The organism is Chromobacterium alticapitis, assembly GCF_002924365.1.
GTDB lineage: Bacteria > Pseudomonadota > Gammaproteobacteria > Burkholderiales > Chromobacteriaceae > Chromobacterium > Chromobacterium alticapitis.
The window spans coordinates 1-54,878 of sequence record NZ_PQWB01000050.1; the positions used below are offsets into that span (position 1 = coordinate 1).

54 protein-coding genes and 1 pseudogene (1 of these 55 running past the window's edge) are annotated in these 54,878 nt (G+C 64.6%); 17 read left to right on the top strand and 38 right to left on the bottom strand.

Annotation, left to right across the window (positions count from 1 at the left end; genetic code table 11):
* Window positions 1-228: 228 nt before the first annotated feature.
* The 5 genes from C2I19_RS12785 to C2I19_RS12805 form a co-directional block, all read right to left on the bottom strand.
* Window positions 229-1,863 (bottom strand): lactate permease LctP family transporter, encoded by a 1,635-nt coding sequence (locus tag C2I19_RS12785; RefSeq protein WP_103903084.1) that lies wholly within the window; start codon window positions 1,861-1,863, stop codon window positions 229-231.
* Window positions 1,864-1,988: 125 nt separating this feature from the next.
* Window positions 1,989-4,805 (bottom strand): FAD-binding and (Fe-S)-binding domain-containing protein, encoded by a 2,817-nt coding sequence (locus C2I19_RS12790; protein ID WP_103903085.1) that lies wholly within the window; start codon window positions 4,803-4,805, stop codon window positions 1,989-1,991.
* The gene (locus tag C2I19_RS12795) at window positions 4,802-6,259 is read right to left on the bottom strand and encodes a LutB/LldF family L-lactate oxidation iron-sulfur protein (RefSeq protein WP_103903086.1); all 1,458 of its coding nucleotides are present in this window, start codon (window positions 6,257-6,259) and stop codon (window positions 4,802-4,804) included. Before C2I19_RS12795 ends, C2I19_RS12790 begins: the two co-directional genes overlap by 4 nt.
* A complete protein-coding gene (locus tag C2I19_RS12800; protein WP_103903087.1) occupies window positions 6,256-6,954 on the bottom strand; it encodes a LutC/YkgG family protein in 699 nt (232 codons plus the stop codon). Before C2I19_RS12800 ends, C2I19_RS12795 begins: the two co-directional genes overlap by 4 nt.
* A complete protein-coding gene (locus tag C2I19_RS12805) occupies window positions 6,951-7,694 on the bottom strand; it encodes a (Fe-S)-binding protein (protein WP_103903088.1) in 744 nt (247 codons plus the stop codon). The genes C2I19_RS12800 and C2I19_RS12805 overlap by 4 nt, the downstream gene beginning before the upstream one ends.
* A gap of 370 nt (window positions 7,695-8,064) precedes the next feature.
* On the opposite strand from C2I19_RS12805, the gene C2I19_RS12810 reads away from it, so the two are divergent.
* From C2I19_RS12810 to C2I19_RS12825, 4 genes are all read left to right on the top strand, one after another.
* Window positions 8,065-8,412: an ArsR/SmtB family transcription factor gene (locus tag C2I19_RS12810; protein WP_103903089.1), complete on the top strand. Its 348-nt coding sequence runs from the start codon at window positions 8,065-8,067 to the stop codon at window positions 8,410-8,412.
* Window positions 8,409-8,822 (top strand): arsenate reductase ArsC, encoded by a 414-nt coding sequence (locus C2I19_RS12815; protein WP_103903090.1) that lies wholly within the window; start codon window positions 8,409-8,411, stop codon window positions 8,820-8,822. Before C2I19_RS12810 ends, C2I19_RS12815 begins: the two co-directional genes overlap by 4 nt.
* A 9-nt stretch (window positions 8,823-8,831) precedes the next feature.
* Window positions 8,832-9,899: an ACR3 family arsenite efflux transporter gene (arsB, locus tag C2I19_RS12820; protein ID WP_103903091.1), complete on the top strand. Its 1,068-nt coding sequence runs from the start codon at window positions 8,832-8,834 to the stop codon at window positions 9,897-9,899.
* A 112-nt stretch (window positions 9,900-10,011) separates the two neighbouring features.
* Window positions 10,012-10,776 carry an FCD domain-containing protein gene (locus C2I19_RS12825; protein WP_103903092.1) on the top strand — a complete coding sequence of 255 codons (765 nt, stop codon included), beginning with the start codon at window positions 10,012-10,014 and terminating at the stop codon, window positions 10,774-10,776.
* 106 nt (window positions 10,777-10,882) lie between these two features.
* Here C2I19_RS12825 and rfaD read toward each other — a convergent pair whose 3' ends face one another.
* From rfaD to cmk, 10 genes are all read right to left on the bottom strand, one after another.
* Entirely contained in the window at window positions 10,883-11,884 is a 1,002-nt protein-coding gene (gene rfaD, locus C2I19_RS12830; RefSeq protein WP_103903093.1) for an ADP-glyceromanno-heptose 6-epimerase, read from the bottom strand.
* A 50-nt stretch (window positions 11,885-11,934) separates the two neighbouring features.
* Window positions 11,935-12,525 carry a DUF924 family protein gene (locus C2I19_RS12835; protein WP_103903094.1) on the bottom strand — a complete coding sequence of 197 codons (591 nt, stop codon included), beginning with the start codon at window positions 12,523-12,525 and terminating at the stop codon, window positions 11,935-11,937.
* A 38-nt stretch (window positions 12,526-12,563) separates the two neighbouring features.
* A complete protein-coding gene (gene rfaE1 / locus C2I19_RS12840) occupies window positions 12,564-13,526 on the bottom strand; it encodes a D-glycero-beta-D-manno-heptose-7-phosphate kinase (protein ID WP_103903095.1) in 963 nt (320 codons plus the stop codon).
* Window positions 13,527-13,536: 10 nt separating this feature from the next.
* Window positions 13,537-14,856, bottom strand: a complete 1,320-nt coding sequence (locus tag C2I19_RS12845) for a UDP-glucose dehydrogenase family protein (RefSeq protein WP_103903096.1) — start codon at window positions 14,854-14,856, stop codon at window positions 13,537-13,539.
* Window positions 14,853-15,596 (bottom strand): orotidine-5'-phosphate decarboxylase, encoded by a 744-nt coding sequence (pyrF, locus tag C2I19_RS12850; RefSeq protein ID WP_103903097.1) that lies wholly within the window; start codon window positions 15,594-15,596, stop codon window positions 14,853-14,855. Before pyrF ends, C2I19_RS12845 begins: the two co-directional genes overlap by 4 nt.
* 66 nt (window positions 15,597-15,662) lie before the next feature.
* Complete coding sequence (lapB, locus tag C2I19_RS12855; RefSeq protein WP_199181166.1) at window positions 15,663-16,820, bottom strand: lipopolysaccharide assembly protein LapB; 1,158 nt, start codon at window positions 16,818-16,820, stop codon at window positions 15,663-15,665.
* 56 nt (window positions 16,821-16,876) lie between these two features.
* Window positions 16,877-17,170, bottom strand: a complete 294-nt coding sequence (locus C2I19_RS12860; protein ID WP_103903099.1) for a LapA family protein — start codon at window positions 17,168-17,170, stop codon at window positions 16,877-16,879.
* Between the two features lie 129 nt (window positions 17,171-17,299).
* A complete protein-coding gene (locus tag C2I19_RS12865) occupies window positions 17,300-17,614 on the bottom strand; it encodes an integration host factor subunit beta (RefSeq protein WP_103903100.1) in 315 nt (104 codons plus the stop codon).
* Between the two features lie 7 nt (window positions 17,615-17,621).
* On the bottom strand, window positions 17,622-19,313 hold the full coding sequence (rpsA, locus tag C2I19_RS12870) for a 30S ribosomal protein S1 (RefSeq protein ID WP_103903101.1): 1,692 nt from the start codon (window positions 19,311-19,313) through the stop codon (window positions 17,622-17,624).
* 94 nt (window positions 19,314-19,407) lie between these two features.
* Window positions 19,408-20,076 (bottom strand): (d)CMP kinase, encoded by a 669-nt coding sequence (gene cmk, locus C2I19_RS12875; protein WP_103903102.1) that lies wholly within the window; start codon window positions 20,074-20,076, stop codon window positions 19,408-19,410.
* A gap of 181 nt (window positions 20,077-20,257) precedes the next feature.
* On the opposite strand from cmk, the gene aroA reads away from it, so the two are divergent.
* The 4 genes and pseudogenes from aroA (at window position 20,258) to C2I19_RS12895 (ending at window position 23,101) form a co-directional block, all read left to right on the top strand.
* Window positions 20,258-21,547, top strand: a complete 1,290-nt coding sequence (gene aroA, locus C2I19_RS12880) for a 3-phosphoshikimate 1-carboxyvinyltransferase (protein WP_103903103.1) — start codon at window positions 20,258-20,260, stop codon at window positions 21,545-21,547.
* A 64-nt stretch (window positions 21,548-21,611) separates the two neighbouring features.
* Window positions 21,612-22,037, top strand: coding sequence for a pyrophosphohydrolase domain-containing protein (locus tag C2I19_RS12885; RefSeq protein WP_103903104.1), 426 nt, complete (start codon window positions 21,612-21,614; stop codon window positions 22,035-22,037).
* Between the two features lie 67 nt (window positions 22,038-22,104).
* Window positions 22,105-22,212: pseudogene (locus tag C2I19_RS12890) on the top strand (IS5/IS1182 family transposase); the annotation flags it as partial.
* Window positions 22,213-22,555: 343 nt separating this feature from the next.
* A complete protein-coding gene (locus tag C2I19_RS12895) occupies window positions 22,556-23,101 on the top strand; it encodes a cytochrome b (protein WP_103903105.1) in 546 nt (181 codons plus the stop codon).
* Between the two features lies 1 nt (window position 23,102).
* Here C2I19_RS12895 and C2I19_RS12900 read toward each other — a convergent pair whose 3' ends face one another.
* Window positions 23,103-24,089: a LacI family DNA-binding transcriptional regulator gene (locus tag C2I19_RS12900; RefSeq protein WP_103903106.1), complete on the bottom strand. Its 987-nt coding sequence runs from the start codon at window positions 24,087-24,089 to the stop codon at window positions 23,103-23,105.
* Window positions 24,090-24,280: 191 nt separating this feature from the next.
* On the opposite strand from C2I19_RS12900, the gene ptsP reads away from it, so the two are divergent.
* From ptsP to C2I19_RS12915, 3 genes are read left to right on the top strand one after another with little or no spacing between them, the layout of a single operon-like run.
* On the top strand, window positions 24,281-26,782 hold the full coding sequence (ptsP, locus tag C2I19_RS12905) for a phosphoenolpyruvate--protein phosphotransferase (protein WP_103903107.1): 2,502 nt from the start codon (window positions 24,281-24,283) through the stop codon (window positions 26,780-26,782).
* The gene (pfkB, locus tag C2I19_RS12910; protein WP_103903108.1) at window positions 26,779-27,735 is read left to right on the top strand and encodes a 1-phosphofructokinase; all 957 of its coding nucleotides are present in this window, start codon (window positions 26,779-26,781) and stop codon (window positions 27,733-27,735) included. Before ptsP ends, pfkB begins: the two co-directional genes overlap by 4 nt.
* A gap of 33 nt (window positions 27,736-27,768) precedes the next feature.
* The gene (locus C2I19_RS12915; RefSeq protein ID WP_103903109.1) at window positions 27,769-29,427 is read left to right on the top strand and encodes a PTS fructose transporter subunit IIC; all 1,659 of its coding nucleotides are present in this window, start codon (window positions 27,769-27,771) and stop codon (window positions 29,425-29,427) included.
* A 48-nt stretch (window positions 29,428-29,475) separates the two neighbouring features.
* Here C2I19_RS12915 and C2I19_RS12920 read toward each other — a convergent pair whose 3' ends face one another.
* The 6 genes from C2I19_RS12920 to C2I19_RS12945 form a co-directional block, all read right to left on the bottom strand.
* Window positions 29,476-30,105 (bottom strand): glutathione S-transferase, encoded by a 630-nt coding sequence (locus C2I19_RS12920; RefSeq protein ID WP_103903110.1) that lies wholly within the window; start codon window positions 30,103-30,105, stop codon window positions 29,476-29,478.
* Window positions 30,102-30,632 carry a GNAT family N-acetyltransferase gene (locus tag C2I19_RS12925; RefSeq protein ID WP_158253705.1) on the bottom strand — a complete coding sequence of 177 codons (531 nt, stop codon included), beginning with the start codon at window positions 30,630-30,632 and terminating at the stop codon, window positions 30,102-30,104. The genes C2I19_RS12920 and C2I19_RS12925 overlap by 4 nt, the downstream gene beginning before the upstream one ends.
* A complete protein-coding gene (locus C2I19_RS12930; protein ID WP_103903112.1) occupies window positions 30,616-31,032 on the bottom strand; it encodes a GFA family protein in 417 nt (138 codons plus the stop codon). Before C2I19_RS12930 ends, C2I19_RS12925 begins: the two co-directional genes overlap by 17 nt.
* A gap of 73 nt (window positions 31,033-31,105) precedes the next feature.
* Complete coding sequence (locus tag C2I19_RS12935) at window positions 31,106-31,552, bottom strand: hypothetical protein (RefSeq protein ID WP_103903113.1); 447 nt, start codon at window positions 31,550-31,552, stop codon at window positions 31,106-31,108.
* A gap of 32 nt (window positions 31,553-31,584) precedes the next feature.
* Window positions 31,585-32,484 (bottom strand): LysR family transcriptional regulator, encoded by a 900-nt coding sequence (locus C2I19_RS12940; RefSeq protein WP_103903114.1) that lies wholly within the window; start codon window positions 32,482-32,484, stop codon window positions 31,585-31,587.
* Window positions 32,485-32,634: 150 nt separating this feature from the next.
* Complete coding sequence (locus C2I19_RS12945; protein ID WP_103903115.1) at window positions 32,635-33,420, bottom strand: enoyl-CoA hydratase; 786 nt, start codon at window positions 33,418-33,420, stop codon at window positions 32,635-32,637.
* Window positions 33,421-33,778: 358 nt separating this feature from the next.
* On the opposite strand from C2I19_RS12945, the gene C2I19_RS12950 reads away from it, so the two are divergent.
* A complete protein-coding gene (locus C2I19_RS12950; protein ID WP_103903116.1) occupies window positions 33,779-34,444 on the top strand; it encodes a sulfite exporter TauE/SafE family protein in 666 nt (221 codons plus the stop codon).
* On the opposite strand, the gene C2I19_RS12955 is transcribed toward C2I19_RS12950, so the two are convergent.
* Genes C2I19_RS12955 through C2I19_RS12980 form a run of 6 tightly spaced genes read right to left on the bottom strand, consistent with a single transcriptional unit; the run spans window position 34,437 to window position 38,535 of the window.
* Window positions 34,437-35,339 (bottom strand): metal ABC transporter substrate-binding protein, encoded by a 903-nt coding sequence (locus C2I19_RS12955; protein ID WP_103903117.1) that lies wholly within the window; start codon window positions 35,337-35,339, stop codon window positions 34,437-34,439. The genes C2I19_RS12950 and C2I19_RS12955 overlap by 8 nt on opposite strands.
* Before the next feature lie 19 nt (window positions 35,340-35,358).
* The gene (locus tag C2I19_RS12960; RefSeq protein ID WP_103903118.1) at window positions 35,359-36,234 is read right to left on the bottom strand and encodes a metal ABC transporter permease; all 876 of its coding nucleotides are present in this window, start codon (window positions 36,232-36,234) and stop codon (window positions 35,359-35,361) included.
* Window positions 36,234-36,977 carry a metal ABC transporter ATP-binding protein gene (locus C2I19_RS12965; RefSeq protein ID WP_103903119.1) on the bottom strand — a complete coding sequence of 248 codons (744 nt, stop codon included), beginning with the start codon at window positions 36,975-36,977 and terminating at the stop codon, window positions 36,234-36,236. The genes C2I19_RS12960 and C2I19_RS12965 overlap by 1 nt, the downstream gene beginning before the upstream one ends.
* Window positions 36,974-37,174 carry a hypothetical protein gene (locus C2I19_RS12970; protein ID WP_103903120.1) on the bottom strand — a complete coding sequence of 67 codons (201 nt, stop codon included), beginning with the start codon at window positions 37,172-37,174 and terminating at the stop codon, window positions 36,974-36,976. The genes C2I19_RS12965 and C2I19_RS12970 overlap by 4 nt, the downstream gene beginning before the upstream one ends.
* Window positions 37,171-38,088: a CobW family GTP-binding protein gene (locus tag C2I19_RS12975; protein ID WP_103903121.1), complete on the bottom strand. Its 918-nt coding sequence runs from the start codon at window positions 38,086-38,088 to the stop codon at window positions 37,171-37,173. Before C2I19_RS12975 ends, C2I19_RS12970 begins: the two co-directional genes overlap by 4 nt.
* Window positions 38,089-38,100: 12 nt before the next feature.
* The gene (locus tag C2I19_RS12980) at window positions 38,101-38,535 is read right to left on the bottom strand and encodes a Fur family transcriptional regulator (protein ID WP_103903122.1); all 435 of its coding nucleotides are present in this window, start codon (window positions 38,533-38,535) and stop codon (window positions 38,101-38,103) included.
* Between the two features lie 150 nt (window positions 38,536-38,685).
* Here C2I19_RS12980 and C2I19_RS12985 point away from each other — a divergent pair, with 150 nt between their 5' ends.
* Complete coding sequence (locus C2I19_RS12985) at window positions 38,686-39,114, top strand: c-type cytochrome (protein ID WP_103903123.1); 429 nt, start codon at window positions 38,686-38,688, stop codon at window positions 39,112-39,114.
* A 115-nt stretch (window positions 39,115-39,229) separates the two neighbouring features.
* Window positions 39,230-39,670 (top strand): c-type cytochrome, encoded by a 441-nt coding sequence (locus C2I19_RS12990; RefSeq protein ID WP_103903124.1) that lies wholly within the window; start codon window positions 39,230-39,232, stop codon window positions 39,668-39,670.
* 63 nt (window positions 39,671-39,733) lie between these two features.
* On the opposite strand, the gene C2I19_RS12995 is transcribed toward C2I19_RS12990, so the two are convergent.
* Window positions 39,734-40,387 carry a cytochrome b/b6 domain-containing protein gene (locus C2I19_RS12995; protein WP_103903125.1) on the bottom strand — a complete coding sequence of 218 codons (654 nt, stop codon included), beginning with the start codon at window positions 40,385-40,387 and terminating at the stop codon, window positions 39,734-39,736.
* A gap of 226 nt (window positions 40,388-40,613) precedes the next feature.
* Here C2I19_RS12995 and tyrS point away from each other — a divergent pair, with 226 nt between their 5' ends.
* On the top strand, window positions 40,614-41,888 hold the full coding sequence (gene tyrS, locus C2I19_RS13000; RefSeq protein WP_103903126.1) for a tyrosine--tRNA ligase: 1,275 nt from the start codon (window positions 40,614-40,616) through the stop codon (window positions 41,886-41,888).
* Between the two features lie 68 nt (window positions 41,889-41,956).
* Here the strand turns inward: tyrS and C2I19_RS13005 are convergent, their stop codons facing one another.
* From C2I19_RS13005 to radC, 7 genes are all read right to left on the bottom strand, one after another.
* Window positions 41,957-42,514 (bottom strand): flavin reductase family protein, encoded by a 558-nt coding sequence (locus C2I19_RS13005; protein ID WP_103903127.1) that lies wholly within the window; start codon window positions 42,512-42,514, stop codon window positions 41,957-41,959.
* A gap of 43 nt (window positions 42,515-42,557) precedes the next feature.
* Window positions 42,558-42,845, bottom strand: coding sequence for a hypothetical protein (locus C2I19_RS13010; protein WP_146056809.1), 288 nt, complete (start codon window positions 42,843-42,845; stop codon window positions 42,558-42,560).
* Between the two features lie 209 nt (window positions 42,846-43,054).
* Window positions 43,055-44,302 (bottom strand): DUF3443 domain-containing protein, encoded by a 1,248-nt coding sequence (locus C2I19_RS13015; protein WP_103903129.1) that lies wholly within the window; start codon window positions 44,300-44,302, stop codon window positions 43,055-43,057.
* Window positions 44,303-44,311: 9 nt separating this feature from the next.
* Window positions 44,312-44,749, bottom strand: a complete 438-nt coding sequence (locus C2I19_RS13020; protein WP_103903130.1) for a DUF2844 domain-containing protein — start codon at window positions 44,747-44,749, stop codon at window positions 44,312-44,314.
* Window positions 44,750-44,980: 231 nt separating this feature from the next.
* Window positions 44,981-45,355 carry an oxidoreductase gene (locus C2I19_RS13025; protein ID WP_103903131.1) on the bottom strand — a complete coding sequence of 125 codons (375 nt, stop codon included), beginning with the start codon at window positions 45,353-45,355 and terminating at the stop codon, window positions 44,981-44,983.
* A 146-nt stretch (window positions 45,356-45,501) separates the two neighbouring features.
* Complete coding sequence (locus C2I19_RS13030) at window positions 45,502-45,753, bottom strand: hypothetical protein (protein ID WP_043626035.1); 252 nt, start codon at window positions 45,751-45,753, stop codon at window positions 45,502-45,504.
* A gap of 114 nt (window positions 45,754-45,867) precedes the next feature.
* A complete protein-coding gene (radC, locus tag C2I19_RS13035; protein ID WP_103903132.1) occupies window positions 45,868-46,542 on the bottom strand; it encodes a RadC family protein in 675 nt (224 codons plus the stop codon).
* 156 nt (window positions 46,543-46,698) lie between these two features.
* Between radC and coaBC the strand changes: the two genes are divergently transcribed.
* Together coaBC and dut are read left to right on the top strand one after the other, a co-directional pair.
* Complete coding sequence (gene coaBC / locus C2I19_RS13040) at window positions 46,699-47,880, top strand: bifunctional phosphopantothenoylcysteine decarboxylase/phosphopantothenate--cysteine ligase CoaBC (protein ID WP_103903133.1); 1,182 nt, start codon at window positions 46,699-46,701, stop codon at window positions 47,878-47,880.
* 51 nt (window positions 47,881-47,931) lie between these two features.
* Window positions 47,932-48,384 (top strand): dUTP diphosphatase, encoded by a 453-nt coding sequence (dut, locus tag C2I19_RS13045; RefSeq protein ID WP_103903134.1) that lies wholly within the window; start codon window positions 47,932-47,934, stop codon window positions 48,382-48,384.
* A 60-nt stretch (window positions 48,385-48,444) separates the two neighbouring features.
* Here dut and C2I19_RS13050 read toward each other — a convergent pair whose 3' ends face one another.
* Both C2I19_RS13050 and C2I19_RS13055 read right to left on the bottom strand, forming a co-directional pair.
* On the bottom strand, window positions 48,445-50,145 hold the full coding sequence (locus C2I19_RS13050; RefSeq protein WP_103903135.1) for a bifunctional metallophosphatase/5'-nucleotidase: 1,701 nt from the start codon (window positions 50,143-50,145) through the stop codon (window positions 48,445-48,447).
* 227 nt (window positions 50,146-50,372) lie between these two features.
* A protein-coding gene (locus tag C2I19_RS13055; protein ID WP_103903136.1) for an NAD-glutamate dehydrogenase crosses the window boundary here: on the bottom strand, window positions 50,373-54,878 show its 3' portion. Its footprint extends 303 nt past the window's final position; the window shows 4,506 of its 4,809 coding nt (coding positions 304-4,809); the start codon falls outside the window, past its right edge; its stop codon occupies window positions 50,373-50,375.

Consider the following 54,878-nt stretch of genomic DNA (forward strand, 5'->3'; position numbering starts at 1 on the left):
CGCCGGAGCGGGAATGGGTTGCCAGGGTGAGAGAGTCTTGCCGAATAGACAGGCAGCCTCAGGTCCGCGGCCTAGCTGAAAAGCCCCTCTCCCCTGGCGGGAGAGGGGTTGGGGAGAGGGGGCAGTTCGTAGCGCGGTCGGGCGGACTGCCAGGCCATGCCCGCCAGCAGGGGGGGTGGATAGGCCGAGCAGCCGCGCAGCGGATGCCCCTCAAGCGGGGCATCCGCCCTACCCCATCTGCGCCATCAGCCAGGTCAGGCCGCCCACGAAGCTGCAAAAGATCAGGCTGTGCTTCAGCGTGAAACGGAACAGATCCGCCTCCTTTCCGATCAAGCCTACCGCGGCGCAGGCCACGGCGATGGACTGAGGCGAGATCATCTTGCCGGTGACGCCGCCGGTGGTGTTGGCCGCCACCAACAGCACGTCCGACACGCCCAGCTGGTGCGCGGTGGCCGCCTGCAGGGCGGAGAACAGGGCATTGGACGAGGTGTCGGATCCGGTCAGGAACACGCCCAGCCAGCCCAAAAACGGCGAGAAGAACGGGAAAGCCTGCCCGGTATTGGCCAGACACAGCGCCAGCGTGCTGGACATGCCGGAATAATTGGCGACGAAGGCGAAGGCCAGCACCATGCCGATGGACAGGATGGGCCGGCGCAGCTCCATCAGCGTCTCGCCAAACGCGCGCGCGCCGTCTGCCGGGCGAAACTTCAGCAAGGCCATGGACAGCAGCGCGGCCAAGAAGATGGCGCTGCCGACGGCGGACACGAAGTCCAGCTTGTACAAGGCCTCGTAAGGCGCGTCCTTGGCGACGATGGGCGCGGTCTTGAGCACCAGTTTGTCCAGCCCCGGCACATGCAGCTTCCACACCCACCCCTCCAGCGCCCCGCCCTTTCCAAACAAGGCCTTGAACGGCTTGACGCTCCACACCGTCACCAGCGCGGTCAGGATCAAAAACGGGCTCCAGGCGCGGGCGATCTGGGCCATGGAGAAACCGCTGGCCTGGCGCGCGGACGGCGCGCGGCGGCCATGGAAAGTGAAGATTTCACTGGGCTGCCAAACCTTCAGGAACAGTGTCAGGCAGATCAGGCTGACCAGGGCCGAGGTGATGTCCGGCAGCTCCGGTCCGATGTAGTTGGAGGTGAAAAACTGGGTGACCGCGAACGACACCCCGGCCACCAGAATGGCCGGCCAGGTCTGGCGCACGCCCTTGAGGCCATCCATCATCATGACCAGCCAGAACGGCACGATCACCGACAAGATGGGCAGCTGATGGCCGGCCTTGGCGCCGATCAGGAACGGGTCCAGCCCCGTCACCTGCCCGGCCACGATGATCGGTATCCCCATGGCGCCGAAGGCCACCGGCGCGGTATTGGCGATCAGGCACAACCCGGCCGCGTACAAGGGATTGAAACCCAGCCCCACCAGCAAGGCTGCGGTGATGGCCACTGGCGCGCCGAAACCGGCCGCGCCCTCCAGGAAGGCGCCGAAGGAGAAACCCACCAGCAGCATCTGCAGTCGCTGGTCCTCGGTCACCGACAGCACCGAAGCGCGGATGATGTCGAACTGGCCGGTCTTGACCGTGATCTTGTACAGGAACACGGCGGCGATGATGATCCAGGCGATGGGCCACAGGCCGTAGCCGAAACCGAAGGCCGCCGCCGCCAGCGCCATCTTGGCGGGCATGCCGTAGAACAGGATGGCCACCGCCAGCGCGATCAGCACCGTCAAGGTGCCGGCGACGTGGCCCTTCAGCCGCAGCACCGCCAGCGCGACGAAGAAAAAGACGATGGGCAACGCGGCCATCAAGGCCGACAGCGCGAGGCCGCCGGATGGAAAGTACTGCTGGGTCCAGATTTCATGCATGCTCAGCTTCTCCTCATTCGGGTTTCGCCGGCGCAGCCGCTCCCCTGCCGATCAACGGAATCGTTTCGGCATGGCGGGGCAGGCAGGCGTTTCTTAGGTTGACTTCAGCGTTGAAAAGGCGGCCTTCATGACGGGCCGTTTGGGGTGGTGCAAAAATCCAGCAGCGCCTCGATGCTGCGGTACGGAATGCCGCCGTGCTCGGTCAGGCCGATCTGGCAGGTGCGGCTCATCGATACGCCGTGGCGACAGCTATCCGGCAAAGCGGGTTTCAATCTCCTCAGGCTGTGGGCGTTCAGCTCCGGCACGGTGAAGCCCTTGTCGCCGGCGAAGCCGCAACAAGCGATGTCCGGCACGGTCAACTCCTCGCAGCAGCTGGCGGCCAGGCGCTTCAGACTGCCCGCCGCGCCCATGGCGGTGGCGCTGCAGGGGATGTGCAGGGCTAACTGCGGCAGGCGCTGCGCGATTTCCAGCCTGGGCAGGACCTTTTCCGCCAGGAAGCCGGCGGCGTCGAACAGTCGCAGCCTGCCGTCAAGCAAGCCCTCGGCCTGCGCCTGCTTGACCCGCGCCGCGCACGGGCTGTTGTCGAGGTAAACCGGATGGCGGCCCTGTCCGCTCGCTTGCAACAGGGCGTCATTCAACGAAGCCTGGCTGCTGGCCAGAGCGCCGGCCGCGTTGGCCGAGGCGAAAGGCTGGCCGCAGCACAGGCTGTCATGGCCGGGCGGATAGACCGGCGCGAAACCGGCGCGGCGCAACAGATTCAGCGTATGGACGGCGACAGATTCGCCGCCCTCGCCTTCCGCCAGCGTACGGTTGACGCAGCTGACGAACAGCACCACCGGTTCGCCCTCGCCGCCCGCTTGGGGCAGCGGCGCGGCGGCGCGCGGCAGAGACGCCGGAACCAATGGAATGACCTTGCGCTCGCCCGGCTGGCGGCGCGTCATCGCGTTCAAGCGCCGCGCGCCGGCCAGATGGGCCAGCCGCAGGCCAGTCCGCGCCGCCGCCGTCATCCATTTCATATGCCGCGCGGCGAAGCCGGCCAAGGCGGGACGCCGGCTCGGGCCCTGCAGCTTTTTCATCAGCAAGCCGGTGTTGATGCCCACCGGGCAGCGCGTGGCGCACATGCCGGTGGCGGCGCAGGTGTCGATGGCGCGGTAGCGGTAGCCGGCTTTCAAAGCCGCCAGCTCCGCCGCGCCGCCGCCGTCGCGCTCCAATTGGCGGATGCGCCGCCAACTGGCCACGCGCTGGCGCGGGCTCAGCGTCAAACCGTGCGAGGGACAGGCCGGCTCGCAAAAGCCGCATTCGGTGCAGCGGTCCACCAGCTCGTCCGCCGCCGGCATGGGCTTGAGGTTTTCCAAGTGCAGCCTGTCGTTGTCGGTGATGATCACGCCGGGATTAAGCAGGCCGTCTGGATCGAACAAGGCCTTGATGCGCCGCATGATGTGCCAGGCGGCGTCGCCCCACTCCTGGCGCACAAAGGGCGCCACATTGCGGCCGGTGCCGTGCTCGGCCTTCAGCGAGCCGTCGTATTCGCCGGCCACCAGATCGCTCACGTCCTGCATGAAGGCATCGTAGCGGCTGACTTCAGCCGGGCTTTCAAAGCCGGGCGCGAATACGAAATGCAGATTGCCGTCCAGCGCATGGCCGAACAACAGCGCCTCGCCATAGCCGTGCTTGTCGAACAGCGCGGTCAGCCTGGCCACGCCGTCGGCCAATTGCGCGATAGGGAAAGCCACATCCTCTATCACCACCGTGGTCCCCACCGCCCGCGCCGCCCCCACCGCCGGGAACAGGCCCTTGCGCAAGGCCCAGTAGGTTTCGCACTCGCGCGCGTCGCGGCTGAAGCCGCTGGAGACTTTGGGGAAGAAGCCGGCCAGAAGCTGCTCGATAGCCGCTGAATGCTCGCCCAGCCTGGCTTCGCTTTCTGCCCGCAGCTCGATCAGCAAGCAGGCGCTAGCCGGCCCCACCGGCTGATGCAGGAAATCCGGCAGCCCCGGCTTGCCCTGCACCGCGCGGATGCTGCGGCTGTCTATCAGTTCCACCGCCGACACGCCGCCGGCGTCGCGCGCCGCGCTCAGGGCCGACACCGCATGGCAACAGGCGTCCAGTTCGTCGAACAACACCAGCGCCGACGCCTTGTGCGGATGCTCGGCCACAGTATGGAAGGTAATCTCGGAAATGAAGCCCAGCGTGCCTTCGGAGCCGATCATCAAGTGGGCCAGCATGTCCACCGGATCGGCGAAATCCAGCAGCGCGTTGATGCCATAGCCGGTGGTGTTCTTCAGCCGGTACTTGCGGCGCACCCGCGCCGCAAGTTCGGGATCGCCGGACAGCTCGCGTGACAGCCTTGCCAAACCGTCGAGCAAGTCGGCGCGAGATTCACGGAACGCCGCCACGCTGGCCGCATCGGCGGTGTCCAGCACGGCGCCGTCCAACAGCAGCACCCGCAGCGCCTGCAGGGTGTGGTAACTGTTGTCGCGGGTGCCGCAGCACATGCCGCTGGAGTTGTTGGCGGCGATGCCGCCTATCTTGGCGGTATTGATCGATGCCGGATCGGGGCCGATCTTGCGGCCATACGGCGCCAGCATGGCGTTGGCGTGCGCGCCTATCATGCCGGGCGCCAGCCGGATGCGTTCGCCGCCGTCCAGCACCTCGCCGCGATTGAAACCATCGCCCAGCACCGCCAGCACCGAATCGCTGACCGCCTGGCCGGACAGGCTGCTGCCGGCGGCGCGGAAGGTAACTGCCACCTGATGTTGGCGCGCCAGCCGCAGCAGCCCGGCCACTTCGGCCTCGTTTTCCACTTTGGCGACAATCTGCGGCCGCAAGCGGTAGAAACTGGCGTCGGTGCCGTAGGCCAGGGTGGACAACGGGTCCGTGCAGATGCGCTTGTCCGGCATGACGCGGCGCAGGTCTTGCAGAAACGCTTGATGGGCCGGACTCATGCGGACTTCCCCTTGTTCGCTTCGCGTTCGCGCAGCAGCTCATGCAGCGTCTTGGGCGCCGGCGTCAGCGGCAGATGGTTCTGCGTCCAGCCCAGCTGGTTCTTGGGCGCGTGCTTGCGCAAGCGCGTGGCCGCCCAGCCGAATAGCCTATATAGGTTTGGCGAGGCATGGACCAGCCGCCAGCCCTTCCAGGCCAGGCTTTCCGCGCCGCCGGCCGCCGCGCCCTGGCCGCGCAGCGGGTGCGCCACCCGCTCGCTGGCCGGCCGCTGGCTTTCCTCGCGCAGCCGCATCAGCATTTCCGGAATCGGAATCCGCACCGGGCACACCTCGCCGCAAGCGCCGCACAGGCTGGACGCCGTCGGCAGGTCGCGGGTGTTTTCCAGCCCCATCAAATGCGGCGAAATGATCTCGCCTATCGGTCCCGGATACGTCGTGCCGTAGGCATGCCCGCCGATGCGGGTGTAGACCGGGCAATGGTTCATGCAGGCGCCACAGCGTATGCATTGCAGCGTCTTGCGCAGCTGCTCGTCGGCGTAAGCCTGGCTGCGGCCGTTGTCCAGCAGCACCAGATGCACCTCGCGCGGGCCGTCCTTTTCGCCCGGCTTGCGCGGGCTGCTGATCATATTGAAGTAGGTGGTGATGGGCTGGCCGATGGCGGAGCGGGTGAGCAGGCTGTACAGCGGGACCACGTCTTCCAGCTTTTCCACCACCTTCTCGATGCCGGTGATGGCGATGTGAACGTCCGGCACCGTGGTGCACATGCGGCCGTTGCCCTCGTTTTCCACCAGGCACAGCGTGCCGGTTTCGGCCACGGCGAAGTTGACGCCGGACAGGCCGACATCGGCTTCCAGAAACTTGCGGCGCAGCACGCGGCGGCCGATCTGGATCAGAGCGTCCACGTCCTCGGTATACGGCGTGTCCGGCAGTTGCTCATGGAACAGCTGGGCGATGTCCTGCTTGGTCTTGTGGATGGCCGGCATGATGATGTGGGTGGGTTTCTCGCCCGCCAGCTGGACGATGTACTCGCCCATATCGCTCTCCACCGCCTCCACGCCCTGCTCGGCCAGGTAATGGTTGAGCTCGACCTCCTCGCTGACCATGGACTTGCCCTTGACCATCAGCTTGCCCTGCCTGCCGGCGACGATGCCATGGATGATGCGATTGGCGTCCTCAGCCGTCTCCGCCCAATGCACTTTCACGCCGTTTGCCGTGAGCTTGTCTTCCAGTTTTTCCAGCAGTTCCGGCAGCCGGGACAAACAGCGCTGGCGTATGCCCTCGCCCAGCGTGCGCAGCGCGGACAGCTCCGCCTCGTCCGGAAACGCCACCAGCCGCTTGGCCATCAAAAAGTCCATGGAACCACGCAGGCTTTGCCGCAGCTTGCCATCCGTCAGCGCCAGCTTGGCGTTGTCCTTGAAGGCGCGCGACGGATAAACGGTGATCTTGCTCTCGCTCATCGCCCTGCTCCTTCCACGTCATGGATGGCGATGTGCGGCGGCAGCACGGCCAGCACCAGCAGCTCGCGCGGGCCGTGCGCGCCGTAAGCCAGCGTTTGCTGGATATCGGCGGTCTTAGAGGGGCCGGAGATCAGCAGCGCGTTGGTGGGCATGCCGGCGGACCAATTCTCGCCCTTCATCGCCGAGTAAAAATCCGAGTACAGCGTGGCGGCGTCGAACAAGGCGATGTGCAAGGGCGGAACCAGGCTCATCGTCCGCGGCTCGGCCTCATCCGGCCACAGCGCCAGCGTGCCGGTGGCGGCGATGCCGCAGCGGACAGACGTGAAACCGGCGGCGATGTCGAACAGCTCCGCCTTCCAGCCATCCACCTCGCGGTCGAAGCAGACGATGCGCGGCGCGTCCGCGGCGCCCTGCAGGCGCTGCGCCAGTCGCCGGCCATGCGCCGTGTCGGACAACAGCAGCGAATCTTGCGGATGCGCGGCCAGCCAATCGGCCAGCGCCGCGTCCCACTCCGCCTCGCGCGTCCACAGGATGTCGGTTTTCACCGCGCGCATCATCGCCGCCCAGTGGCGCAGGCGAGCGACTTCATCGTCCAGGCTGGCAAAGCGCTGGAAATGACCGGCCAGATCGGGCCGCGCGCGCTCTTGCCTCGGCGCGGCGCGCAATTTTTGCAAGATGGAGGCGCGCGCGCTCATCGCTTGCCTCCGGTGCGCTCCAGCAGAAAGCTGGCCAGGTGGCGGCCCTGGAAGCCGCTGCCGCACTGCCCCAGCTTGCCGTTGATATTGAGCAGGCAGCCGCCGTCCGCGGTGACGAACTCCACCGCGCCGCTATCCTGCAGCGATTGGGCCTTGTCGGCCACCATCGCGCCGGCGATGTCCGGATGCTTGATGGAGAAAGTGCCGCCGAAGCCGCAGCACTCGGATTCATGATCATGCACCACGCGTTCGACGTTTTGCAGCCTGTCGACTAGCGCCCAGCTGCTCTTGTGCACATTCATCTCGCGCCGCGCCGAGCAGGAGGTATGCACCGCCACTTTGACCGGCGCGCCCAGATCTTGCGGCCGCCAGTCCAGATGGTTGAGCAGGAAATCGGAAAACTCCACCACCCGCGCGGCGATGGCGCAAGCTTCCATTTCATCCGCCTCGCCGGCGAACAGCTTGGGCCAGTGATGCTGGATCATGCCGCCGCAGGAACCGGACGGCACCACGATGGGCCAGGCTTCCGGGAAACAGGCCAGCTGCGCGCGCGCCACGGCCAGCGCCTCCTTGGGGTGGCCGCTGGTATAGGCCGGCTGGCCGCAGCAGCTTTGGGCCTGAGGGAAATGCACCAGCACGCCCAAGCCTTCCAGCAGGGCGATGGCGTCTAGGCCAGCTTCCGGCAGGAACAGGTCGAGCAGACAGGTGCCGAACAGGTAAACGTCGGCAGGCGTCTTCATGGCTTCCTTTGTAAATTGGTAAGACCAATTATTCTTATAAAAACCACTTTAGAGTGAATGCTTGAATCCGTCAATATGACAAGCGCTGACGATGCATACCGTTGCGCGCCTGTCATCACCCGCTCACGCCGCAGCCCATGAAGCTCACGGAATCGCGCCGAGCTCGGCCTTGTGGTTTTTTGGCGAAAACGGGAAAGCGCATCCGGAAAGATAGCCGCGTCAATGCGGCCAAACCGGCCATGCAAGACGATGACCGCGACCGATGCGCGCATGCTTGATGCGCCGAGTGAAATCCATCATTTCGTTCGCGGCTTGAAAGGATTCGCATGAAACTCTGGCCACACATCCATATTTCCATAATAATGGAAATATGGATACTTTAACCGCCGCCGAACGCTTGGCCGCCCTGGGGCATGAGTCCAGGCTGGCCATCTACCGCCTGCTGGTCGAAGCCGGCCCGGATGGGCTGATCGCCAGCGCCATCGCCGAAGCGCTGGGCCTGCCCGCCGCCACGCTGTCCTTCCACCTGTCGCACCTGAGCCGCGTCGGCCTGGTCAAGGGCGAGCGCGAGAGCCGCTTCATCCGCTACTCCGCCGAATACGGCGCGATGGACGCGCTGATCGGCTTCCTGACTCGCAATTGTTGCCAGGGCGAACCCTGCCTGCCGCAAACCTCCTGCTGCGCGCCCCAACCCCATGACGGAGACTCCCGGCCATGAGCCAACTGAAAACCGTGCTGGTGCTGTGCACCGGCAATTCCTGCCGCTCGCAGATGGGCGAAGCCATCCTCAACCATGAGCTGGCGGGCTTGGCGCGCGCGCTCTCCGCCGGCACCGAGCCGCAGACCCAAGTCGCCAATGGCGCGATTGAGGCCTTGCGGCTGATCGGCTTGCCCACCGACGGTTTGCATCCCAAGGATGTGGAGGCCGTGATGAACGAGGACATCGATCTGGTGGTCAGCGTCTGCGACAAGGCCAGGGAAAGCTGCCCCGTCTTCCCCCGCCCGGTCAAACGCATCCATGTCGGCTTCCACGACCCTCACGGCGAGCTGCTGGACAGTTTCATCCACGTACGCGACGACATCCGCGCCCGGCTGGTGCCTGCAGTGCGCGAAGCCTTGGGAATTTAAGGAGAACGCATGAGCACGCAACAAAACACGGCGATCCAGTCCGTCGCGCGCGGTCCCGCCATGGGCCTGTTCGAACGCTATCTGACAGTGTGGGTGCTGTTGTGCATCGCGGCCGGCATCGCCGCGGGCCAATGGGCGCCCGGCCTATTCCACGCCATAGGCCGGCTGGAGATCGCCCGCGTCAATCTGCCGGTGGGTCTGCTGATCTGGGTGATGATCATCCCCATGCTGATGAAGGTGGACTTCGGCGCGCTGCATGAGGTGAAACAGCATGTCCGCGGCATCACCGTCACCCTGTTCGTCAACTGGCTGGTCAAGCCGTTCTCAATGGCGCTGCTTGGCTGGCTGTTCATCCGCCAGTTGTTCGCGCCCTGGCTGCCGGCCGAGCAGCTGGACAGCTATATCGCCGGCCTGATCCTGCTGGCCGCCGCGCCCTGCACCGCCATGGTCTTCGTCTGGAGCCGGCTGAGCGGCGGCGACCCGCTGTTCACGCTGTCCCAGGTCGCGCTGAACGACGCCATCATGCTGTTCGCCTTCGCGCCGCTGGTCGGCCTGCTGCTGGGCATCTCCGCCATCGCCGTGCCCTGGGATACGCTGCTGGCCTCGGTCATGCTCTACATCCTGATCCCGGTGATCCTGGCCCAAGCCTGGCGCAAGGCGCTGCTGAACCGGGGCCAGGCCGCCTTCGACGCCGCCATGGCCAGGATCGGCCCATGGTCGATGAGCGCGTTGCTGGCGACGCTGGTGCTGCTGTTCGCCTTCCAAGGCGAGGCCATCCTGCGCCAGCCGCTGGTGATCGCGCTATTGGCCGTGCCCATCCTGATCCAGGTGTTTTTCAACTCGGCGCTGGCTTACTGGCTGAACAAGAAGGCCGGCGAGAAACACAGCGTGGCTTGCCCATCGGCGCTGATAGGCGCGTCCAACTTCTTCGAGCTGGCCGTCGCCGCAGCCATCAGCCTGTTCGGTTTCCACTCTGGCGCCGCCCTTGCCACCGTAGTGGGCGTGCTGATTGAAGTGCCTGCCATGTTGCTGGTGGTCAAGGCGGTCAATGCGAGCAAGGCGTGGTACGAGCGCTGACAAGCGCGCCCGCGCCCCGGATGACGCATAGCCAGGGACAATCTCGCCAACGCTCTGCTATGCTTGCGCATCTGGTCTGACCAATACTCCGCCGATTTGCGACGCTTACTCCATGGCCTATCCCAAAGTCACTTTGCCCAAGCTGTCCGATGTGATCGTGCAGCAACTCGAAAAACGCATCCTCGACGGCGTGCTCAAGCCTGGCGACCGGCTCCCGCCTGAAAGACAATTGGCCGAGGAGTTCGGGGTGTCGCGGCCATCGCTGCGCGAGGCCATCCAGCAGCTGGCCTCGCGCGGCCTGCTGTCCAGCCGCCAGGGCGGCGGCACCTGGGTGACGGACAGGCTGGAAACCGCGTTTTCCGATCCGTGGGAAACCTTGCTGAACCAGCACGTGGAGCTGCACGACGACGTGCTCGAATTCCGCCGCGTGCTGGAGGGCACGGTGGCGCGCTGCGCCGCCAGCCGCGCCACGCCGGCCGATCTGGAGCGGCTGCAACGCTGCGTGGACCGGCTGCAGCAGGCCTATCGCGGCGGAGATCTGGCCGAGCAGGCGCAAGCCGATGTCGAATTCCATCAGGCCGTGGCCGAGGCCTCGCACAATGTGCTGTTCGCCCACTTGTCCGGCAGCCTACTGGCCATGCTGCAGCGCCACGTCAAAGACAATATCGCCAATCTGTTCGCCGTCGGCAAGGTGGCGGAGGCGCTGCGCGAACAGCATCTGGCGATCTGGCAGGCCATACGGGACCGCCAGCCGGACGCGGCGCGGCTGGCCGCGGAGAAACACATAGATTTTGTCGCCGATACCCTGCAAAACCAGCAGCTGCAAGCCGAGCGCGACGCCCGCGCCCGTCTGCGCCTGCAACAGGACAACGCCTGAAGCCGCGCCGACGACAATCGGCGCCGCCCGCCGCGCCAGAATGCCAAGGGCCGCCCCGTCTCGCGACGGCGCGGCCCTTGCCTCATCCTTTGGACGACGCCGGCGATCAGCCCTGGCGATCCATCAGCCAGTCCACATAGCGGCTTACGCCCTCGCTGACTGACAGCATGGGCTCCTGGTAACCGGCCTCGCGCAGTTTGGCGATGTCGGCTTGAGTGAAGCTCTGGTACTTGCCCTTCAGCGCGTCCGGGAAGGGAATGTATTCGACTATGCCCTGCTGCGCCATCTCGGCCAGCGTCAGCGCCGGCTTGCCCTCATGGCGTCGGCAGGCGTTGACCGTGGCCTCGGCCACATCGTTGAACGGCTGCGAGCGGCCGCTGCCCAGATTGAAGATGCCGCTCTTTTCCGGATGGTCCAGGAAATGCAGATTGACCTTGACCACGTCCTCCACCGAAACGAAGTCGCGGCTCTGCATGCCATCGCCCCAGCCGTCCCAGCCGCCGAACAACTTGACCTTGCCGTGCTCGCGGTATTGGTTGAAATGGTGGAAGGCGACGGAAGCCATGCGGCCCTTGTGCTGCTCGCGCGGACCGTAGACGTTGAAATAACGGAAGCCCACCGCCTGCGCGCTCAGGCCTTCCTTCATGCGGCGGCGCAACACCTGGTCGAACTGGAACTTGGAATAGCCATAGACATTCAACGGGCCCTCGTGCTGGCGCTCCTCCTTGAACACGGTGCCCTTGCCGTAAGTGGCGGCGCTGGACGCGTACAGGAACTGGATTTCCTCATGTTGGCAATAATCGAACAAGGCCAGCGTGTACTGGTAGTTATTGTCCATCATGTACTTGCCGTCGTGGTTCATCGTGTCCGAACACGCGCCCTGGTGCAGGATGGCGGTAAACTCGCCCTCGTACTCGCCATCCAGCAGCAGGTGCAGGAATTCATGCTTGTCGAGGTAATGCGCGATTTCGCAATCGACCAGATTATGGAACTTGTCGCCATGGCTCAGATTGTCCACGGCGAGGATGTCGGTGATGCCGCGCTGGTTCAAACCCTTGACCAGATTGGAGCCGATGAGGCCGGCGGCGCCGGTGACGACGATAGTCATGTTTAATCCTTGTTCGGCCGGGACCGCGGGGTCCGGGCAGTAATATTGATTCAGAAGCCCGCGCCGGGGCGAGCCAAATAAGACAACTCCGCCGCGGTGCTGGTTCTGCCCAGCGCCGCGTTGCGATGCGGGAAGCGGCCGAACTCGGCGATCACGTCCAGGTGGCGCCGGGCATAATCCAGATAGCCGCTGTCCGGCAATTCGGCCGCCAGCTCGGAAAACAGCTGGACCGACCACTGTTGGTCCGCCAGATCTTCGCTGTGCTCGAACGGCAGATAGGCGAATACGCGCGCCACCGGCGGCAAGCGGCGGTCCAGCCCGCTCTCCCGCGCCAGCCGCGCCCCTGCGCGCGCCCTGGCGTCACTGGCGAAAGCCCTAGCCTCGCCGCGGAACAGATTGCGCGGAAACTGGTCCGCGATGAGCAGCCAGGCCAGCGCGGCCTTGGCGTCTGTAACATCCATGTCCAGCTCGCCGCGCTCCAACTGCTGCCAGTCGTCCAAAAACTGGCGGCGGATGGCGTCGTCAAACGCCTCGTCCCTGGCGAACCATGCGCCGCGCGCCGTGTTCAGGCAGGCCTCGTCGCTGCCGCCAAACCAGAAGCGCAACACCGCGTCCACCCGCTCAGCCGTCAACTTCGCCATCTTCGCCTCCCTTGGCGCGCCGCGATGGCGCGAATGAATTACAAGGCCAGCAGCTCCTGCTGGCTGCATACGGCGGTGCCTAGCTTGCCCACCACCACGCCGGCGGCGGCATTGGCCAGGCTCATCGCCACCGGCATGCTCAGGCCGGCGGCCAGCGCCAGTCCCAGCGTGCCTATCACCGTGTCGCCTGCGCCGGACACGTCGTACACTTCGCGCGCCAGCGTAGGCTGGTGCAGCGCGCCCTCGGTCCGGAACAAGGTCATGCCCTCTTCGCTGCGCGTCACCAGCAAGGCGTCCAGCTTCAGCGCCTCGCGCAGGGCCTGCGCCTTGGCCGTCAGCGCGGCCTCGTCCTTCCAGCTGCCCGCCACCTGGCGGAATTCGCTGCGGTTCGGCGTCAGCAAGGTGGCGCCGGCGTATTTGCTGTAGTCGTCGCCCTTGGGGTCTATCAGCACCGGCTTGCCGGCCGCGCGCGCCAGGCGGATCATCTCCGCGACGTGGGTCAGCCCGCCCTTGCCGTAGTCGGACAGGATCACCACATCGTGCTTCGCGACAATATCAGAGAATTCCTGCAGCTTGTCCGCCAGGATTTCATGGCTGGGCGCGTCTTCGAAATCCAGCCGGATCAGTTGCTGCTGCCGCGCCACCACGCGCAGCTTCACCGTGGTGGAGATGTTGGCGTCGCGCTTGAACGAGGTGGCGATGCCGTCGCGCACCAGCAGCGCTTCCAGCGCGTCGGCCGCTTCGTCGTTCCCCACCACGGACAAGATGCTGGCCTTGCCGCCCAACCCGGCGATATTGCGCGCCACATTGGCCGCGCCGCCGGCGCGCTCCTCGCTGCGGGCGATCTTGGCCACCGGCACCGGCGCTTCCGGCGAAATCCGCGACACATCGCCAAACCAGTAACGATCCAGCATCACATCGCCCACCACCAGCACGCGGGCGCCCGCCAGCTTGCTCGCCAACTCGGCGGCGTTCAGCCCCAGGTCTTGCATTACACCCATGATTGCTCTTTCAACGGCCGATGGCGTGGTAGTCGAAACCTTGTTCGCGCAGCCAGGCCGGTTCATACATATTGCGGCCGTCGAAAATCAGCGGCTGCTTCAAACTCTTGCGGATCGCCTCGAAGTCCGGCGCGCGGAACATCTTCCACTCCGTGACGATCAGCAGCGCGTCGGCATTGTCCAGCGCACCCATCATGTCGTCGACGAAGCTGATGCCCTGCATGCCGGTCATGACGCGTTGCGCCTCATGCGAGGCCACCGGGTCGAAGGCGGCGAGAGTCGCGCCGCGCCGGGTCAACGCTTCCGCGATCACGCGGCTGGGCGCTTCGCGCATATCGTCGGTATTGGGCTTGAACGCCAGGCCCCACAAGGCGAAGCGGCGTCCGGACAAATCCTCGCCGAAATGGGACACCACCTTCTCGACCAGGCGCAGCTTCTGCACCTCGTTGGCCTCCTCCACCGCGGTCAGCACGCGCAACGCATGGCCGTTTTCCTTGGCGGTCTGCACCAGCGCCTTGACGTCCTTGGGGAAGCAGGAGCCGCCATAGCCCACGCCAGGGTACAGGAAGTGATAGCCGATGCGCGGGTCCGAGCCCATGCCCAGCCGTACCTGTTCGATGTCGGCGCCCATGGTCTCGGCCAGATTGGCCAGTTCGTTCATGAAGGAAATGCGCGTGGCCAGCATGGCGTTGGCCGCGTACTTGGTCAGCTCGGCCGAGCGCACGTCCATCAGCAGCACGCGCTCGTGGTTGCGCTGGAACGGCTTGTACAGGCGGCGCATGATCTCTGCCGCGCGCTCATCGTCCACGCCCACCACCACGCGGTCCGGCCGCATGAAGTCCTCGATCGCCGCGCCTTCCTTCAGGAATTCCGGGTTCGACACCACGCTGAACGCGATGTCTGCGCCGCGCGCCGCCAGCTCATCGGCGATGACCGCCCGCACGCGATCGGCCGTGCCCACCGGCACGGTGGACTTGTCCACCACCACGCGGTATTCCGTCATGTGGCGGGCGATATTGCGCGCCGCGGCCAGCACGTATTGCAGGTCGGCCGAGCCATCCTCGTCCGGCGGCGTGCCGACGGCGATGAACTGCACCTCGCCGAAGGCGACTGATTCCGCCACATCGGTGGTGAAATGCAGGCGGCCGGCGGCCACATTGCGCTTGACCATGTCCTCCAGGCCGGGCTCGAAAATGGGGATGCCGCCGCTCTGCAGGATTTCGATCTTGCGCGGATCCACATCCAGACAACACACGTGATAGCCGGTCTCGGCCAGACAGGTGCCCGTCACCAGGCCTACGTAACCGGAGCCAATGACTGTGATTTTCATAATTGCTTGATCCGGTAGCCCTGAATGTCCTGATTGATCGCGCGCAGCGTCGCCAAGGGATCGGCGGAGCCGGTGATGGAGCGGCCGATCACCAGGTAATCGGAGCCCGCCTCCAGCGCGGCCAGCGGCGTCATCACGCGGCGCTGGTCGTCATTGCCGCCCTCGGCCAGCCGGATGCCCGGCGTCACCAGCTTGAAATCGCGGCCCAGCGCCTGTTTCAGCATGGCGGCCTCCTGCGCCGAGCACACCACGCCGTCCAGGCCGCAGTCTCGCGTCAAGGTCGCCAGGCGCAGCACATGCTGCTCGGGCGAGGCGGCAATGCCGATCTCGGCCAGATCGGACGCTTCCATGCTGGTCAGCACCGTCACCGCGATCAGCAAAGGCCGCTGGCTGTAGCCGGCCAGCGCCTCGCGCGCGGCCTCCATCATGCGGCGGCCGCCGGAAGCGTGCACATTGACCATCCAGACGCCGGCCTCCGCCGCGGCCTTGCAGGCGTGGGCGACCGTGTTCGGGATATCGTGGAACTTCATGTCCAGGAAGACTTGGAAACCACGCGCCGCCAGCGCCTCGACCAGATGGCGGCCGCTGGAGGTGAACAATTCCTTGCCCACTTTCAGGCGGCACTCGGCCGGATCCAGCTGGCTGGCGAACTTCAGCGCGGCGTCGGCGTTGTCGAAATCCAACGCCACGACAACCGGCGAGGTCTCGCGCGCGTCCGCGTTTGCAATCAAAGGATTCATCAATGCTCCATATTCTGTTTCTGGCGCGCGCCGGTCTGCGCCGGCGACGCGATGCGTCAATCGTTATCAGGCTTCCGAGCGGTTGGCGGTAAAGCTTTCCCACTCGCCGCAAGCCGGGCAATGCCAGAAGAAAGCGCGGGAACGGAAGTTGCAGCACTTGCAGCGATGCACGCTCAGGCGTTGCGAGTGCTTGAGTATCAGCGCGCGCGCCACCTCCGCGTCCATGCGGCCCTCAGGCGACAGCTCGTCCATCTGCGCCTCTATCATCCGATACACGCCGGCCAGGCTGGGCCGCGCGTACACTGCCTCGCGCACGCCTTCCAGCGCCTTGGCCTCGCCCTCATAGGTGGCGATTTTCTGGTACAAGAGATCGGTCAATTCCAGTTGCGGGAAAGTGCGCTGGTAGCCGCGCAGCAGCGCGATGCCCTCCAGCGGCCTGCCCTGCTTTTCATAAGCGTCGAACAGGCGCTCGGCGGCCATGGCCAGGTATTCGTAATTCTGCTTTTCTATGCCCTGCCAGGCCGCGATGGCGGCGTCGGCATTGCCTTCGGCGAATTCGATGTCGCCCAGGATCAGGCTGGCGCGCACGCACTTTCGATTGGCGGCGATGGCTTCCGCCACATACTGCCTGGCCTGCGCGTAACTAGACTTGTACAACTCGCCCTGGGCCAGTTCGCAATAAAACTGCGCCACCTCATGCTGGAAGGAGTGGGCGTCGCTGCGCAGCTCGCGCGCCGTCTCAATCGCCTTCTGCCAGTCGCGGTCCTGCTGGTAGATGTCCAGCAGCTGCCGACGCGCCGCCAGCCCCATATTGCCGTCCAGCAGCTTCAGCAGGATTTCCTCCGCGCGATCCACCAGGCCCGCCTTGCGGAAGTCCTGCGCCAGCTCATTGCGCACCTGGTCGCGCTGCTCGCCCGGCAGATCCGACGAGTCCAGCATTTGCTGATGCAGCCGGATGGCGCGGTCGTTCTCGCCGCGCTTGCGGTAGAGTTTGCCCAGGATATGCTGCAGTTCCAGCGCCGCCCCCTGTTGGCGCGCCACTTCAGCCAAGGCTTGCGCCGCGACATCGGTCTTGTCTTCAACCAGCGCGTCCAGGCCGCGGAAATAGGAAGTCGGCACCGATTTCGCCTGTTTCAGCACTGTGCGCATGTCGACGCGCGCGGCAAACCAGCCGAGTCCGAAAAAGGCCGGAAACAGCAGCAGCCACCACAAATCAAGTTCCAACAGCAATCCTTTCGGGATAAATAGCCCGGCCCGCGGACGCGGCCCGGCAGGAAAATTCAATCAGCCAGCGCGTCGCTGGGATCGCTGACGACCTTGTGGGCAGGCGGACGATTGCGCAGCTCTTTCTTGAGTTGCGACAATTCGCGGCGGGTTTTCAGATAGAAGCTGAAGGTGGCCAGCAGACCTACGATCGCTCCGGCCACAAAGAACAGCAGCAGGAATACGATGAGCGGCGCCGACCAGGATTGGCCGAAGAACAGTTTGAATTCGACAGCATGGCTGTTTTGCACGGTAATGGCGACCAGCAGCAGCAGCAGCGCCAGTTCGACGATACGCAACAAATATCGCATGGTTTCGCTCGATGAGTTTGCCGGAGTGCAATTTTAAACGATAGCCGGCCACAACCCAAGCCCGACGGACAAAACGAAAAAAGCGCCGCAATAAGCGGCGCTTTTCGACACAAAACCGGAAAACTGCTATCAGGCCTGAACCTGTTCCATCAGGGAAAGGTCCACGCGTTCGCGCAATTCCTTGCCGGCCTTGAAATGAGGCACGTATTTCTCAGGAACCGAGACGCTGGTGCCCGACTTCGGGTTGCGGCCGACGCGCGGCGGACGGTAGTTCAGATCGAAGCTACCGAAACCGCGAATCTCGATGCGGCTACCCTGAGCCAGGTTGTTGGCCATCGCGTCCAGAATGGTCTTGACGGCCAACTCAGCATCTTTGTAGACCAACTGAGAATTGCGCTCGGCGAGTCTCTCGGACAGCCTAGCAATCAGCTCAGATTTGGTCATGACGCTATTACTCGTTGGAGCCGGACAGTTTAGCCTTCAGCAGGGCACCCAGGTTGGTGGTGCCGGCGGAAGCGCTGTCAACGGACAGGTTCTTCATCGCAGCGTTGTCTTCCTGAGCGTCCTTAGCCTTGATGGACAGGCTGATGTTGCGGGACTTGCGATCCACGGCAACGATCACAGCCTCAACGGCATCGCCATCCTTCAGGATGGAGCGAGCGTCTTCCACGCGGTCGCGGGACAGTTCGGAAGCGCGCAGGTAGCCTTCAACGTCGGTATCCAGAGCGATAACGGCGCCCTTGGCGTCAACGGACTTCACGGTGCCCTTAACCAGAGCGCCCTTGTCGTTCATAGCAACGAAGTTGTTGAACGGATCGCCTTCCATCTGCTTGATGCCCAGGGAGATGCGTTCTTTTTCCACGTCGATGGACAGAACAACGGCTTCAACCTCGTCGCCCTTCTTGAACTTGCGCACGGCTTCTTCGCCAGCTTCGTTCCAGGACAGGTCGGACAGGTGAACCAGGCCGTCGATGCCGCCCGGCAGGCCAACGAACACGCCGAAGTCGGTGATGGACTTGATCGCACCCTTCAGCTTGTCGCCCTTGTGGAAGTTGTCGGCGAACTCGTTCCACGGGTTGGCCAGGCACTGCTTCATGCCCAGGGAGATACGACGACGGTCTTCGTCGATTTCCAGGATCATGACTTCCACTTCGTCGCCAACTTGAACCACCTTGGACGGGTGTACGTTCTTGTTGGTCCAGTCCATTTCGGACACGTGCACCAGGCCTTCGATGCCTTGTTCGATTTCCACGAACGCGCCGTAGTCGGTCAGGTTGGTCACCTTGCCGAACAGACGGGTGCCGGACGGGTAGCGGCGGGACAGGCCCACCCACGGATCTTCGCCCAGCTGCTTCAGACCCAGGGATACGCGGTTCTTCTCTTGGTCGAACTTCAGTACCTTGGCTTCCACTTCGTCGCCCACGGCCAGAACTTCGGACGGGTGCTTCACGCGGCGCCATGCCAGGTCGGTGATGTGCAGCAGGCCATCGATGCCGCCCAGGTCAACGAACGCACCGTAGTCGGTGATGTTCTTGACGATACCCTTGATGACGGCGCCCTCTTTCAGGGTTTCCAGCAGAGCCTTGCGCTCTTCGCCCAAGGTTTCTTCCAGCACGGAGCGGCGGGAAACCACGACGTTGTTGCGCTTGCGATCCAGCTTGATAACCTTGAACTCGATCTGCTTGTTTTCGTACGGGGTGGTGTCTTTCACCGGACGCACGTCGACCAGGGAACCCGGCAGGAAGGCGCGGATGCCGTTGACCATGACGGTCAGGCCGCCCTTCACCTTGCCGCTGATCAGACCGGACAGGATGGTGCCGGCTTCCAGCGCTTCTTCCAGCTCAACCCAGGCGGCCATGCGCTTGGCTTTTTCGCGGGACAGCTTGGTCTCGCCGAAGCCGTTTTCCAGCGCGTCGATAGCGACGGTCACGAAGTCGCCGATGGCAACTTCGACCACGCCTTGGTCGTTCTTGAATTCTTCGGCCGGAATCAGGGACTCGGACTTCAGGCCGGCGTTCACGGTAACAAAGTTGGAATCAACAGCCACAACTTCGGCAGTGATCACTTCGCCCACACGCATGTCGTGCAGGGTCAAGCTTTCTTCAAACAGCTGGGCGAAGTTTTCCATGGAGAGGGTAGTCATCAAGCGTACTCTCGGTTGCACGCCTCACGGCGTGCGGGGTTAGGGTTGAACACACGGCCGTTTTGCATTGCAGCAAAACGGCCGCTTAAAAAAATCAATGGCCGGAAACCTGTCTTTCCTCAAACCACACGAGTACCTTGTCGACCGCCTGGTCTATGGTCAGCTCCGTGGTATCGAGCAATAAGGCGTCCGGCTCCTGGCGCAGCGGCGCTACCGGCCGGGCGGCATCGCGCGCGTCCCGATCGATAATGTCCTGCATAATTCGGGGAAGATTAGCAGATTCCCCCTTGCCGATCAACTGCTTATGACGGCGACTGGCGCGTTCGTCCGCGCTGGCCGTCAAAAAAATCTTCAAAGTCGCATCCGGAAACACCACCGACCCCATGTCGCGGCCATCGGTCACCAGACCCGGCGCCAGCCAGAAATCCCGCTGGCGCTGCAACAGCGCCTCGCGCACCTCCGGCAGCGCGCCCACCTTGGACGCGCCTATGCCGATTTCCTCCGCGCGGATGTCCGCGCTGACATCGTTGCCTTCCAGCCACACCGCGCCATCGGAAAACTCCACCGGCAGGTTCGCGGCCGCTTCGGCCAGCTCCGCTTCGTCATCCCAGGCTATGCCATGGCGGCGCGCGAACAGCGCCAACAGACGATACAACGAGCCCGAATCCAGATAGTGGAAACCCAGGCGGTCGGCCACCAGGGCCGCCACCGTGCCCTTGCCGGAGGCCGAAGGGCCGTCGATGGTTATCACCGGAACTGTCATGACGTTTTCAATCCTGTCTGCGAATCTTCAAGCCGCCGTCCCTTGCTGCCGGGACGGCCAAACCGCGCATTGTAACGCATGCCGCCCCGCCATGCGAAAACCGTAGACGATTGCGCGCGATCGGTCAGCCCGGTTACAGTGTCCCCTCACTCCGTCCACTGCGCACAACTTCAGAAAACCCATGGAACAATTGCACCTGCTTCCCTGCACGCGCCTATCCGGCTCGATCAAGCTTCCCGGCTCCAAGAGCATTTCCAACCGCACCCTGCTGCTGGCCGCGCTGTCCGGCGGCAGCACTCTGGTGCGCGACCTGCTGGATTCGGACGACATCCGCCACATGCTGGCGGCGCTGAAACTGTTGGGGGTGAAGATAGAACAGCAAGGCGACAGTCGCGATTTCCGCGTGCACGGCTGCGGCGGCGCATTCCCGGTCAAGAACGCCGATTTGTTCCTCGGCAACGCCGGCACCGCCTTCCGTCCGCTGACCGCCGCCCTGGCGCTGATGGACGGCCATTATCAATTGTCCGGCGTGCCGCGCATGCACGAACGCCCTATCGGCGACCTGGCCGACGCGCTGAACGCCGCCGGCGCTCACATCGAGTACCTTGGCCAGCCCGGCTTCCCGCCGCTGGCCATCAAGCCGGCGCAAGTCCGCTGCGCCGAACCCATCCGCGTCAAGGGCGACGTATCCAGCCAGTTCCTGACCGCCCTCCTGATGGCGCTGCCGCTGACCGGCGAGCAAGCCGAGATAGAAGTGGCCGGCGAACTGATCTCCAAGCCTTATATCGAAATCACGCTGAACCTGATGGCGCGCTTCGGCGTGCGCGTGCAGCGCGAAGGCTGGCAACGCTTCATCATTCCGGGCGGCCAGCACTACATTTCTCCGGGCGAGGTCTTCGTCGAAGGCGACGCCTCCAGCGCTTCCTACTTCCTGGCGGCCGGCGCGCTGGCCGGCGGCCCGGTGCGCGTGGAAGGCGTGGGCCAGGCCAGCATCCAGGGCGACGTGCGCTTCGCCGAGGCGCTGGAGTTGATGGGCGCGACGGTGAGCCGCGGCGACAACTGGATAGAAGCCCGCATGGAAGGCAAGCTCAAGGCCATAGACCTGGACTGCAACCACATCCCGGACGCGGCGATGACGCTGGCCGTGGCCGCGTTGGCCGCGGAAGGCACCACCACGCTGCGCAATATCGCCAGCTGGCGGGTGAAGGAAACCGACCGCCTGTCGGCGATGGCTGCCGAGCTGCGCAAAGTCGGCGCCCTGGTGGAGGAAGGCCCGGACTATATCCGCGTCACCCCGCCGGCCGCGCTGACGCCGGACGCCGAGATCGACACCTACGACGACCACCGCATGGCGATGTGCTTCTCGCTGGTTTCGCTGTTGGGCGCGCCGGTCATCATCAACGATCCAAAATGCGTAGCCAAGACCTTCCCGGATTACTTCCAGGCATTGGCCGCGCTGCAAGCGCAGTAAACACCATATATTGATGAATTAATCGATAGACTCCACAATATAGGCATTACACAGGAGTCTATCGATGAGCAATCTGTTCGAGATGCGCCGCGACTTCATGCGGCGCTTCGACATCCCCTCCCCCTCCCGCCCCGAATTCCAGCCCGAACAACTGGCGATGTGGCAAACCATGCTGGACGAAGAGCTGGCCGAGCTGCGTCAAGCGCTGGCCGATTACCGCGAACTGCCCGCGCAATCTCCCGAGCAACAGCTGCAAAGCCGCGCCGAACTAACCGCCGAGGCGGTGGACGTGCTGAACGTGGTGTGCGGCCTCTTGCTCTCGCAAGGCCTGCCGCTGGAAACGATGTGCGAAACCATACATGAAGCCAATCTGCGCAAATGCGTGGACGGCAAGGTAGTTCGCCGCGCAGACGGCAAGGTATTGAAGCCGGAAGGCTGGCAGCCAGCCGACAAGCAGGGCGTGATCCGGCAGGCCCAAAGCCGCAGCTAAGGCCTCGCAGGCTCTCCGCTCAGGCACACCGATGCAAACGCCAGGATGCCTCGAAAAACCTCGAGGTGTCCGTAACCGGTCATTCGATGGCCAAGTGGCAGAGCGGCAAGTGCGCGCTGCCATCTTGAACCGCTTCAGCATGCGGGGCCGTCCATGCACGGTGGCTGTGGCATAAATCTGTCGGGAGAAAGGGGAAACTCGCCCTGTCCCGGATATATGCAACCGCGCCTTTGCTCAAAAAGATCATTCCGACTCCGGCGCGTCCGCCGCCGATGGGCAGAACGGCAAGATGAGCATGCGGGTCAAGCACAAGGCGCTGTCTGGGATGAAGATGTGCGATCCCAGCTTCTTGGGCTTGCGCCATTATGATGTCCAATGCGGAGACCCTACCCTCTACCTTCCAAGAAATTGATCCCCCAAACCCAGCGAAAGAAAGGCAATGGGCTTGCCTTGCATTAAGACCGACTTAAGCTTGACGCGCTAAGCTTGGCTCATCGTCAACCCAGACAGGAGCCGACATGCTGCGCAATTCCCAACTAAGCTATGGCCGCGTCGCCCGCGCCTTGCACTGGCTGTGCGCGCTGGCCGTGATCGCCGCGCTGGTCCTCATCGAACTCAAAGGCTTCTTTCCCAAAGGCAGCGCCACTCGCGGCGCGCTGAGCTATTCCCATATCCAGGCCGGGCTGATCGTTCTGCTGCTGGTATTGCCCCGACTTGCTTGGCGGCTGGGCAATCCGCCGCCCGCCATCACGCCCGCGCCCAGCCCGCTGATGGCCTTGCTGGCCCACGCCGGCCACTGGGCGCTGTACGCGCTGATGCTGGCGCTGCCCTTGCTCGGCATCGCCTTCATCCAGGCGGCAGGCCGCGAAGTCGCTTTCCTTGGCCTTGCCTTGCCCGCCCTGCTGCCCACCGACCCAGCCCTGGGCAAGCAGCTCAAAGAGGTTCACGAGCTGCTGGGGAACATTCTGCTGTGGCTGAGCATCCTGCATGCGGCCGCGGCCGTTTGGCACCACGCCATCGTCAAGGACGACACCGTCACCCGGATGGTCGGTCCGCTGCGCTGACTCAAGCGCGCGGCGCGCTCGAGCCGCGCGCCACCAGTCTGCCCGCCAGCACCACCTTGCGCGGCGGCCGCTCCGGCTGCCGCAGCCGCTCCAGCAGCATCTCCATCGCCTCGCGGCCGATATCGTCCACCGGCTGCTCTATCACCGTCATGCCCGGTTCGGCCAGCTCGGTCCAGCTGTCGTTGTCGAAACCCGCCAGCGCCAGCCGCTCGGGCACGGCGATGCCGGCCGCCCGCACTGCCTTCACCGCCCCCAGCAATAGCAAGCCGTTGCTGGCGATCAGCGCCTCCGGCGCGCCCTCTTCAACCATCCACGCCGCCACCGCAGCCTGCGCCGCCGCCGCGCTGGGTGCGACGAAACGCGCCGCCGCCGGCAGGCCTGCCTTACCCAAGGCCTCGACATAGCCGCCATGGCGCTCCGCGCCGGTACTGCTGGTATTGCCGAACAAGCCGCCTATCCGCCGATAGCCCCTATCCAGCAGGTGCGCCACCAGCTGCGCCGCCGCTCGCCTATTGTCCAGCAGCACCGCGTCGCAACTGGCCGCCGCGCCGGCGCGGTCTATCAGCACCACCGGGAAGCCCAGCGCCGCGGCATCCAGGCTGTCCGCCGTGGAGCGAGTGGCGGCGAAGATCACTCCGCTCACGCGCTCCTCCTGCATCAAGCGCAGATACATCGCTTCCTTGTCCGGATTTTCATCGGTGTTGCACAGAATCACCCGCATGCCGGCCCGATAGGCGACATCCTCCACCGCGCGGCTCACCGCGGTGAAGAAGGGGTTGCAGATATCGGACACGATCAGGCCCACGGTGCGCGTATGCTGCGAGCGCAGCCGCCGCGCCGACAGATTGGGCCGGTAGCCGCACTGGGCGATGGCCGCCTCCACCTTGGCCCGCAGCGCCGGACTGACCGGGCCGTCGCCCAGCGCGCGCGACACGGTGGCCACCGACACACCGGCCAGGCGCGCCACATCCTTGATGCTGGTAGTCATGATGATAGAAAACGTTTTCACTCGACAGCGGCGATGCTGCACCACCACGCCGCCGCTGGCAAGACCATATTGAATATGGCCACTGCGGCTTACCACTGCATTTATGGATTTAGGTCAAACACTCTGGATTGACAGCCCGAATGTAATCGTTTTCAATGCCAAACATATCGCATCCCTGAACGAGGTCCGCCGTGTCCGACGCCCTGCTCAACCCGCAACTGATACGCCTGGGCTGCCGCCCCGCCAGCAAAGAGGCCGCGCTCCGCGAGGCCGGCCAAATGCTGGCCGACGCCGGCTGCATCGCCCCCGATTACATAGACAGCCTGCTGCGCCGGGAGGCGGTGGCCAATACCTATCTGGGCAACGGCATCGCCATCCCGCACGGCATGGTGGAGGACCGCGCGCTGGTGCTGCGCACCGGCGTCGCCATCCTGCAGATTCCGGACGGGCTGGAGTGGAATCCCGGCCAGCGCACCCATCTGCTGTGCGCCATCGCCGCCCGCTCCGACGATCACCTGGCCATGCTGCGCCAGCTGACCCGCCTGTTGCAGGACGAAGCCAGGCTGCTGCCGCTGTTCGTCACCGGCGACAGCGCCGACCTGATCGCCGCGCTGCGCCAGCCGGAGGAGGAACTGCCCCCGGACGCGGAAGCCCAGGATCTGGACATAAGCGACGAATGGCGGCTGGACTACCCCAACGGCCTGCACGCCCGTCCCGCCGCGTTGTGGGTGGACGCGGCGCGGCGCAGCCCGGCCCAATTGCAGGTGCGCCACGGCAACCGGACGGCGGACGCCAAAAATCTGATCTCGCTATTGCAGCTGGGATTGCGCCAGGGCGATTTGATCGCTGTCTCCGGCCGCGGCCCGCAGGCCGAAACCGGCGTGCGCCAGCTCGTCAAAGCCATGCGCGAAGCCAGCCTGGCGGAGCAGACGGCCGCCGCCATCGCCGCCCAGCGCGCGGCGGCGCAGCGCCCGCGCGCTGGCTGGCGTCCCGCGAGCGCGCTGATTTCGCTGCCCGGCATCGCGGCCAGCCCAGGCCTGGCCATAGGAGAAGCGCGCATCCTGGCCGGCGAAACACTGCAAGTGCCGGATCGCCCCATCAGCCTGGCCGAAGGCGGCGACCGGCTGCACGAGGCGCTGGCCGCCACCCGCCGCCAACTGTCGCAACTGGCCGACGCCACCCAGGCCACCTTGGGCGCGTCCGAGGCCGCCATTTTCCACGCCCAGGCGGAGCTGCTGAACGACACCGACCTGATCACCCTGAGCTGCCAGCTGATGGTGGCCGGCCATGGCGTGGAGTGGGCCTGGCACCAGGCGGTAGAACGGCTGGCCGAGAAAATCTCCGCGCTGGGCAACCCGCTTTTGGCGGCCCGCGCCGCCGATCTGCGCGACGTGGGCCGGCGCGTGCTGTTCCAGCTGGATTCGTCGCTGCGAGGACGCGCCCCGGCTGAGTTTGGCCTGGACACCATCTTGCTAGCGCCGGACCTCGCGCCTTCAGACACCGCCGCGCTGGATCTGTCCCGCATCAAGGGCCTGGCCACCGCGCATGGCGGCCCCACCGCCCACACCGCCATCCTGGCGCGCACGCTAGGCCTGCCCGCCCTGGTGGCGGCCGGACCCGCCCTGCTGGACGTGGCGGACGGCAGTCCGGCCATCCTGGACGGCGATGCCGGACGGCTGTATCTGAACCCAAGCGAGGCCGACCTCGCCTCCGCCCGCGCCTGGCTGCAGGCGCAGCGCGACGAGCGCGATCGCCAGCAAGCGGAACGGCAGCAACCGGGCCAGACCGCGGATGGCGCGCGCATCGAGATCGCCGCCAACATCAACCGGCCGGACCAGGCCGCCGCCGCGCTGGAGGCCGGCGCTGAGGGCGTGGGCCTAATGCGCACCGAATTCCTGTTCCTGGAGCGCGACGCCGCGCCGGACGAGGAAGAACAGCTGAAAACCTATCTCGCCATGCAGCAGGCGCTGCAAGGCAGGCCGCTGATCGTCCGCGCGCTGGACATAGGCGGCGACAAGCAAGTGCCCTATCTGAACCTGCCGCGTGAGGACAATCCCTTCCTCGGCATGCGCGGCGCGCGGCTGCTGCTGGCCCGCCGCGAATTGCTGGAGCCGCAGCTGCGCGCCCTCTATCGCGCCGCCAAGAGCGGCAAGCCGCTGTCCATCATGTTCCCGATGATCAGCTCGCTGAAAGAAATCACCCGCCTCAAGGGCATCTGCGAAAGCGTGCGTCAGGAGCTGGACGCGCCGCAAGTTCCCATCGGCATCATGGTGGAAGTGCCGGCCGCCGCGCTGCTGGCCGACCAGCTCGCCCCCTATGTCGACTTCTTCTCCATCGGCACCAATGACCTGACCCAGTACGCGCTGGCCATGGACCGCCAGCACCCGGAACTGGCGGCCGAGGCCGACAGCCTGCATCCGGCCGTGCTGCGGCTGATACGCCAGACCGTGCAAGGCGCGGCGGCGCACCAACGCTGGGTGGGCGTGTGCGGCGGCATCGCCGGCGATCCGCAGGGCGCGGCCGTGCTGGCCGGCCTGGGCGTGAACGAATTATCCATGAGTCCGCACGACATCGCCTCAGTCAAAGCCATGCTGCGCCGCCACCCGCTGGCCCAGCTGCAAAGCCTAGCCGAACAAGCTCTGTCCTGCGACAGCGCCGACGAAGTGCGGCAGTTGCTGGAGGCGCTGGCATGAGCGGCGCCATCCACACCGTCACCGCCAACCCGGCGCTGGACCAGACCGTCACTCTGGACGCGCTGGAGATGGGATGCGTCAACCTGGCGCGCGCCGCCGCCATCAATGCCGGCGGCAAGGGCGTCAACGTGGCCGGCTGCCTGGCCGACTGGGGCCTGAACGCCACCGTCCACGGCCTGCTCGGCCGCGACAACGCCGCGCCGTTCGAACAATTGTTCGCCGCCAAGCGCATAGATGACCGCATGCTGCGCGTGGCCGGCGCGACGCGCACCAATATCAAGCTGGCCGATCTCCAGCGCGGCGGCACCACCGACGTCAACCTGCCCGGCCCGACCGTCGGCGAGGCCGAACTGGCTGCGCTGGCCGCCGGGTTGGCCGATGCCGCCGCCGGCGACATCGCCGTGCTGGCCGGCAGCCTGCCGCCAGGCTTGCCGGCCAATGCCTGGGCCAGCTTGTGCGCGCAACTGAAACGACAAGGCGCCTGGGTGCTGCTGGACAGCAGCGGGCCGGCGCTCGCCGCCGCGCTGGCCAATCCGCCGGAAGCGCTGCCCGACTGCGTCAAGCCCAACCGCGAGGAATTGGCGCAATGGGCCGGCCGCGAGCTGGGCACGCTCGACGACGTGGTCGATTGCGCCCGCGGCCTTCAACAGCTGGGCGTAAGCCGCGTCGTGGTGTCTCTGGGCGAACAAGGCGCGCTGCTGGTAGACGGCGAGCAGTCGCTGCTGGCCAGCCTGCCGCCGCAACGGCCGCTCAGCACGGTCGGCGCCGGCGACGCGCTGGTAGCCGGCCTGGTCGCCGCCCGCAGCCAGGCGCTGGACGTTCAAGACAGCCTCAGACTGGCGATGGCCTTCGCCGCCGCCAAGTTGCAACGCGTCGGCCCGCACCTGCCGCCGCCGCAACACATCCGCGAGCTGGCCGCCGCCGTCAGCCTGCGAACCCTAGCCGCGAACTGATACGCGCGCCGACCTTTCACACAGGGGAATCATATGAGCATCGTCGCCATCATCCGTTCCGGCGAACGCAGCACCCAGGCCCGGCTCGCCGCAGAGGCGCTGCGCCAGGCCGCGCAGCGACAGGGGCAAGACATCGTCATCGAGATAGACGGCCAACCAGCCCTGGCCGCCGAACAATTGGCCGGCGCGCGCCAGGTGCTGCTGGTGGATAGCCCGGATGACGGCCGCTTCGGCCCGCTGCCGCTGCGCAGCGCCACATTGGACCAAGTGCTGGCCGACCCGGCCGCGCAACTGCCGTCCAAGGCGGCCGCCAAAGCATTGAGCATCGTCGCCATCACCGGCTGCCCCACCGGCATCGCCCACACCTTCATGGCCGCCGAGGGGCTGACTCAGGCCGCCAAGGCGCTGGGCCACGCCATCAAGGTGGAAACCCAGGGTTCGGTCGGCGCGCAGAACGCGCTGAGCGCCGCCGACATCGCCGCCGCGGACCTAGTCATCATCGCCGCCGACACCCAGGTGCAGCTGGACCGCTTCGCCGGCAAGCCGCTGTTCAAGAGCGGCACCAAGGCGGCCATCGCCGACGGCCAGGGCCTGATCTGCCGCGCGCAGGCCGAGGCCCAGCCCTGGGCCGCCGACCACGCGCCAGCCGCCTCATCGGCCGCGCAGGAAAAAGCCAAGGACGGCCCCTACCGCCACCTGATGACCGGCGTGTCCTTCATGCTGCCCTTCGTCACCGCGGGCGGCATCCTGATCGCGCTGGCCTTCGCCTTGGGCGGCATCTACGCCTTCGACGACGCGCACAAGGGCACGCTGGCCTGGTCGCTGTTCCAGATCGGCGCCAAGTCCGCCTTCGCGCTGATGGTGCCGATACTGGCCGGCTACATCGCCTACTCCATCGCCGACCGCCCCGGCATCGCCCCAGGCATGGTGGGCGGCATGCTGGCCGCCAGCTTGGGATCGGGTTTCCTCGGCGGCATCATCGCCGGCTTCATCGCCGGCTACGGCACGCGCGAGTTGAACCGCCGCATCCAGCTGGGCCAGCATCTGGACGGCCTGAAACCGGTGCTGATCCTGCCGGTGCTGGGTTCGCTGCTGACCGGCTTATTGATGATCTATGTGGTGGGCCAACCGGTGGCGGCCGTCTTGTCGGCGCTGACCGCTGCGCTGAAGGGCATGCAAGGCAGCAGCGCGCTGGCGCTGGGCGCGCTCTTGGGCGCGATGATGGCCTTCGACATGGGCGGCCCGGTCAATAAAGCGGCTTACGCCTTCGCCACAGGTCTGATCGCCAGCCAGGTGTACACGCCGATGGCGGCGGTGATGGCGGCCGGCATGACGCCGCCGCTGGGCATCGCGCTGGCCACCCGTGTGTTCCGCGACCGCTTCACCGCGGACGAACAGGAGGCCGGCAAGGCGGCTGGCGTGCTGGGCCTGGCCTTCATCAGCGAAGGCGCGATACCGTTCGCCGCGCGCGACCCGCTGCGCGTGATCCCGGCGCTGATGGCCGGCTCCGCCTTGGCCGGCGCCGTTTCCATGACCATGGGAGTGGAGCTGAAGGTGCCGCACGGCGGGGTGTTCGTACTGCCCATCCCCAACGCGGTAGCGCACCTGGGCAGCTATCTGGCCGCTCTGGCCGCCGGCACCGCGCTCACCGCGCTGATGCTTAGAATGCTGAAGAAACCGGCCCTGGCCTGAGACTCGCGGGAGCGCGGACATAAAACGCGGCGCCGAGGCGCCGCGTTTTCATTTGCCTGGCCTGCATACGCCATCGCCGAACGGCGCGGCGCGAAACGCATCCAGCTCCTCGGCCTGCCGCGACAACGCGTCCAAGCGCGGATACGGGCCAGCCGGCACCACGTCCGGAATCATCTCCCGACTGAAATGCCAAGCGATGGCCGTCGTCAGCAGCGACTGGTCCAACGAGGCCTCCCGCAGCGGCTGCGGAAACGCCAGTTCTGCCTCCAGCGCGTCGAAGGCGGCCAGAACCTGGCCGCTCACCCGCTCCAACCACGCCTGGTACACATTCTGGGCCGGGCGTAATTGCCGCTCATACACAACCTGCACGCTCTTCTCGCAAGCCGCCAGCGCCAGTCCGGTACGGCGCCACGCCGCCAGCCGGGCCTGCGGCGCCGATGGCAATAGGCTGCGAGTCGACACGCTCTCCGCATACTCCAGAATCAGCGTCGAATCCAGCAGGATGGTGCCGTCGTCGCAGACCAGCGTGGGCGCCTTGACCACCGGATTGATCGCGCGAAAATGATCGAAGCCGCTAAATACCGAAACCGGCTGATGCTCGAACGGCAACTCCAGCAATTGCAGAGAAACGGCGACGCGCCGCACGAAGGGGGAATCAAGCATGCCTATCAGCTTCATGGATAGCCTCCATCTTGAACAGAATCGATCGCGCCCGGCCACAGCCACTGCGCCAGCGGCTCGCCTTCATCGTCCACCAACACCTCGCCGCGCGTGAAACCCAGCCTGGCCGCCAGCCGCGACGACGGCGCATTGTCCGGATTGATCTGGGCCAGCACCTGTCGCGCGCCGCCATCCAAGGCCAACGCCAGCAGCTCGCCCACGGCGGCAGTGGCGATGCCCGCGCCGCGCCGGCTCGGCGCCACCGCGTAGCCTATTTCCACCAGTCCCAGGCAAGGCTCGCCCTTGAAGCCGCAGCCGCCCACGATGACGCCGCGCGCGTCCAGCATGGCATAGGGCAGGCACCAACGCTCCGCGCCGCCCTCCGCCAAGAGGCGCAAGGCCCTCTGCGCCACCAGCGCGGGCGGCCACGCGCCCTCCTCGCAAACGCCGCCCAGGCCGAGGGGCTGCCTGCCTTCCGCCAGCTCAGCCAGCGCGGCAAGCGGAATGGCTTCCAGGCGAATCGGACGATCAGACGAAGCGCACATCGGCGATCCAGTTGCGCGCGCGGCGCGCCAATCTCTCGGCTTCGCTTTCGCCATCGAACGACACATCCACCGCCTCGGCGATGGACAGTTCCTGGGTATCGAAAGCATTAACGCTGACCACGGCATACCGCCGGCCGTCTATCTCGCTGACGGCCAGCGGCGCGACGCCGCAATCGGAACAGATATGGAAATCGGCGGTGGCGGTGCCGAAACGGTAGCGCGACACTCGCTGCGGGTCGCGCATCATTACCGCCAAGCCCGCCGCGGGGGACGCGGTCCACACGCCGCCATGCTTGCGGCAGAAGGAGCAGCCGCAGCGGCGGGCGGGAATGGACTGCGCATCAGGCCAATCGAGGTCGAAAGAAATATTGCCGCAGTGGCAACTGCCGTGAATCCGCATGGAACGCTCCGCAATGTGGCGTCTTGCGCCAATAATGCGCAAAGCATATCACGCAATTTGCGCGGCGATTCGTTCAGCGCTGCGTCAACGCCTTGCGCACATCCCGCGCCGCCTTCAAAGGCGTGGCGGAAAAGCGCGTGGCGGCGAAGTGCCCGGCCTGGCGCGAGGCGGTGGACATGGCCGCTCCGGAGACGCAGCCCAACTCCAGCGCCCGCCGCATCGCGGCGATGGGCGCCGCGTCATCGTCCGGCAGTTGCCGCTGCAGACTGCGCGCCATTTCCACCCATAGCCGCTCCGCCGCCAGCATCAGCTCGCGCTGGGTATCGGCCTGGGCCTGCCACAGCGCGGCGCCGGCCAGCAAGCCACCGTCGAATCGGCGCTCCGCATCCCCTCGCGAGAGCGGGAATGCCGGCGACAGCCAGTTGCTACAGGCATCCTCCTGCGCGTCCAGCCAGCGCCGCTGCCCTCTTTCCATCGCGCCGCAGCAGCTTTCCACCGCGTCGACCAACCAGTTGACCATGTGGCCTCCTTCTTAGACGGCGCGTTCGCGCCTCAAGCCGTTGCTTGCGGACAGGGCAACCGCCACACCGCCAGCAGCTCCCGCAACAGGGTTTCCAGCACCGGATCGCCTTCGCGGTCCGCCGGATAGACAAACTGCAGATCCGCGCTCTTGCTCAGTTCCGGCACCAGCCAGACGCGGCCCGCGTCCTGCCAGGCCTGCGCCTCTTCCTCGCGCACCAGCGCCGCGCCGACACCGGCCGACACCAGTTCCAGGATCACCGACAAATGATCGCTTTCCGCGACCTTCTTCGGCGAGATATTGAGTTCGCGCCACAGCTCCGCCGTGATCTTGGACAGGCTGGAAAATTGGGAAATGCCTATCCACGGCAACTTGCCCAGCTCCTTGAGCCGGCCGCCGGCCAACTGCCCGGCCCAGGCCGTGGGCAGCGCCACACGGAAAGAGAGCGGCCGCAACGGCACGGTGCAGACGTTCATATACGGGTTCTTGCCCAGGTAGAAGCCCGCGTCCAGCTCCTTCTTGCGCACCAGATTCAATACATCCACCGAGACGCCGTGGCTCAGCTTCACCTCCAGCAAGGGATATTTCTCCACCAGCGCGGACACCCACGGCCCCAGCTTCAGGATGTCCGGCATCAGCGTCACGCCTATGCGCGCCTGGCCTGCCAGCTGCCCTTTGAGCGCGCGCGCGTGGTGGATGATATCCCGCGCGGCGCCCAGCACGCCTTGCGCCTGCGGCAGCAGTTCCTGCCCGGCGCGCGTCAGGCTGACGCCGCCCGCATTGCGCTCGAACAGCGGCATGCCCACTTCTTCCTCCAGCGCCTTGATCTGCGCCGTCACCGCCGGCTGCGACAAATGCAACAGTTCGGCCGCCTGCGTCAGGTGGCCTTGCTGGGCCACGGTGACAAAGGTCCGCAACTGGTAGATTTCCATGCTCTCCCCTGCTTCTCGTCCTGCCATTCGAACAGAATATGCCAATGCCGTGTAGGCTAGCACAGCACCAGTTGTTCGTTCAAAAACAAACCGCCTGCCGCAATCATGCGGTCAGGCGGTTGGCTCATGACGCGTCCGCGACGGACTGCATCAATCGTCGTCCTCTTGGGTCCAGCTCGGCGCGCGCTTGGCCAGGAAGGCGGCCACCCCCTCCACTTGCTCGGCGCCGCCCACCAGCCCTAGCGTGGCGGCGCGCTCTCGCTTCAGGTGCTCGTCCAGCGTCAGATTAGGACTGTCTTCGATCAGCTTGCGCGCAGCGGCGACCGAGCCCGGCGCCTGGCTGGCCACCTTGTTGGCCAGGCTGACAGCGACGATCTTGGCGAAGCCCTGGTCGACCACTTCCTCGATCAAGCCGATTTGCAGCGCCTGCTCGGCGCTGACCAGCTCGCCGCCCAGTATGATGCGCTTGGCCCAGGACACGCCCACCTTGTCGGCCAGCGTCTTGGTGCCGCCCGCGGCCGGAATCAGGCCGACCTTGGCTTCCGGCAGGCCCAGCTTGGCGCCGCGCTCGGCGATGATGTAATCGCATACCAGCGCGCATTCCAGCCCGCCGCCCAGCGCGAAGCCGTTGACCGCAGCCACGGTGACGCCGCGGTAGCCGCGGATGGCTTGCAAGGCATTGGCGAAAGCCTGCAGCAGCGTATCGGCCTCGGCCTTGTCGCCTGAGGCGAACTGCTTCAAATCCGCTCCGGCGGAAAAAAACGAATCGCCGGCGCCGGTAATCACCACCGAACGCACGCCGTCATCCGCATTCAACGCCTGCAGCGTCGAGGCCAGCTCATTCAAGCCCTCGGTCGTCAGCAGATTGGCAGGCAGGTTGGAAAGCGTGACGATGGCTGACTTGCCCAGCCGTTCTAGTGTCAAATACCTGGCCATATTGTGTTCCTCACTGTATCCCCGTTTCCTTTTCGTTGGCAGCCCGAACCGCCCCAATCGCTCGCTTGCGCGCCGATCGCTCCCAATGCGCGGTCCGGATCCGGGCCGGAAGTGCGTGCCGCCTGAAGGAGGCATCACCTTCCCTGTTTCGCCCAGTCCGACATTTTCTTTGCAAACTGTCCTTTTGGCCAGTAGGCGAAACAATTATATCCAACCTTTTTTGTAGAATGTCCGTTTCAACAATGCCAAAAAGAATCCGCAGCCGGCTGCCGCACCCCCTCGTCAAGCGGAATCGGCCAGCCATGCATCTTCGTCATGCCGCTCTGTTACCATAGAGCTTTCATCAGCGATTTGCGGCATGTTAGAAAGCAATTACTGGATACTGCTGGCGGCCGGCCTGCTAGGCGGCGGCCACTGTGTCGGCATGTGCGGTGGCATCGTCGCCGCCCTCACTCTGCACCACCCCGCCGGCGCGGCGCGCTGGCGCGTGCTGGCCGGCTATAACCTGGGCCGGATCGCCAGCTATTCGCTAATCGGCGCGCTGCTGGGCGGCCTCGCCTCCGCCGGGCTCAGCCTGGCGGATTCCCATCCTTTCCAGCTTGCCCTGTACGCGCTGGCCAATCTGATGCTGGTGGCCATGGGCCTCTACTTGGCCGGCCTGGCCCAAGCCATAGTCTTCCTGGAAAAACTCGGACAGCCAGTTTGGCGAAGAATTCAACCATGGGTGGGCCGCATGCTGCCGGTGCGCTCCGCGGCCGGCGCCATCGCAGTCGGCACCGTATGGGGCTGGCTGCCCTGTGGCCTGGTCTACAGCGCCGCCCTCTCAGCCCTGGCCAGCGGCTCGGCCTGGCATGGCGCCGGGCTGATGCTGGCCTTCGGCCTGGGCACCCTGCCCAATCTCTTGTTGATGGGCGTGTTCGCTAGCGGCCTGCGCCGCTGGATGCAAAAACGCCCAGTGCGGCTGGCTGCCGGACTGGGCGTGGCGGGCTTGGGCGCCTGGCGGCTGCTTCAGCTGCTTACTTGAACGACTTCATGATGGTGCCGACGTTGTAGCGCATCAACTGCAGATAACTGGCGGCCGGACCGCTCGGGCCGGACAGCGCGTCAGCGTACAGCTTCCCGCCTATCTGCACCTTGGCCTCGGCCGACAGCTGCTTCAATAGCCTGGCGTCGGTCATGTTTTCCATGAACACCGCCTTGACGCCCTCTTGCCGGACTTGGCGCGTCAGCTGCGCGACGCCCTTGGCCGATGCCTCCGCCTCGGTGCTGACGCCCTGAATCGCCAACACCTTTACCTGGTAACTCTCGCCCAGATAGCCGAAGGCATCATGCGAAGTCAGGATTTTGCGCTTGGCGGCCGGCACCGTGGAAAACTGCTGCTTGGCCCAGTCGTCCAGCGCCTTCACCTTGGCGGCGTAATCGGCGGCCCGGCGCTGGTATTCGGCCTTGCCAGCTGGGTCGGCCTGGATCAGGCCGGCGCTGATGTTCTTGATATAGGTCTGCACCCGCGCCGGGTCGTGCCAGGCATGCGGATCGACATCGCCGTGGTCATGGCTGTGCGCATGATCGTGCTCGGCATGCTCCTCTTCCGGCGCTTGACGGGTCTTGATGCCCTTGGACGCCACCACGGTCGCGCCGCGGAAGTTGGCCGCCTTGTCCAGCCGGCTCATCCAGCCCTCCAGACCCAGGCCATTGGTGACCAGCACCTTTGCGGCTGACACTTTCTTGATGTCAGCCGGCGACGGCTGGAATACGTGGGCGTCCTGATCCGGCCCCACCAGCGACACCACCTCGACTCGGTCGCCGCCTATCTCGCGGGTCATATCGGCGATGATGCTGAAGCTGGCCACTACCGGCACCTTGGCCAAGGCCAAGGCCGGCATGCCCAGCAACAGCAAGGCGGCTAGCGTTTTCTTCATGAGGCTTCCCCTTCTTGGTTCAAGATTCCAGATGCCGCGCGCGGATGTAGCGCGGCAGCGCTCCGCCCACCGGCGCGAACAGCAAAGACAATAGATAGACCACCCCGGCCAGCAGAATGATGGCGGGACCGGACGGCAGTTCGAAGTGGTAGGACAGCAAGAGGCCGCCCAGGCCGCTGAAGAAGGCAATGCCGACAGCCAAAGCCAGCATGGCCTCGATGCGCTCAGTCCACAGCCGCGAGGTGATGGCCGGCAACATCATCAGGCCCACCGCCATCAGCGTGCCCAGCGACTGGAAGCCCGCCACCAGGTTCAGCACCACCAGCATCAGGAACAACAGATGCCACCAGGCGCCGCGCGCGCCCACCGCCCGCAGATAGACCGGGTCCAGGCTTTCCAGCAGCAAGGGCCGGTAGATCACGGCCAGGGTCAGCAACGTTACCGAAGCGACGCCGGATACCAGATACAGCGCGGCGTCATCCACCGCCAGCACCGAGCCGAACAGGATGTGCATCAGGTCGACGTTGCTGCCGCCCCTGGATACCAGCAGCACCCCCAGCGACAGGGACAGCAAGTAAAACGCGGCGAAACTGGCATCTTCCTTGATGCTGGTAAAACGGGTGGCCAGGCCGGCCAGCAGCGCCACCAGCACGCCGGCGAAAAAGCCGCCCAGACTCATCGCCGGCAAGCTGAGGCCGGCGAACATGAAGCCGATGGCGGCGCCCGGCAGCACCGCGTGGCTCATCGCGTCGCCCATCAAGCTCATCCGTCGCATCACCAGGAATAGGCCAATGGGGCCGGAACCCAGCGCCAGCGCCAGGCAGCCCGCCAATGCGCGGCGCATGAAGGCGAATTCGACAAACGGCGAAACCAGCAAATCGTACAAGTGTTGCATCAGGCTCTCGCTCCATCCAGGCCGCAAACCGGCGCCTGGGCCTGCCAGTGGGCGGCGGTCTCCACCGCACGCCGCAAATTGTCATCCGTCAAAACCGAGGCGCTGCCGCCCCAGGCAATCACCTCGCGCGCCATCAGCAGCGCATGCGGGAAATGCGCCTTCACTTGCAGCGGGTCGTGCAGCACGGCGATCACCGTGCGCCCTTCTCCGCGCCAGCGCGCCACCAGTTTCAGCAAATCCTCGGTGGTCTTGGCGTCCACCGCGTTGAAGGGCTCGTCCAGCAGGATCACCCGGGCGTCCTGCACCAGGATGCGGGCGAACAGCACGCGCTGGAACTGGCCGCTGGACAGCGCGGCGATGGGGCGCAGCGCAAAATCGGCCAGCCCTACCTGTTCCAACGCCTCGATGGCGCGGGACATGCCCTCGCGCCCCACCCGGCCGAACGGGCCGCTCTGGTGCCACAGGCCGGTGCCCACCAGTTCCAGCACGCTGACCGGCATGCTGCGGTCTATCTCCGCCTGCTGCGGCAGATAGGCGATGTCGCTGCGGCGGTGGCCGTTCAAGTCCACATTGCCGGAATCCGGCGTTAGCGCGCCTATCATCGCCTTCAGCAAAGTGCTCTTCCCGGCGCCGTTAGGCCCGAAGATGGCGGTGGCGTCGCCTTCGGCGAAACGGCCGCTGATGTGGTGCACCGCCGGATGGCGCTGGTAGGACACCGTCAGATTGTTCAGGATGATGCTCATGCCAGCTCCCGCAAGGCCCACCACACCAGCAGCCACAGGCTAGCCAGCGGCAGCAAGGTCAGGACGACGCGCTGGCCCGCAGACATGGCCAGCAGGCTCAGCGGCGGCCGCAGATTAGCCGCCGTCACGTGGCGGTGCGGCGCGTGGGCATGCGCGCCATGGCCGTGCCCATGCTCGTGCGAATGCGCGTCGCTCATTCCAGGCACTCCCTCAGCCAGGCTTCCACCGTTTCCGCCTCAAACGCCGGCGCGATCAGTTCGAAACGACTGTCGCGCCGCCAGGACACCTGGGCGGCGCCCCACTGCCCGGCCGCCCAGTTCAGCCACACCCAACTATCCAACACGCGGAACACGCCCTTGGCGCGCACCAGGCCCGGCACTTTCTTGGGCAAGTCGTCGAAGAAGCGGGTCAGCCGTTCGCCGTCGAAATTCAGCTCCGGATCGAAGGTCCAGCCAGCAGACTGCCACGCGCTGGCATTGTCCGGCAGCGCGGCAGGACGGTAGCGCGGTTTGGCCGCCAGCTCCGCGTCCAGCCAGGAAACGTCCAGCCGGCCCTCGCGCACCTCGCCCACCAGCGACTTGGGCGGGAACAGCGCCGCGGCCTGCGCGCGGAAAGCGTCCATGGTGGGGATGTCTGCGGTGTCTATCTTATTCGCCACCAGCACGTCGGCGATGGAGATCTGGTCGCGGTACAGCGGCTGGCGGTGATAATCCGGTTGGATGAATTGGCGCGGGTCCACCAGGGTCAGCACCGCGGCCACCTCCAGCGCGTCGCCCAGCGGCTTGGCGCGCAATTCATCTATCACGCCGGCGGCATGGGCGAGACCGCTGGCCTCGATCAGCAGTCGGTCCGGCCTCTCGCGGCGCAGCAGCGTGGCCACGGTGGCTGTCATTTGCGGGCCCGCCACGCAGCACAGGCAGCCGCCGGCGATTTCAGCCACCGCCAGCTCATCATTGAGCAACGCGGCGCCGTCTATGCCCACTTCGCCGAATTCGTTGACGATCACCGCCCACTTTTCATGCGGCGGCCGGTTGGCGATCAAATGGCGCAGCGCGGTGGTCTTGCCCACGCCCAGAAAGCCGGTAAACAGATTGACTTTGGTCTTATTCATGATTTTTTCGAATTAAGCGGCACAGGACTGGCAGCGTCCGGCCAGCACCAGGTTTTGCGGACTGAGCGCGAAACCGGCGGCCTGGGCCATTTCGCGCAGGCTGGCCAGTCCGCCGGCGGCGTCCACCTCGTTGACGCGGCCGCATTGCTCGCACACCAGGATCAGGCTCTCGTGCTGGCAGTCGAAATGCTCGCAGACGATGAAGCCGTTGAGCGCGTCCACCTTGTGCAACAGGCCGTGCTCCACCAGGAAGTCCAGCGCGCGGTAGACGGTGGGCGGCGCGGCCGAGCCGCGCTGCTGCTGCAGGTCCGCCAGCACCTGGTAGGCCTTGACCACGCCACTGCGGCCCAGCACCAGCTCCAGCACCTGGCGGCGCAGCTCGGTCAACTTGCTGCCGCGCGCCGCGCAATGGCGCTCGGCGGCGCTCAAATAAGTGGGGGCATCCATGGATTCATCTCTTGATCAGGCAGAGTCAGCCACGAATGTTACTGTATAACATCACGCATGTTCAACCATTTACATATTGAGGTTTTAGGGCGGCTTCGCGTCGTGGTACGCTGCCAACGCCGTTATCCATGCCAAACAAGAGGAGTTTCGATGAAAAAAATGTTGATGGCTTCACTGGCTTTGCTGCTGGCCGGCCAGGCATTCGCCGCAGATCCGATCAGCCAGCGCCAGCAGGTATTCAAGCAGTACAAGACCACGGTGGGCGCCATGGGCAAGATGGTGAAGGGCGACACCCCTTATGACAAAGAGGCGTTCGCCAAGCTGGCCAGCCAGTTGGAGCAGCTGTCGCAACAGCCCTGGCAATATTTCCCAGCCGGCAGCGACGCCGGCAAGACTGGCGCGCGGCCGGAAATCTGGAGCAAGCCCGCGGACTGGCAAAAAGTCATAGACAACCACAAGGCGGCCACCGCCAAGCTCAAGCAAGTGGCGCAGACTGGCGACCTCGACGCGATCCGCAAGCAATTCGCCGAAACCAACCAGACCTGCAAGGCCTGTCACAAGGATTTCCGCAAGGATTGATCCTGCCGGGGCCGCCCTCCGGCCCCAATCCCCGCCGTCATCGATATAATCGGCAGGACTTGGCGCGCCAGCGAGCGCGCCTCCATCGCCCTATCGACATCCCATTCGAGACGCCATGAACAAGATATTGACCGCGCTGCTGCTGGCAGCCATCGCCATTCCCGCCGCCCACGCCGACGACGCGCCGGCAGAAGTCCGGACCAAGGCATTCAAGAAAATGCTGCTGACCTTCGAACCGCTGGGCATGGTGGTCCGCGAACGCGCGCCGTACAACAAGACTCAGTTCGAACAGCAAGCGGAAACGTTGCGCACGCTGGCGCGCGAGCCGTTCAACCACTTTCCGGCCAACAGCATCAGCGGCAAAAGCCGGGCCAAGCCGGAAATCTGGAGCCAGCCGGCCAAATTCCAGGCCAACCGCGACGCACTGCTGAAGGCGACGGATAACCTCGCTGCCGCAGCCAAGAGCGGCGACCTCGCCTCGATCAAGAAAAGCTACGGCCAGGTCGCGCAAAGCTGCAAAACCTGTCACGACGCCTTCCGCGGGCCGGAAAAATAAACCTCCGCGCCCATGAGAACCCCAAAGCCGGCTATATACCGGCTTTTGGCTTTGAACAGACCCTCAGCGCAGCAAGGCGAAATACAGCCCGCCCGCAGACAGCAGCAAGGCCGCCAGCGCCAGCGCGCCATGAGAAAAATGCAGGCGCGGCTTCTCGCCGGCCATGCGCTTGTAGCCGGTCAGCATGGGCCGCACCAGATTTTGCTTCTTCACCACCCGGTAAACGACGATGGCGGCGATATGCAGCGCCACCAGGCCCAGCAGGCCGTTGAACAGCAGCTTGTGCGCGCCGGTGACCGACTCCGCCATTCCGCCTATGTGTTTGGCCAGCGGACCGTCGTACAGATAGCTGTCCACATCGGCCGAGAACAGTCCGGTCAAGACTTGCGCGCACAGCGCCAGCAGCATGGCCACCACCATCCAGCCACCCAGCGGGTTATGGCCCGGCGCCTCATGCTCCGGCAATTCGCCGCGCACATAGCGCGCGACGGCGCGCGGCCCGCGCACAAAGTTGGAAAAGCGCGCCGTCTGGCTGCCTACCAGGCCCCAGATCAGGCGGAACACCAGCAAGGAAGCCAGCGCCACGCCGCAATAGATATGGTATTGCAGCCATTCGCCGCCCTGCTCGGCGCAATACCACATGGCGCCGAACAAAATCACCAGCGTCCAGTGGAACAAACGCGTGGGCGCATCCCAAACCTTGACCTGCTGCGACATCGCATTCCCTTTCCAATTTTCCAGCCGTCCATTTTGCCGCAACGACGGCCAGCCTTGAAGCCAAACCGGCCTTCCGGCCGAATAAAACAGACGATACGCCGCCATTTTGCGGCAATTTCGGTTAAGATAAGTTTTCCCACTCCAGCCGGATGCCTCGCGCTCCCGCTGGGGCCGTTTTTTCCGGCGGCCGCCTGGCCGCGCAACACCGTGTTGGAGACCCAGTCAAATGTCGCAAACCACCCTTCTTCAGGATCTGGAGGCCCGTGGCCTCATCGCGCAAACCACCGATATGGCCGCGCTGCAAGAACTGCTGAACAAGGAAACGGTTACGCTTTATTGCGGCTTCGACCCGACGGCGGACAGCCTGCACATCGGCAGCCTGGTGCCCATCCTGATGCTGAAGCGCTTCCAAGAGGCCGGACACCGCCCAGTGGCCCTGGTGGGCGGCGCCACCGGCATGATTGGCGACCCGAGCTTCAAGGCTGCGGAACGCAAGCTGAACACGCCGGATGTCATTGAGAGCTGGGTGGAAAAGATCCGCAAGCAAGTGGAACCCTTCCTGTCCTTCTCCGGCGGCAATGCCGCCATCATGGCCAACAATTACGACTGGTTCGGCAAGATGAACGCGCTGGAGTTCCTGCGCGACATCGGCAAGCATTTCTCGGTCAACGCCATGATCAAGAAGGAATCCGTCCAGCAGCGCATCAACCGCGACGATCAGGGCATTTCCTACACTGAATTCTCTTACAGCCTGTTGCAGGGCTATGACTTCGCCGAACTGAACCAGCGGCTGGACTGCAAGCTGCAGATCGGCGGCTCGGACCAGTGGGGCAACATCACCGCCGGCACCGACCTGACCCGCCGCCTGAACCAGACCCAGGTGTTCGGCCTGACCATGCCGCTGGTGACCAAGGCCGACGGCACCAAGTTCGGCAAGACCGAATCCGGCACCATCTGGCTGGACGCGAAGAAGACCTCGCCCTACGCTTTCTACCAATTCTGGCTGGGCACCGCCGACGCCGACGTCTACAAGTTCCTGCGCTACTTCTCCTTCCTGTCGGTGGACGAGATCGCCGCCATCGAGGAAGCCGACAAGACCCGCGAAGGCAAACCGGAAGGCCAGCGCATCCTGGCAGAGCAAGTCACGGCGCTGGTGCACGGCCAAACCGCGCTGGAAGCGGCTCAGCGCATCACGCAAAGCCTGTTCAGCAATGATCTCTCCAGCCTGACCGCCGATGACTTCGCTCAGCTGGCGCAGGACGGCCTGCCGACCATCAAATTGGAAAAAAGCGCCAACGGCCTGATCGATGCGCTGGCCGCCGGCGGCCTGGCCAAGTCCAAAAGCGAGGCCCGCACCTTCATCCAGAGCGGCGCGGTCAGCGTCAACGGCATCAAGGCGGAGAGCCTGGAGCACGCCATCGACGACAGCGAGCGGCTGTTCGGCCAATACTCGCTGCTCAAGCGCGGCAAGAAGCTGTACGCGCTGGTGGACTGGCAATAAGCCGCCCCCTCGCCGCCAAACGAAAGCCCGTCTCATGGACGGGCTTTTTTGTTGTCAGGCCGACGCGCTCAAGCGACGCTGAACGCCTCCCCGGTGGCGAAGAAGGCGCCGCCGGCGATGTAATGCAGGCTGCGCTTGGCCGGATCATCGTCGAAATGCCAATGGCCGCCGCCGAACACGGCGTCGTCGGCCTGCGCCGCCACCACCTCGCCGATGAACAAGTCGTATTGCTGCTGATTATGCGGCTCCGGCACCACCTTGCACTCCAGGTAGCCGATGCAGCCTCCCACCCGCGGCGCGCCCACTTTTTGCGCCGGCAGCGCCTCAAGCCCGCTGGCGGCGAACTTGTCTTCGTCGCGGCCGCTCTCGCTGCCCACCTGCACCACTTGCGCCGCCTGCGCGCGGCAGGGAACGTTGAGGATGAACTCGCCGCTGGCCTCGATCAACTCGCGGCTATAGGCGGACTTGTCTATCACCACCAGCACTTTGGGCGGGTTGAAATCCAGCGGCATCGCCCAGGCCGCCGCCATCACATTGCGCTTGCCGTCCGCCGCGCTGCTCACCAGCACGGTTGGGCCGTGATTCAATAAACGATAGGATTTGGCCAGTTCGACATCCGCCAGCATCGTCGTCTCCGTTTCGGCAAAAACGCGATTCTAGCAGCAAGCGTCAATGCGCGGCTGCGCCAGCCAGATGGCACAGCCGGCTCTGCAAACCGTGATCCCTCGCCAGAATGTCCTCAAACAGCTTGCTGCGGGCCGCTATGTGGTAATCGAAACGCCAATCCCGCACCAGGGCCAGACCAAGTTCGAAGTACTCCGGCTCCACCGTATTCAGGCGGCTCAGATCGAAGGGCCGGCCCAGTTGCAGATCCACCGCCAGCTCGGCCAACACGGCCACTTGCTCAGGCGCCTCGCTCAGATCCAGCAGCTGTCTTAATCTTTTCGCCGCGTTCACCAGGATTCCAAAAATAAAAAAGACATAAAAAATTATCATGGAATAAACATTTCCGTAACTGACATTTAGTGCTGTCCATATAAAAAAAGGCCCGGGCGGTGAGCGCCGGGCCTGTTTGCCTATCCTCAAGCATCAAGACAGAGGAGATGTCATCGTGATGACTCTGTCGTTATAGGCCATGCTTTGCTGCGCCGCAAGATTGTCTGCGCCTAGAAAATGTACATTGCGCCGCTGCCCAAGGGATTGCTCGCGCCAGCCAGGCCAATGAACACGCTGCGGCCATAGAAGAACGGGAGGCCCCAGTCGAAATAGCCGGAGAAGCTGCCGGTCATCGGTGCCGCGATGCTGGGAAAGGCCGCGTAACTGCTGGTGGTCAGCGTCGTTGCGTTGATCAAGCTGAAATTGACCGTACTGCTGCTGCCATTGCTGGCCGACAATTGCGCGCTCAGGTCCAGCGTCTGCCCGGCCGCCAGCGAGGGGCAATACCAGGAGGCCCCAAACAGCGTGCACGTGGCGATACTGTTGTCGCTGAAGTACAAGATGTTGGACCCGCTATCCAGGAAGCCCGGGTAGGTTTGCCCCTTGTATATCGTCGTGATGGTGTAGCCATCTGCGGATACGGGATAGGCCTTGGCCGCGGCGGGAATCGCGTTGTTGGACTGTGTGGCTATGCCGAAGGTCAGCGTCCCCTGCGCCGATGCCGCCCCATACGGCGCCACGCTGGGCAATTGCAGCAAAACGCCGTTATTGTCGCTGGAGAACCAACCCACTGGGTTGCTTGCCTGCTGGGCCAACGGCACCGCGCCTCCCAGGCAGCTCTGCCCGCTGCACAAATAGTAAAATCCGTTGCCGCTGGAGCTGGCGCAAGCGCTGCCGCAGTCCTGCCGGTCCAGGCCCACCCCTATGATGCCCTTGGCGCCCAACGCCGACAATGTGCCCTCATCGCTGCCCGACGATGAGCAGCCCGACGGAATCGGGTAATCCAGCACATTGTCCGAGATCACCTGGATGGGCAGCGAGGATGCCGTCTTGCCACCTATTTTCGCATCCGCGAGGAGAACCGGCCCCCAGGTGAAGCCATCGGCGAATTGCGCGCATTCGACTACCTGCCGGCTATTGATCCACTGGCCGCCCAGCGCCCCCTTCACCGCACCTCCCAAGGCCGATGACAACACCCGCAAACCGTTGGAGCCGGTATCCACCAGCACATGATCAACCGTTGCGCAATTTGACGTGCCCGGCGCGCAGATCGTCACCGTGACATAAGGCAGGTTCAGTTGTCCGGTAGCGCCGGCGGGGCCAGTATCGACCGTCATGGTCACGCTGTTGGCCGCAGCGGAACCGGAACTGCCGGAGCTGGAGCCATTGGACAGCGACGTCGAATCTCCGCCGCCCCCTCCGCCGCAGCCGCCCAACAGCAAGAATCCCAAAGACAGACACGCAAGCAGTTTTCTCATGTCCGCCCCCTATTTCAATTGATCCAGCGTCACGCCGGCGGGCAGCAAAGCCAGATCGCAGGCCATCCCTTGCAGCGCGCCCATGCGGCCGTAGGTATGGATCGCAAACGTGCCCACTTGCCCGCGCATCACATTCAGGCCGCTGCGATTATTGCGTTGCGCCTGTCGAAAGGCGGGAAAGTAATCGCCTAGCAGTTGCGGCAAATCCGGCTGGCTCCTGCCGCTCCAGGCCACCGCGAAAACTGTGCCATCGACGGCAAGATATTGCCGAATCTGGCGCCCGGCCTCATCCACGCTGGCCTGGACCGAGAACGCGCTCTGCGTCGCGGGCTTCAACGCCAGCGCGCGCTGAACCTTCCCCGTCGTCTCCAGCCGCTGTCCCAACGCAGCGAAACAGGCGGGCGCGAGCAAGACCAACGATAGCGAAATGCATAAGGATGGCTTCATCACTTTCCCCTTGAGATAAGTCGAGCATGATTCTATTTATCCTGCTTGCGCTGCCCTCACTACACTCTCAGCATAATAGACAGCCAAGCAAATGGCTGCGTCCAGCCTCCCTTGCCGCCCATCTTTACAGACGTCCCAATAAAAAAAAGCGGGAGGCTAAAGCCCCCCGCATCTCCTCGTCTGATCCTGCGCGCGTGCCCGCGCGATCAGACCCATGCCTTGCATCCAGCCTCAATAGGCCATCTCGTCATGCCGTGTTTCCACCCAGTAGCCCGCGCCCAGCGACAGCATCAACAGCGCCACCCGCTCATGCACGATCACCGTATGGGTATTGCCGGAAAACTGCATGTAGCGGCGCAAATCCTCGCGGACCTTGCGCGAGCCGGTCACGTCTATGATGATATCCACCAAACTGCCCTGCTCCGCGATTTCGATGAAGTTATCGGTCACCGCCACGCCTCTTTCCTTGGCAAGCAACACGCCGGGCAACTGCAGGTCCAGATCCGCCACGCCCACCATCTCGACGAATGGCGCATCCAGCAGCTGCTTCAGCAAAGGCGTGCCGGTCTCGCCCACGCCCACCATGCCGATCCTGAACTTTTGCATAAGCACCCGCCCTCCGTTTCAAAACTTACAAATAACCACGATGACTGTACAAGCACCGCGCATGCGAGGTATTGAGGCAAATCAAATTGAAATGAATATCATGGAAACGGCCCGGCATGCGCCGGGCCGCGATGGAAAACACAGACTCAATGCAGATTTTGCTGGGACAGGAAACGCAGGTAGCCCAAGCCTTCCAACCAGAAGCCTCCATCCGCCAGCGGCGTGGCGTCGGTCAGGTCGGCCACGGTCAGCACCAGCTCCTGGCCATCCAGATTGGCCTCCAGCACCACGTCGTCGTCGTCGGAGAATTCTTCCGACACCGAATGGAAGTCCGGCTTGACGAATTGATTGTTGACCTGGATGTAGTCGGACTCATTCAGCAAACGCAGGATGTTCATGATGACCTCCATGTGATGCGGCGAGGGGAACAAGGTCAAACAGACAGTTGCGATTCTCAAGCCCGATACCGGATGGCGGCACTGTCAAACTGCCATCGCACCGAAAACCTGCATCTACAGCCAGCCACGCTCAGCGAACGATTCCGCGTGTCCGCCGGTTACCACGAAATGATCCAGTAACCTGATATCGACCAATTCCAACGCCCGCTTGAGCGTATCGGTCAATATTCTGTCCGCGCTCGAAGGCTCGCTGACGCCGGATGGATGGTTGTGCGCCACGATCAAGGCCGCGGCGTTATGCCTTAGCGCCCGGCGCAACACCTCGCGCGGATAGACCCGGGTTTCGGTCAAGGTGCCTTTGAATACCTCTTCGACTTCGATCAAGCGGTTTTGTGCCGTCAAAAATATCACAACAAATGTTTCGATATCGCGCCGCCCTATGCTGAGCCTCAAATAATCCCTCACCTGCTGCGGACTCGCCAAGGCATCACCCAGGCGCATAGGCTCCGACAAGGCCCGCCGCGCCAGTTCCGTGCATGCCATCAGCTGCGCGTACTTGGCCTCGCCCAGGCCCGGCTTGGCCTTGAATTCCTGCAGGCTGGCGCCGAGCAGGCCGGTCAGCGAGCCGAATTCGCTTAACAGGCCCCGAGCCAACTCCACCGCATTGACGCCCTTGATGCCGGTGCGCAGAAAAATGGCCAGCAGTTCCGAATCATTCAGGGCGGCGGCCCCCTGGTTCAACAATTTTTCGCGCGGCCGCTCCGCTTCCGGCCAATGGGCGATAGACATGCGCGTCCCTCCTCTGGCTATAGCATTGTTTGTGTCATCAGGCCAACAAGATAGCAACAAGCAATGACATTAACATGCCGCCATACAGCCAGCCAGGACCACCGGGCCGGGCAAATCCGCTAAAATGGCCAGTTTACGGTTTCGAAGACCTCAACGATGACCGCCAAACGCATTCTTCTCGGCATCAGCGGCGGCATTGCCGCCTACAAGTCCGCCGAGCTGACCCGGCAACTGATCAAGGCCGGCCACCAGGTAGAAGTGGTGATGACCGAATCGGCCACCCGCTTCATCGCTCCGGCCACTTTCCAGGCCCTGTCCGGCCACACCGTGTACACCGACCTGTGGGACCCGCGCCCCAGCAACGCGATGGCGCACATCGAGCTGTCGCGTCGCGCCGATGTATTCCTGATCGCGCCGGCCACCGCCAACCTGCTGTTCAAGCTGGCGCACGGCGCCTCCGACGACCTGCTGTCCACCATGGCCGCGGCGCGGACCTGCCCGCTGATCGTGGCGCCGGCGATGAATCTGCAGATGTGGCAGAACCCGCCCAACCAGCGCAACATCGCCCAGCTGGAAGCGGACGGCGTGACCGTGTTCGGCCCCGGCAACGGCTTCCAGGCCTGCGGCGAGACCGGCGACGGCCGCATGCTGGAACCGCATGAAATCGTCGAGCTGTTGCAAGGCTTTTTCGCCGAAAAACTGTTGGCCGGCAAGCAGGTGTTGCTGACGGCGGGGCCCACGTATGAGGCCATCGACACGGTGCGCGGCATCACCAATATCAGCTCCGGCAAAATGGGTTACGCGCTGGCGCGCGCCTGCCGCGACGCCGGCGCCGACGTGACGCTGGTCTCCGGCCCCACCGGCATGGAGGCGCCGCTGAACGTGCGCCGCGTAGACGTGCGGAGCGCGCAAGAGATGCAGCAGGCGGTGCTGACCGAGGTGGGCCGCAGCGATGTGTTCATTTCCGTCGCCGCCGTGGCGGACTACCGGGTGAAGAACCGCAGCGAACACAAGATCAAGAAGGGAGCGTCGCTCCCCACCATAGAGCTGGAAGAAAACCCGGACATCCTGGCCACCGTCGCCGCGCTGCCCGCCGCGCCGTTCTGCGTCGGCTTCGCCGCGGAGAGCCAGAACCTGCTGGAGTTCGCCGAGGCCAAGCGCCTGCGCAAGAAGCTGCCGCTGCTGGTAGCCAACCTGGCGCAGCAAGCCATGGGCGCCGACGACAATCAGGTCGTGCTGCTGGACAATGCCGGCCAGCACCCGCTGCCCGCCATGCCCAAGACCGAGGTGGCCGCGGCCATCGTGCGCCATCTGGCCGCCCTGCTGGCCCAGCGCTGAGAATTCACCATCGGGCGGCTTTGCTGCCGCCCCGCATCACAAGGAAACACCATGCAAGCCCAAATCGACGTCAAGATCCTGGACGCGCGCCTGCGCGACAACCTGCCCGCCTACGCCACCGCCGGCGCAGCCGGCTTGGATCTGCGCGCCGCCACCGAACAGACCATGACCATCCAGCCGGGCGAAACCCAGCTGATCCCCACCGGCATCGCCATCCACCTGAACAATCCGGGCCTGGCCGCCATGCTGCTGCCGCGCTCCGGCCTGGGCCACAAGCACGGCATCGTGCTGGGCAATCTGGTAGGCCTGATCGACTCCGACTACCAGGGCCAGGTGTTCGTCTCGGTCTGGAACCGCGGCCAGCAGCCGTTCCAGCTGGAGCCCATGGAGCGCATCGCCCAGATGGTGATCGTGCCGGTGGTGCAGGCCAGCTTCAATATCGTGGACGATTTCGACGCCTCCGACCGCGGCGCAGGCGGCTTCGGCAGCACCGGCCGCGGCTGATAACGAAAAAATGAAAAACGGCGCGGAGGACTTCCGCGCCGTTTTTTTACGCGCCAAGCATCAAGGCTGCATGCCGATGCGGTTCAACTTAGGCACTGCAAGTTTGGGATGCGCCTGCAGATACTTTTCCAGCACATCGACATCCACGCCGCCGCCCACGCGGTTCACGCCCTGGGCCAGCACGGCGAAGCCGTCGCCGCCGCCTGCGATGAAGTTGTTCACCTGCACCGTGTAGCTGCGCTTGGGATCGATCTTCACGCCGTTGATGGCGATGCTGTTGATGTCCACCTTGCCGCCTGGCAGCGCAGACTGGCTCCAGCTGTAGCTGAGGCTGGATGAGACCTGCAGCATCTTGGGCTGGGCCGGCGTGCTCCATTGCTGCTCCAGCAGCTGGTCTATCTGCGCGCCCGTCAGCTGCATCGTCATCATGGTGTTGCCGAAGGGCTGCACCGTATAGATCTGCTTGTAATTGACATTGCCGCCGGCATCCGGCTTCAGGTCGGCGCGCACGCCGCCCGGATTCATGAAGGCCACCACCGCGCCCTGCGCCCTGCCGGCTTCCAGCTGCGAATCGGCTATCACATCGCCCAGCGTGGTTTCGCCCGCCGCATTGGCGTTGCGCGTCAGATCGCCGGCCAGAGACCCCACTACCCGGCCCGCTATCGGCGCCACCAGGTCCTGATAGGTTTTGACCAGCGCGCTCACATCGGCGCGCGGCGCGATGTCCTGCGTCACCGGACGATTCACCGCCTGGATGGAGCCCGCCACGAAGCCATGGCTGGCCGGGTCCAGCTTGAAATCTATCTCGGTGAACAATTGGCCGTAGTTCTTGGCGCTGGTCACGCGGCGGCCGTCGATCACGCAGTTGTAAGCCTGGTGGGTATGGCCCGATACCACCAGGCCGACAGACTTGTCGAGCTTCTTGACGATGTCGACGATGGGACCGGAGATGCCCTTGCAGTCGTCGTAGGTTCCGGTCTGATATCCGCCTTCATGGATCAGCACCACCACCGCGCCCACGCCTTGCGCCTTCAGCTTGGGTATCAGCGCGTTGACGGTGGCGGCCTCGTCCTGGAAGCTCAGCCCCTTGATGCCGGCGGGCGAGACGATTTCTGGCGTGCTTTTCAGCGTCATGCCGATGAAGGCCACCGGAATATTGCCGTACTTCTTGATCTCGTAGCCCGGGAACAAGGTGCCGCCATCCGGCTTCTGCACATTGGCCGCCAGGAACTTGAACTTGGCGCCGGCGAATTTGCCGTTGCGGCAGGAGGTGTCGGCTGCGCCTGGCTTGCAGCCGCCGTTCTGCATGCGCAGCAATTCGTCCTGGCCATCATCGAACTCGTGGTTGCCCACCGCGTTGAGATCCAGCCCCAGCAGATTCATCGCCTCTATGGTGGGCTCGTCATGGAACAAACCAGACACCAGCGGGCTGGCGCCGATCAAATCTCCCGCTGACACGACGATGGTGTTGGGGGATTTGTCGCGCAGCTGCTTGACCCAGGCCGCCAGGTAATCCACCCCGCCAGCCGTCGCCTTGACCGTCTTGCTCGGGTCTTTCGGGTCCGGCAAGGTCAGGGTGCCTGGCGCTTCCAGATTGCCGTGAAAATCATTGAAGGCAATCATTTTGACGGCTACCGGCGCAGCCGGTCGCTGTTCGTTGTTGCTGCCATCTCGCGTCGCGCTCACGGAAGTGGAGTCGGACATGCATCCGCCCAGCGCCAGAGCCACGCTCAGCCACAGGGTTTGCGGAATCAGTTTCATCGACATGCTCCATTGTATGTGTTGTGATCCGGCGCCCGCCGCTGCCACGGCCAAGCGCCAGCGAGACAACATACACAATTTGCATGAACTTTTAACCACCATTCTTCAAAAAAATGAGCAATAAAGTCCAATAAATGACAATTTAAGGCACAAAAATAAAACGCCGCGAGTCAGACTCGCGGCGTCGTGATCCGCCCCGCTCTCAGAACGGGGCGGCGCTTTTCAGATCAAGCCAACAGATGGTTGTTCAGCTCGCGCATGCCAGCCGACAGCATGGCCAGATCCAGCGCGCTGAACGATTGCAGCTCGGCGAACATCTGGCCGCAGATCTCCACCGCGCCCTGGCGCTTGGTCAGCCACAGGCCGGCGAAGTCTTCCGCCTCTGCTCCGTCCAGCGCCTGGCGCGCCAGATCGCGATGCACGCGATACAGGTCGTCGCGCAGCGCGGAACGGGCCAGAGACTGCCAGCGGTTGTCGCGCGGCAAGCCGGTGATGGCGTCGCGCAGCCAATCCAGCTGTAGCGAGCCGCCCAGGCGGAAGTAATTGGCCGCCACCCGCTCCAGCGACAGCTTGCCGCCTTCGGCGATCTCGATGATGTCCATCAGCGGCACCGCGTACTCCAGGCGCGCCAGCACCTGTTGCAGCGCCTGCGGCAAATTGGCGTGGGCGATGCGCGCCTCCAGCTCGGCCACGGCCGGATACTGGTCGGACGGGATCAGCTTGGGCAGCTGGGCCAGCACGCTTTGCACCTTGGCGGCGTACTGTTCGATCACGGCGTTGACCGAGGAGAACGGACGCTTGTTGCGCAGCACCCAGCGGGTCACGCGCTCCACCAGCGTGCGCACCAGCACCATCAGCTGCATTTGCTGGTCTGCCGGCACCTTGTTGTCCAGCGCCTCGATCTGGCCCCACAGGCTTTCCGCATCGAAGGCGCGGCTGGCGATCCACCAGGCGCGGGCGATGTCGGCCGCGGAGAATGGCGATTCTTCCTGCAGGCGGAACACGAAGGTGGTGCCCATGCGGTTGATGATCTGGTTGGCCAGCTGGTTGGAGATGATCTCGCGGCGCAGCTGATGCTGTTCCATCTGCTTGCCGAAGCGCTGTTGCAGCGGTTTCGGGAAGTAGTTGACCAGCACCGGCAGAAAGTCGCGGTCGTCCGGCAGATCGGTGGCCAGGATGGCCTGATCCAGCGAAATCTTGCTGTAAGCCAGCAGCACCGCGATTTCCGGCACAGTCAGGCCTTGACGGGCCAGACGGCGCTCGTTGATCTGGGTTTCGGACGGCAGATACTCGATCTCGCGGTTCAGCTCGCCGGTCTTCTCCATGTGCGAAATCATCCGCGCGTGGGTGGACAGCATGGAAGCGGCTTCCAGACGCTTGATCGCCAGTACCTGGGTCTGCAACACGTTGTTGCGCAACACCAGATGGCCCACTTCGTCGGTCATCTCGGCCAAGAGCTCATTGCGCTGCTTCAGCGTCATGTCTCCGGACTGCATCACCGCGCCCAGCAGGATCTTGATATTGACCTCGTGGTCGGAGCAATCCACGCCGGCGGAGTTGTCGATGGCGTCGGTGGCGATGCGGCCGCCTGCCAGCGCGAACTCGACGCGGCCCAACTGGGTGCAAGTCAGGTTGCCGCCTTCGGCGACCACCTTGGCCTGCAGCTGGTTGCCGTTGACGCGCACCGGATCGCAGGCGCGGTCGCGAGCGTCGGCGTGGCTCTGGGTCGACGCCTTGATGTAGGTGCCGATGCCGCCGTTGTACAGCAGGTCGATCTTGGCCTTCAGGATTTCATGAATCAGCTCGTTCGGCGCCATGCTGTCCTTGTCGGTTTCCAGCCACGCCTTCACTTCCGGCGACAGCGGGATGGACTTGGCGCTGCGCTCGAAAATGCCGCCGCCCTTGGAGATCAGCTCGCGGTTGTAATCGGCCCAGCTGGAACGCGGCAGATTGAACAGGCGCGCGCGCTCGGCGAAGCTCTTCTTCGCGTCCGGCGTCGGGTCCAGGAAAATGTGCAGGTGGTTGAACGCGGCCTTCAGGCAGATGTGCTCGGACAGCAGCATGCCGTTGCCGAACACGTCGCCGGCCATGTCGCCGATGCCGATCACGCTGAAATCCTGCTCCTGGGTGTTGACGCCCAGGTGGCGGAAGTGGCGCTTCACCGACTCCCAAGCGCCGCGGGCGGTGATGCCCATGCCCTTGTGGTCGTAGCCGGCGGAGCCGCCGGAGGCGAAGGCGTCGCCCAGCCAGAAGCCGTAGGCTTCGGAAATGCCGTTGGCGATGTCGGAGAAGGTGGCGGTGCCCTTGTCGGCGGCCACTACCAGGTACGGATCGTCCGGATCCAGGCGGCGCACGTCGTTCGGCGGAATGATCTGGCCGGTCACCAGGTTGTCCGTCACGTCCAGGAGCGCGGAGATGAAGATCTTGTAGCAGGCGATGCCCTCTGCCAGGAAGGCCTCGCGGTCGCTAGGCGCCGGCAGTTGCTTGCCGACGAAGCCGCCCTTGGAACCCATCGGCACGATCACCGAGTTCTTCACCATCTGCGCCTTCACCAGACCCAGCACTTCGGTGCGGAAGTCTTCCATGCGGTCGGACCAGCGCAGGCCGCCGCGGGCTACCTTGGAGCCGCGCAGGTGAACGCCTTCCACGCGCGGGCTGTAGACCCAGATTTCGAACATCGGGCGCGGCTGCGGCAGGAAGGGGACTTGGTTCGATTCCAGCTTGAACGAGATATAGGACTTGAACTCGCCGTCGGCGCCCGTCTGCCAGAAGTTGGTGCGGCGGGTGGCCAGGATCACGGCCAGGAAGCCGTTCAGAATGCGGTCTTCGTCCAGATTGGCCACGCCGTCCAGCATGCCGCGCACGGCGGCCAGCAGCAGCTCGGCCTTCTCGTCGGAGAAGTCCTTCGGGTCCAGGCGGGCGTAGAACAGCTCCACCAGGCTGCGAGTGATGGCCGGGTAGTTGGCCACGCATTGCTCGATATAGGCTTGGCTGAAGGTCAGGCCGCCCTGGCGCAGATACTTGGCCAGCGCGCGCACCAGCGAGATTTCGCGCCAATCGAGGCCGGCCACCAGGGCCAGGCGGTTGAAGCCGTCATTCTCGCAGCGTTTGGCGAACACCTGGGCCAGCAGCTCCTGGAAGTCATGCTGCACCTGGTCTTGCGCCATCTGCTCGCCGAAGTTGCCCACGTCGAGGCCGAAGTCGCTGATCCACACCAGACTGCCGTCCGCGCGCTTGACGCAGTACGGATGCTCGTCGCGCACCTTGACGCCCATGTTTTCCAGAATGGGCAGGCTGGCGGACAGGCCCAGCGGCTCGCTTTCGCGGAACAGCTTCAGATTGAAGGCCGCGCCGCCGCGATGGAAGGGGCGGTACAGCTTCATGGCCAGCGGCTGCTCGGCGCCGATGGCTTCCAGATGCTGCACGTCCAGCACGGCGTTGCGCACCGCGAACTCTTCGCGGTAAGCCACCGGGAAGCCGTCCTTATAGCGATTGAACAGACCGTTGCCGCGTTCTTCGCCGTGGGCTTCCACCAGTTGCTGGTGCAACTCCTCCACCCAGCCGCGCACCAGGCGCGAAATTTCGGCTTCGATGTCGGCTTCATGGAAGGCCGGCAGCTTGGAGGCATTGGTGCGGATGATGTAATGCACGCGGGCCAGCGTGCCGTCGCCGATCTGCACGCTGAACTCGGCGCTGCTGCCGTTGAACGCGTTCATCAGCACTTTTTCGATCTTCAGCCGCACTTCGGTGTTGAAGCTGTCGCGCGGCACGTAGACCAGGCTGCTGACATAGCGGTGGTAGCGGTCGGCGCGCACGAACAGGCGCACGCGCGGACGCTCTTGCAGGCTGACGATGCCTTCGGCGATCGGCCCCAGCACCTCGGACGGGATCTCGAACAGCTCGTCGCGCGGATAGCTTTCCAGCACGAAGCCCAGCGTCTTGGCCTTGTAGCTGTCGTCGACGAAGTCGCAGTTTTGCACAACGCCGGCCACTTTCTGGCGCAGGATGGGCACGTCCTTCGGCGAGGCCTGGTAGGCGCTGGCGGTGTAGAGGCCCAGGAAGCGGCGCTCGCCTAGCACTTCGCCCTTGTCGTTGAAGCGCTTGATGCCGACAAAGTCGACATAGGCCGGACGATGGATGATGGAGCGGGTTTGCGATTTGTTCAGGATGATCAGTTGCGGCAGGTGGGCCAGCTCGCGCAGTTCCTGCGGCAGCTGTTCGAAGCTGCTGGAGTATTCCTTGTCGCCCTGGTCTTGCAGAATGCCCAGGCCGGAATCCTTGACGATGCGCAGGCTGTCCTTGCCGTCGCGCTTGACCAGGTCGTAGTCGCAATAGCCCATGAACAGGAAGTTGCGCTCAGCCATCCACTCGAGGAAGGCCACGGCCTCTTTCGCCTCGACGGCGCGCTCGCCCTTAAGCTTGACCAGGTCCTTGCTGATGCTGGTCAGCACCTCGCGCATTTTCGGCTCGTCGCTGACCACCAGGCGGATGTCGGCCAGCACGCGCTTCAGTTCGCTTTCCAGCTTGGCCAGCAGGGCGGCGTCGCTGATGCGGTCGATCTGCACGTGGATGAAGGATTCCAGCGGCAGGCTGCGGTCTTCGGTGCGCTTGACCTCGGCCAGCGCGCCGCTCTTGTCGCGGGCGACGGACAGCACCGGGTGCACCAGCAGATGCAGATTGATGTTGTGGCGCGACAGCAACATGGTGATCGAGTCGATCAGGAACGGCATGTC

Excerpts from the sequence above, each read along its gene's own strand:
- C2I19_RS12845 (WP_103903096.1), bottom strand. The coding sequence starts at position 14,856 with ATGAAAATCACAGTCATTGGCTCCGGTTACGTAGGCCTGGTGACGGGC.
- C2I19_RS12995 (WP_103903125.1), bottom strand. The coding sequence starts at position 40,387 with ATGTCGCAGCAGGTCAAGGTTTGGGATGCGCCCACGCGTTTGTTCCAC.
- coaBC (WP_103903133.1), top strand. The coding sequence starts at position 46,699 with ATGACCGCCAAACGCATTCTTCTCGGCATCAGCGGCGGCATTGCCGCC.
- C2I19_RS13025 (WP_103903131.1), bottom strand. The coding sequence starts at position 45,355 with ATGCAAAAGTTCAGGATCGGCATGGTGGGCGTGGGCGAGACCGGCACG.
- C2I19_RS12785 (WP_103903084.1), bottom strand. The coding sequence starts at position 1,863 with ATGCATGAAATCTGGACCCAGCAGTACTTTCCATCCGGCGGCCTCGCG.
- C2I19_RS12950 (WP_103903116.1), top strand. The coding sequence starts at position 33,779 with ATGTTAGAAAGCAATTACTGGATACTGCTGGCGGCCGGCCTGCTAGGC.
- pyrF (WP_103903097.1), bottom strand. The coding sequence starts at position 15,596 with ATGAATCCTTTGATTGCAAACGCGGACGCGCGCGAGACCTCGCCGGTT.
- C2I19_RS13050 (WP_103903135.1), bottom strand. The coding sequence starts at position 50,145 with ATGAAACTGATTCCGCAAACCCTGTGGCTGAGCGTGGCTCTGGCGCTG.
- C2I19_RS13015 (WP_103903129.1), bottom strand. The coding sequence starts at position 44,302 with ATGAGAAAACTGCTTGCGTGTCTGTCTTTGGGATTCTTGCTGTTGGGC.
- cmk (WP_103903102.1), bottom strand. The coding sequence starts at position 20,076 with ATGACAGTTCCGGTGATAACCATCGACGGCCCTTCGGCCTCCGGCAAG.
- C2I19_RS12925 (WP_158253705.1), bottom strand. The coding sequence starts at position 30,632 with ATGTGCGCTTCGTCTGATCGTCCGATTCGCCTGGAAGCCATTCCGCTT.
- C2I19_RS12865 (WP_103903100.1), bottom strand. The coding sequence starts at position 17,614 with ATGACCAAATCTGAGCTGATTGCTAGGCTGTCCGAGAGACTCGCCGAG.
- C2I19_RS12915 (WP_103903109.1), top strand. The coding sequence starts at position 27,769 with ATGAGCATCGTCGCCATCATCCGTTCCGGCGAACGCAGCACCCAGGCC.
- C2I19_RS12970 (WP_103903120.1), bottom strand. The coding sequence starts at position 37,174 with ATGAGCGACGCGCATTCGCACGAGCATGGGCACGGCCATGGCGCGCAT.
- C2I19_RS12800 (WP_103903087.1), bottom strand. The coding sequence starts at position 6,954 with ATGAGCGCGCGCGCCTCCATCTTGCAAAAATTGCGCGCCGCGCCGAGG.
- C2I19_RS12980 (WP_103903122.1), bottom strand. The coding sequence starts at position 38,535 with ATGGATGCCCCCACTTATTTGAGCGCCGCCGAGCGCCATTGCGCGGCG.
- C2I19_RS12895 (WP_103903105.1), top strand. The coding sequence starts at position 22,556 with ATGCTGCGCAATTCCCAACTAAGCTATGGCCGCGTCGCCCGCGCCTTG.
- C2I19_RS12960 (WP_103903118.1), bottom strand. The coding sequence starts at position 36,234 with ATGCAACACTTGTACGATTTGCTGGTTTCGCCGTTTGTCGAATTCGCC.
- C2I19_RS12795 (WP_103903086.1), bottom strand. The coding sequence starts at position 6,259 with ATGAGCGAGAGCAAGATCACCGTTTATCCGTCGCGCGCCTTCAAGGAC.
- C2I19_RS12790 (WP_103903085.1), bottom strand. The coding sequence starts at position 4,805 with ATGAGTCCGGCCCATCAAGCGTTTCTGCAAGACCTGCGCCGCGTCATG.
- C2I19_RS12975 (WP_103903121.1), bottom strand. The coding sequence starts at position 38,088 with ATGAATAAGACCAAAGTCAATCTGTTTACCGGCTTTCTGGGCGTGGGC.
- C2I19_RS12810 (WP_103903089.1), top strand. The coding sequence starts at position 8,065 with ATGGATACTTTAACCGCCGCCGAACGCTTGGCCGCCCTGGGGCATGAG.
- C2I19_RS13020 (WP_103903130.1), bottom strand. The coding sequence starts at position 44,749 with ATGAAGCCATCCTTATGCATTTCGCTATCGTTGGTCTTGCTCGCGCCC.
- C2I19_RS12900 (WP_103903106.1), bottom strand. The coding sequence starts at position 24,089 with ATGACTACCAGCATCAAGGATGTGGCGCGCCTGGCCGGTGTGTCGGTG.
- C2I19_RS12945 (WP_103903115.1), bottom strand. The coding sequence starts at position 33,420 with ATGGCCAGGTATTTGACACTAGAACGGCTGGGCAAGTCAGCCATCGTC.
- C2I19_RS13005 (WP_103903127.1), bottom strand. The coding sequence starts at position 42,514 with ATGCTGGCGGATGTCGAACTGGCCAAATCCTATCGTTTATTGAATCAC.
- C2I19_RS12955 (WP_103903117.1), bottom strand. The coding sequence starts at position 35,339 with ATGAAGAAAACGCTAGCCGCCTTGCTGTTGCTGGGCATGCCGGCCTTG.
- C2I19_RS12920 (WP_103903110.1), bottom strand. The coding sequence starts at position 30,105 with ATGAAGCTGATAGGCATGCTTGATTCCCCCTTCGTGCGGCGCGTCGCC.
- rfaE1 (WP_103903095.1), bottom strand. The coding sequence starts at position 13,526 with ATGGGTGTAATGCAAGACCTGGGGCTGAACGCCGCCGAGTTGGCGAGC.
- C2I19_RS12930 (WP_103903112.1), bottom strand. The coding sequence starts at position 31,032 with ATGCGGATTCACGGCAGTTGCCACTGCGGCAATATTTCTTTCGACCTC.
- C2I19_RS12805 (WP_103903088.1), bottom strand. The coding sequence starts at position 7,694 with ATGAAGACGCCTGCCGACGTTTACCTGTTCGGCACCTGTCTGCTCGAC.
- C2I19_RS12965 (WP_103903119.1), bottom strand. The coding sequence starts at position 36,977 with ATGAGCATCATCCTGAACAATCTGACGGTGTCCTACCAGCGCCATCCG.
- dut (WP_103903134.1), top strand. The coding sequence starts at position 47,932 with ATGCAAGCCCAAATCGACGTCAAGATCCTGGACGCGCGCCTGCGCGAC.
- C2I19_RS12990 (WP_103903124.1), top strand. The coding sequence starts at position 39,230 with ATGAACAAGATATTGACCGCGCTGCTGCTGGCAGCCATCGCCATTCCC.
- aroA (WP_103903103.1), top strand. The coding sequence starts at position 20,258 with ATGGAACAATTGCACCTGCTTCCCTGCACGCGCCTATCCGGCTCGATC.
- pfkB (WP_103903108.1), top strand. The coding sequence starts at position 26,779 with ATGAGCGGCGCCATCCACACCGTCACCGCCAACCCGGCGCTGGACCAG.
- radC (WP_103903132.1), bottom strand. The coding sequence starts at position 46,542 with ATGTCTATCGCCCATTGGCCGGAAGCGGAGCGGCCGCGCGAAAAATTG.
- rfaD (WP_103903093.1), bottom strand. The coding sequence starts at position 11,884 with ATGACTATCGTCGTCACCGGCGCCGCCGGCCTCATCGGCTCCAATCTG.
- rpsA (WP_103903101.1), bottom strand. The coding sequence starts at position 19,313 with ATGACTACCCTCTCCATGGAAAACTTCGCCCAGCTGTTTGAAGAAAGC.
- tyrS (WP_103903126.1), top strand. The coding sequence starts at position 40,614 with ATGTCGCAAACCACCCTTCTTCAGGATCTGGAGGCCCGTGGCCTCATC.
- C2I19_RS12860 (WP_103903099.1), bottom strand. The coding sequence starts at position 17,170 with ATGCGATATTTGTTGCGTATCGTCGAACTGGCGCTGCTGCTGCTGCTG.
- C2I19_RS12825 (WP_103903092.1), top strand. The coding sequence starts at position 10,012 with ATGGCCTATCCCAAAGTCACTTTGCCCAAGCTGTCCGATGTGATCGTG.
- arsB (WP_103903091.1), top strand. The coding sequence starts at position 8,832 with ATGAGCACGCAACAAAACACGGCGATCCAGTCCGTCGCGCGCGGTCCC.
- C2I19_RS12940 (WP_103903114.1), bottom strand. The coding sequence starts at position 32,484 with ATGGAAATCTACCAGTTGCGGACCTTTGTCACCGTGGCCCAGCAAGGC.
- C2I19_RS12985 (WP_103903123.1), top strand. The coding sequence starts at position 38,686 with ATGAAAAAAATGTTGATGGCTTCACTGGCTTTGCTGCTGGCCGGCCAG.
- C2I19_RS12815 (WP_103903090.1), top strand. The coding sequence starts at position 8,409 with ATGAGCCAACTGAAAACCGTGCTGGTGCTGTGCACCGGCAATTCCTGC.
- C2I19_RS12885 (WP_103903104.1), top strand. The coding sequence starts at position 21,612 with ATGAGCAATCTGTTCGAGATGCGCCGCGACTTCATGCGGCGCTTCGAC.
- C2I19_RS13030 (WP_043626035.1), bottom strand. The coding sequence starts at position 45,753 with ATGAACATCCTGCGTTTGCTGAATGAGTCCGACTACATCCAGGTCAAC.
- C2I19_RS12935 (WP_103903113.1), bottom strand. The coding sequence starts at position 31,552 with ATGGTCAACTGGTTGGTCGACGCGGTGGAAAGCTGCTGCGGCGCGATG.
- C2I19_RS12835 (WP_103903094.1), bottom strand. The coding sequence starts at position 12,525 with ATGGCGAAGTTGACGGCTGAGCGGGTGGACGCGGTGTTGCGCTTCTGG.